The organism is Deinococcus aquaedulcis (assembly GCF_019693445.1).
Lineage (GTDB): Bacteria > Deinococcota > Deinococci > Deinococcales > Deinococcaceae > Deinococcus > Deinococcus aquaedulcis.
Genome location: NZ_JAHRBL010000003.1, coordinates 277,190 through 333,465 on the forward strand (window position 1 = coordinate 277,190; position 56,276 = coordinate 333,465).

The window sequence follows — 56,276 nt, forward strand, 5'->3', positions numbered from 1 at the left end:
GTAGTGCTTGGCATCAAGCCTGATCACGTGACCATGCTGCCATGCACTCCCACCGTGAGCACACGCCCTAGCCTCTTCCACCTCCCTCCTCGGCCACCTCGGCGTGCCGGGCACCCGGGCCAGCCTCCCAGTACAGCCGCACGCCCTGCGCCGCCAGCCACGCCTGCAGGTCGTAGCGGGCGCGCGCCAGCCCGGACAGGGCGCTATGGGCCATCGCCACGGCGCGGTGCATGTCGGGTTCCGTCAGGTAGCCAGCGGCGCGGGCGGCCAGCAGCTCATCGGTATCCACGATCTCGGCCATCAACCCGTCGTGGACCAGCAGGTCCAGGTACAGGTCGCGCACCACCCACACCGCCCCCTCCCGCCAGATGTCGGCCACATCCAGGTGGTAATCATGTTCGCGCTCGCCATGAAAATCGTAGCGGCAGACCACCAGATTCAGCGCCGGCAGCAGGTGCGCCTGCCAGTGGCGCACCCGGGGATGGCCCACAAAGGGCCGCGAGACATACAGGCCCCCCGCCGTCTCACGGTAAGTCTGCACCGCGCGCACGCCGGTATTCGTGTGGTGGCGCAGGACGGGCACGTCGTGCCGCTCCACCTTGACGGGATGGGCTACCGGGGGCGCCAGGGTCACCATGCTCCAGCGTACCGGGCCCAGCCGCCGGGTCAGATGAGCCCCGCCCCCAGCCCCGTGAGGCCGCCGAAGCTGACTGGCAGGTCAGATCAGGACCAAGCGACTCTGAGATGGCCTTGAGCGTTGCTTTAGAAAAGGCCCTGGGCTTTGAGCCATGGGCCATGAGCACCCGTCGCCTTTGTGCCCATGGCTCATGGCCCAGAGCCTACGGCCCCTACACCACTGGCAGCGCGTCCAGCAGACCAAAGTCATGCGGCACAAACAGGCTGCCTTCGGTGACGCCCTGGTCGGTCTGGGCATCTAAGGCCGTCTCCAACTGGGCCGCGCTCAGCTCGCCGCGCAGGAAGGCGCGGTGGGCGGCAATGACCTCGCGGACCTGCTCGGGCGTTTCGTGCACGAATTCCAGGCGCAGGTCGCGGATGCCCGCCGCCTGCCACGCGCCCAGGTGCGCGGCGGCCACCTGCGGGCGGCCTTCAAAGACGGTGTTGCGGCAGCCCACATCGGCCATGACGGGGTGCACGCGCCCCCGTTCGTCGCGCAGGGCCACGCGGTGGGACTCGCAGGGGTGGCCGCAGTTCGTGTAGTCAGTGCCGTCGCTGAGGAAGCGGCAGAACACGCAGTGCTCGGTGTGAAAGACCGGCAGGTGCCCGTAGGCCACCGGCTCCAGCGCCGCGCCGCCCACCAGCGCGGCCAGTTCGGTGATCTGCTGCGCGTTCAGGTCGTAGGTGGGGGTCAGGCGGGTCAGGCCCAGGTCCAGCAGGGCGCGGGTGGTGAGCACGTTGGCGGCGTTCAGGCTGAAGTCACCAGTCAGTTCGGCGCCGCCGCTCTGGCCCTGCAGGCCCTCGAGCAGCCCTCCCGACCGCACCAGAATGCCCGCGTCCAGTGACAACAGGAATTTCTGCAGGTTCTGCTCGGTGGGCTTCAGGATGCGTGGGCTGGCCACCCGCACCGGTATCCCGGCAGCCTTCACGCGTTCCACGCTGGGTTTCAGGCCGTAGAGTTCCAGGTAATCGAGGGTGATGGAATCCGGGCGGGCCTCCAGGGCGGCGTCCAGCTGTTCGGGCGTGCGCACCAGCACGTGCAGGTGCGTGGCCCCGGGCGCCGCCACCGCCGGCTGGCCCAGGCGGCGCAGGGTGTCGTCTAGCCGGGGGGCGGTGGCCCGCGCTGGTCCCTGCTCGCGCAGGGCGGTCAGGGCGGCGGCAGCCTCGCGGCGCAGACTGTTCAGGGCACTGACGGGCAGAAAGCCCGCCCCCTGCAGGTCCACCGTCAGCGTGCGCAGGTGGTAGGGCGTGCCGCCCAGCTTACCCAGCTGCTCGCGCAGGGCCGCCTCATCCAGCGCGCGGTTGCGGGCCGGGGACAGCGGTTCGGGCAGGGTGACGGTCACCGTGCGCCCCGCCTCATCGGTCAGGGTCAGGGCAGGCACCTCGCCCACATGGCCCACAAACTGGGCGTCCACGGGCCGGGTGTGCACCGGATCGGCGGCGTCCACCAGGGGCCGCACCCGCGCCGCCAGCGTGGGGTCCTGGGTGCGCCACACCGGGTCGCCTTCGCGCACGCGGGCGGGGTCCACCGCGCCGCGCCCGAAGCGGAGTTCGTGGATGGTGTGGCGGTTCTGGCTTCTGTGTCCCTCCACCGGGTTCACCTGATACACGAAGCCTCCTTCCTCGCGGCCTTCGGGGGTGCGCCAGTTGGCAGGGTCGAACACGAGGCCGTCGCCGGGCTTTACCGTTTCGGTCAGCTCGACCAGCACGCCACGTTCGGTCACGCCCCGCACGGTCCCCACGCGCACGCCCCGGTGGCGGGGGGCGCGGCCCCGCACCACGGTCTGGTGGTTGGTGCCCGCCATGAAGTGTGGCCCCAGGCCCCGGGAGTACACCTGCTCCAGATCGCGCTCCTCCTGCGGGGTCACGCTGAGAGGCAGGCCCGCCCAGGCCTCATCCACGGCCTTGCGGTAGGCGGCAGTGGTAAGGGCCACGAACTCGGCGTCCTTGTACCGCCCCTCGATCTTCAGGCAGTCCACGCCAATACGCACCAGTTCCGGCACCTGGTGCAGCGCGTAGAGGTCGCCGGGCGACAGCAGGTAGCGGGCGTCGCCCAGATCCCGCTCCAGGCCGTCCACCAGCAGGTCGTACGGCAAGCGGCAGGCCTGGGCACACTGACCCCGGTTGGCGCTACGCCCGCCCCAGGCCTCGCTGGAAAAGCACTGGCCGCTGTAGCTCACGCACAGCGCGCCGTGCACGAAGGTTTCCAGCTCCACGTCGGTGGACCTGGCGATGCGCTCAATGTCGCGCAAGCTCAGCTCGCGGCCCAGCACCACGCGGCTGGCCCCAAAGCGCCGCGCCAGTTCGGCGCCTTCGGCGGAGGTGATGCTCATCTGCGTGGAGCCGTGAATGGGCAGGTCCGGGCAAATTTCGTGCGCCAGCCGCGCCACGCCGTGGTCCTGCACGATCAGGGCGTCCACCCCGGCCTCGGCCAGGGCAATCAGCTGGCGCTCGGCCTGCCGCAACTCGCGGTCAAAGACGAGCACGTTGAAGGTGACAAAGCCCATCACGCCGCGTGCGTGCAGGCCACGCATGATCTCGGGCAGCGCTTCAAGGTCAAAGCCCACCTTGGCGCGGGCGTGAAAGCCGGCCCCATCGGCGCGGCCCTCGCCCCGGGCGGGGTTCACCCCAAAAAACACGGCGTCGGCGCCGGCCTCTACAGCGGCGCGCAGCTGCGCCTGTCCCCCCACGGGGCTCATGACTTCGGGCTTGGTGCGGGCACGCGGCATAACGGGTCAGTGTACCGAATGAAGATTCGGCAAAGGGTGACGCAGGGTGCAGGGGAAGGGAAAGAAGGTTGGGGGCCCTGCGGCATGTGCGCTGACCCAGCGTGCAACTGTGAAGTACGCTGCGGGACGTGAGCGCGCCCATCTTCAAGAAGCGGGAGCAGCAGCAAGAACCCCGCCCTTCAACTTCTCCAGCGCCAGAACAGGAGCCGCCCAGTCCCCTTCGGCTGGCTCAACAGGCGGTGCAGCGACACACCACACGGCCACTGACGTTTCAGCGGCAGGCGGTCGCCCCGGTGTTGCGGGCGGCCAGTTTGGAGCAGGCCGAGGTGGCCCGGGTACAGGTGCAGCGGCGAGCAGTCGTAGAACAGCTGCGTTCGTTCCCATTGGGAGAGGGCGCTCCTGTTCAACGCAAAGCCGAGCTTATCCCCACCAAGCCGCAAAGCCCTGCTGAGTGGGTGACGGTGATGCGCCACCAGGCCGAGCAGGTCGAGGGCCAAGCTCTGGATACGCGCCAATATGCCCAGTTCACGGCCCTGCAACGGCAGGTAGCGCACACCTTGGCTCAGGGCTTTCGGTCTGATCGAGGCCCAGTCCAAGCGCGGTATGACACGTATGGCGAACACCTGGCCACGCTGCAACGCCATGAAATCAGCGCCCCAGTGAGCCGGGTGGTGCTGGGAATGGTGCCCGCAGGCGAACGGCTGGCCTTGCAGCGCGCCGTGGATGTGGCCTTGCAGCGTTATGAGGCGAAGGCGCAGCAGGAGGCGAGCTGGGAACAGCGTCAACGCTTGCAGCGCCAACTGGCAGAACTGGACGTGGAAGCCACTCAGCCAGTTCTGCAACGCATTCAGGCGAAACGAGGCAGCGGCAATCCGTTGCCCGAAGCAATTCAGCGGCACCTCGAGCAGGGCCTCAACCACGATCTGAGCAAGGTGCGCATTCACGACGATACGGAAGCCGACAAATTGGCCAAGGGCGTCAATTCGATTGCCTTTACGACAGGAACGGACATCTTTTTCCAGAGTGGGAAGTTCAATCCGAACACGCAGAGTGGCCTCGAACTGCTGGCCCACGAGGTCACCCATACGGTACAGCAAGCTCAAGGTCGCGTCGGTCCAGGCATTGACCCCGATGCGGGCCTGGAAGCCGAGGCCCGCAGTATGGGACGCCACCTAGCCAACACATCAGAGGCCATCAAAATCAACCCGCGTCCCGGCCGATCCCACCGGCTCAAAGTGATAGGGAAAAACCTCGGCGTTCAGAGAAAGCTCAGCATTCAGCGGGCCCTCCCTGTCGTGGCGGTCTGGATAGGAAAAACTATTGTTACGGGAAGCATCGATAACTTTATCGACTACGCCATCGCAGTTCTTCTGGGTCTTCCTGCGCCCGGCTTCTGGGATAAGGCGGGCAACTTTGCGCTGAATGCAATCCCGGGGGTTGGCGAAGCCAAGAAAGCCAAGAAGATTGCGGAGCTCTCCAGTGCGCTGGGGAAGGTCATCGGTTCTCTTCAAGACCTCGAGAAGCTGGGGGATGCAGGAAAAAGCGCGGCAGCAGTCATTCGCAAAAGAGCAGGGGCCTTTGAAACTGCCGCCAAATCTGGAGACCTTAATACCGCACGTACGGCCTGGACCCAGCTGATCGAGAGTATTCAAAATGGTCATCTGGTCAAAGCACGCCAATTGAACATGGCGACATACCAGAGTTGGGCCACCAAAGGATTGACAGTGGGTGGGCAGGCATTCAAGGTAAATGACCATTTCCTGAATACCCTTAAAAAAGGAGGGCGCAAAGATATCGATCCCAGCGAGGTGATAGAAGCCCTGAGATCAAAACCTTCATCTCGAGCCGTCATCGATGGTCTCCCCAGCGTGACCTACACCAACCCCAAAACAGGCTTGCGGGTTTTTGTCAATCCAGACACCAAAGAACTTGTCGGCGTCTGGCCCGCAAACTTCAGGTGAAGCCATGTTGAGAGTCATTGGCATCAGAGAAGCAGCCGATTTTACCTATCAGGTGGAGATCAACCCCACCGTGAATTCATTCTGGATCTACCCCGATCCGGATGAAGCGGTGTACTACGCTCACCGGCTCACGTTCTGCGGTTCTACGTTGCTGTGCACCGGTTCCGAAGGAGAGTTTCTGGAGCTGGAATCCCAGTTTCAGCAGCGAAGCACGCACGCACCCCCAAACCTTGGGGGCCTAAAGAGATCATGCGGACTTCCTCTTTTACAGGTCGCAGAGCCACCTACATACTCGGCTATCTTTCCACGCACTGACGGCTTCGTTCAGTGGTTCAAAGATGGAACCCCTCATATCAATCATGTTCTGGAGTGGGGAAACGTCGAATTTTTACTGCGAGACGACGAGCTTGTAGGAATTCAGGCCACAATCACGCCGTAGCCGTTGCCATTGTTGTTCTTCCACGCGCGGTGCATGAACTGGCTCCTCCTCCCGCGCTACCCTACCCTCTATGCGCGTGCTGTTTATTGGGGATGTGTTTGGCCAGCCGGGAAGGCGGGTGCTGGGCGCACATCTGCCCACCCTGCGCGGTCAGGCCGATTTCGTGATTGTGAACATGGAAAATGCCGCCGGGGGCTTTGGCCTGCACCGCGAGGCCGCCGACGCAGCCTTGAAGGCGGGCGTGCACTGCATCACCCTGGGCAACCACGCGTGGCACCACAAAGACGTGTACGTGATGATGCAGGACGAGGGCACCTATCCCATCGTGCGGCCCCTGAACTACAGCGACCCCGGCACGCCCGGCGTGGGTTGGCGCACCTTCACGGTGAAAACGGCGACTGGCCCCCAGCGCCTGACCGTGGTGAACCTGCTGGGCCGGGTGTTCATGGAGGCCATGGCCAACCCCTTCCGCGCCATGGACGAACTGCTGGAGCGCGACGACCTGGGCACGGTGTTCGTGGACTTTCACGCCGAAGCCACCAGCGAAAAGCAGGCGATGGGCTGGCACCTCGCCGGGCGGGTGGCCGCCGTGATTGGTACGCACACCCATGTGCCCACCGCCGACACCCGGATTCTGAAGGGCGGCACGGCCTACCAGACCGACGCGGGCTTCACTGGCCCGCACCACAGCATCATTGGCAGCGGCATTGACGGACCCATTCAGCGCTTTCTGACCGAGCGCCCCCACCGCTACGGGGTGGCCGAGGGGGGAGGCGCAGAACTGAACGGCGTGTTTGTCCAGATAGAGGGGGGCCGCGCCACCGGCATCGAACGGTACCGTTACGTCGAAGAGGGGTAAGTGGGCGCTGCCCCACCCCGGGGAGAGCGCATGACGATCCGTGACGACGTGAGGGTGCTGGGCCGGCTGCTGGGCCAGGTGCTGAAAGAGCAGGAAGGCGAGGCGTTTTTTGGGCTGGTGGAGCGCACGCGCGCCCTGGTGCGCGAGGTGCGCGCTGGGGGCGACGACCGCGAACTGCGGGAGATGATCGCGGGCCTGTCGGGCACGGAGGCGGGCAACCTCGCCCGGGCTTTCACGTGGTATTTCCAGCTGGTCAATCTGGCCGAGGAATACGAGCGGGTGCGGGTGCTGCGCGCCTCGGGCGGGGTACGGCCCCAGAGTCTGGCCCAGGCCCTGCACGAGCTGAGGGCGCAGGGCCTGAGCGCCGAGGACACCGAGGCACTGCTGGCGCGGCTGGACCTGGGCCTGACCTTCACGGCCCACCCCACCGAGATGCGGCGGCGCACCGTGCGCCGGCACCTGGAAGCGGTGGCGCGCGCCCTGCCGGCCCTTGGGGACGAGGGCGAGGGTGGCCCGGCCGCCGAGGGCATCGCCGCCCATGTGGAGGCCCTGTGGCGCACCCCGGAACTGCGGCGCCTCAAACCCACGGTGCTGGACGAGGTCAAGGGCGGCCTGAACTATGTCGCCAGCATTGCCCAGGCGCTGCCGGGGTTGCAGCGCGACCTGAACGCGGCCTTCCGCGAGGTCTACGGCCGCGACACCGACGCCACCCTGCCCCTGAGTTTTTCGTCGTGGATGGGTGGGGACCGCGACGGCAATCCCTTTGTCACCCCGCAGGCCACCCGGGAGGCCCTAGCCCTGCACCGGGACCGCGCGCAGGAAGTGCTGCTGGCGCTGATCCGGCAGGCGTTTGCCGACCTGAGCCAGGAGGAACACGGCACCGAGGCCTACCGCGACGAGTTGCAGGCCCTGTTTGACGCGGTGCAGGCCGGGGAGACGGTGGACCTCGTGGGCCGGCTGTCGGCCCTGGACGCCAGCTTGCGCGCGGCCGGGCAGCGCCGCAGCGCCGACGTCCTGCTCACCCCGCTGCTGACGGTGGCGCGGGTGTTCGGGCAGCACCTGGTCAGCCTGGACATTCGCGAGCACTCGGCGCAGACGGGCGCGGCAGTGGCCGAGTTGCTGCGCGCGGCTGGGGTGGAGGCCGACTACCTGGCCCTGCCGGAGCACGCCAAACAGGAGCTCCTGATCCGCGAACTGCGCTCGCGCCGCCCGCTGTGGCCGGCGGGTGAGGCCCTGCCGGGCACGCTGGAAACCGCCATTGGCCCCATCCGCGAGGTGCGGGAAGCGGTGGCGCTGGCGGGGCCCCGGGCCTTTGGCCGCTACGTGATCAGCATGGCCGAGAGTGTCAGCGACGTGCTCGAGCCGCTGCTACTGGCGCGCGAGGTGGGCCTGCGGGTGCTGCCGGTGCCGCTCTTTGAAACCTTGGACGACCTGACCCGGGCGCCGCAGGTGGTGTGGGAACTGCTCTCGCTGCCGGAATACCGCGCGGTGCTGGGCGGCGACGTGCAGGAAATCATGCTGGGCTACAGCGATTCCAACAAGGACACCGGGTTCCTGGCCGCCAACTGGGCCCTGCACGAGGCGCAGCGGCAGATCAGCGACGTGTGCCGCCGCGCCGGGGTGCGCTGGCGCTTTTTTCACGGGCGCGGCACCTCGATTGGGCGCGGGGGCGGGCCGGCCAGCCGGGCCATCCTGGGCCAGCCGGGCGGCACCATTGACGCGGGTCTGCGCATCACGGAGCAGGGCGAAGCCCTGGCCGACAAGTACAGCCACCCCGTCCTGGCGCGGCGCAACCTCGAACAGGCGCTCTACGGCCTGCTGCTGTCGGCGGCGCGGCCCGGAGGCGAACTGAAGCCCGAGTGGCTGGAGGCCATGACGCGGGCCGCGCAGCGCAGCGCCCAGGCTTACCGCGCCCTGGTGGACGACCCGGCCTTCCTGCCCTTTTTCGAGGCGGTGACGCCCATCCACGAGATTGCCCGGCTGAACATTGCCAGCCGCCCGGTGCGCCGCCCGGGCGCGCCCACCCTGGGCAACCTGCGCGCCATTCCCTGGGTGATGAGCTGGACGCAGAACCGCGCGGGCCTGCCCGGCTGGTACGGGCTGCAAGAAGGCCTGCAGGAAATTGGCGCCCAGACGGCGCGCGAGATGTACGCCGCGTGGCCCTTTTTCCGCACAGTGCTGGACAACGCCCAGATGAGCCTGGCCAAGAGTGACCCCCTGATTTTTGACGAGTACCTGCGCCTGAGCTCCCCTTCCCCGCTGGCCGCGCACCTGAAAGACGCCTACGTGCGCACCGTGGCCCTGGTGCAGGAAGTGGTGGGCGCCGAACTGATGGCGGGCGAGCCGCGCCTGAAGGCCAGCATTGGCCTGCGCAATCCCTACATTGACCCCATTCACCGCATTCAGGTGGAACTGCTGCGCCGCAGCCGGAGCAAGGAAGGCGGCCTGGACGAGTTTGAACGCCCGCTGCTGCTGTCCATTCAGGGCATTGCGGCGGGGGTGCGGAATACGGGGTGAGTGGCTATGGGCCATAAGCGATGGGGCGAAACCCTCATGGCCTGCTGACTGCACCGCCCCTCTTCTGTTCTCGGAACCGCTACCATAATCCCATGCGCTCCCTTGCCCTGACGGGCGCGCTGCTCCTGGCCCTGGCCAGCCTGAGCAGCGCGCAGACGGCCACGCCCCCGGCCCGCTTTGAGGGGCAGATCATCTATCAGGTCATGCCAGACCGTTTTTTCGACGGCAACCCGAACAACAACCAGGGGGTCAACCGCGCCGACCTGCGCGCGTGGCACGGCGGCGACCTGCCGGGCCTGACCCAGAAGTTGCCCTACATTCAGCAACTGGGCGCCACCGCCGTGTGGCTCACCCCCGTCTACCAGCAGCAGACCACCAACTCCTTTGGCACGGCGGCCTACCACGGCTACTGGCCGGCCGATTTCCGTAACGTGGACCCCCACTTTGGCACCCTGGCGGATTTCAGCACCTTCGTGAAGGCCGCGCAGGGGGCCGGGATGCGCGTGGTGCTTGATCAGGTGATCAACCACTACGGTTACGAGGCGGCGGCGGTGCGCGCGCGACCGGGCTGGTTCAACGGCGAAGCGCAGTGCAGCGCCACCACCAACAAGGATGTGGATTGCCCCCTGGCCGGGCTGCCCGACCTGCGCCAGAGCGACCCCCAGGTGCGCGAACTGCTGCTGGGCAACGCGAACTTCTGGCGCGAGCAAGGCGTGCAGGCCTTCCGCTACGACGCGATCAAGCATGTGGAAGGCCCCTTCCTGCGCGAGCTGCTGGCCGCCGACCGGCAGGCGGGCACCTGGACCCTGGGCGAATGGTTCGACGCCGACACGGGCACCGTGGCCGACTGGCAGAAAGAGGGCTTTGACAGCCTGTTTCTCTTCAGCCTGCAGGCGGCCATGAAGGGCAGCATCATGGCTGGGCAGAGCCTGGACGGCGTGCGCAGCGTGCTGGCGCGCCAGAACGAGCTGGTGCGCCCCGGCGAGGTGGCCCTGTTCCTGGACAACCACGACGTGCCCCGCTTTGCCCAGGGCACCCTGTTTGAAGACATCGGCCAGGAGCGCACCAAGTACGGCCTGCGCGCCCTGATGACCCTGCGGGGTGTGCCGGTGATCTGGCAGGGCACCGAAATCGCCATGCGCGGGGCCGCCGACCCGGACAACCGCCGCGATATGCGCTTTGAAGACCAGTGGACCCCCGGCGAGCGCGCGGTGTTCGAGGCCACCCGCGACGCCATCGCCGTGCGCAAGGCCAGCCCCGCCCTGAGTGCCGGCGCCCTGAAGCTGCTCCCCACCCCCGAGACGGTCAGCGGCGACCTGCTGCTGTTTACCCGCGAACTGAACGGTCAGACCGTGCTGGCCGCGTGGCACAACGGCAAGGCGCGCAAGACCTACAGCCTGAAACTGAGCACCCTGGGCGTGGCCTGGGCGGGCCGCCCCGCCGCCTCTTCCCTGTTCGCCGGCCAGAACGCCCGGGTCAGCGTTTCGGGCGGCTACCTGCATCTGAGCCTGCCGCCCCAGGATGCGGCGGCCTTCCGGGTGGAGTAAGCCACAGGGGAGCGGCGCGGAGGTCATCCTTCCGCGCCGCTCTGATTTGGTCTGATTTAAGCTTTCAGGGGCCGGGGCACCGGCAGGGTGTAGGTCGCAAACGGTTTCCACTGCCCGCCCGGGTGGTGGCGGGCCAGGGGCCGGTCCTGGGCGTCCACGTACACCATGCGGTAGCGCACGCGCCCCAGTTCCAGGCCGCCGCGCTCACGCCACAGCACCTGCACGTCCACATTCGTGGCGGCGGGGTCGGTGTCGTGGGCACCCAGAATGCTGAAGTCGTCCAGTCGCCCCGGATAGACCTTCTTCACCTGCCGGATGCTGCGCCGCCCCGTGGGAAACACCCGCGCGGGCAGGGCCAGGGCCATTTCCCGGTACTGCCCGCCCTGCCAGTGGGTCAGGAAGGCGTTCAGGGCGTCCTGTGGCGTGGCGGTGGTCATGTCCTCAGCATGGCACGCCGGGATTAGGGCGCGGTATGGGGCATCTGGCGCAGAGACAGGTGCGACAGGTGGCTCAGGGGCCGCCCGCACCCCTGGGCTGGATGGCCCTTTGGATGGATGGCGGCGCTGGGGGCAGGCGCGTAGCCTCGGCCGGTGACCCCACCCCTTCTATTGGTGCTGACCGGGCTTCCGGCTGCCGGAAAATCCACCCTGGGCGAGGCGCTGGCCCGCGACCTGCAGCTTCCCTTCGTGACCAAGGACGAATACAAGGGCCTGCTGCTGGCCCGGCAGCCAGACCTGCCCCGGGACATTTCGGGGCCCCTGAGCTTTGACCTGATGTGGCATGTGGCGGGCGTGACGCTGAGGGCGGGCGTGAGCACCGTGCTCGAAACGCATTTCTACCGGGGCGTCAGCGAGGCGCATCTTCTGCGATTGGCGCAGACCCACGGCGCCCGGCTGGCCCAGGTGTTCTGCACCGCGCCGCTGGACGTGCTGCGGGCACGGCATGCGGCGCGCGTGGCTTCGGGGGCGCGGCCGGGGATAGACCTGCCTTTTGAGCACGCCCTGGCGCCCGCCCACTGGTGCCACACCCCGCTGGACCTGGGCCCGGCGCCCTGTCTGCAACTGGACACGGCCGCCGGTGACCCGCTGCCCAGGGCGCTGGCCTGGGTTCGGCAGCTTGACGCACTGCCGACGGACTGAGCGACAGGGACTCCTGGCTGGTGGGCCGCATGGCCCCTCGCTCGCCCCGGGCATGGGTGAACAGGTCTATGAACGGCCCTGCTCCTGCAGCCAACCGGCATGACTCCTGCCCCCCGCCTGCACCAACCACAGCGCCCGGCATGCTGTCCCCACCGCTGGGCCACCCTTTCGCCCCTTTCGTTCGTTCTGTTCCCGGCTGTTCCCGCCGCAGTCACGCCTGGGCGGCGGGCCCGCCGGACTAGGCTCTGGGCATGCCTGCCCCGGCCCTCTCCCCCACCGCCCCGGACCACCCGGCCCAGCCGCAGCGGCCTCCCACCCCCCTGGGGCTGCTGCAGTTGTTTCTGGGGGTGGCGCTGGTGGGCATTGGCGGCGGCCTGCCCGCCCACACCCGACGGGCCCTGGCGGCGCGCGGCTGGCTGACCGACGCCGCTTTTGCCGAGGCCTTTACCCTGGCGCAGCTGATCCCTGGGCCCAACGCCGTGAATCTGGCCGCCATGGTCGGCGCGCACCTGTGCGGGCCCCGGGGCGCGGCGCTGGCGGTGGCCGGGATTCTGGCGCCGGGGCTGGTGGCCATGCTGGCGGTCAGTGTGGTCACGCTGGGGCTGCCGGGGGGCCTGCCGCCCACCCTTCAGAGCGCGCTGCGGGGCGCGGCCTGCGCGGCGCTGGGGCTGATGCTCACGGCCGCCGTGCCGGTGGTGCAGGTGGCGCTGGGCGTCCGGGGCGGCGCGGCCCTGATGGGCGCCACGTTTCTGGCCCTGGCGGCCCTGAAGCTGGACCTGCTGCCCGTGCTGGCGGTGGTGGTCGCGGCCGGCCTGCTGCTGAACCGGCCCCGGAGCGGCGAATGAGCGCCGACCCCTGGGACATCCTGCTCACCTTTACCCGGCTGGGGCTCGTGAGTTTCGGGGGAGCCAACCTGCCCGAAATTGAACGGGTACTGGTGGAGCAAAAAGGCTGGATTACCCCGCAGGTGCTGGCCGGCGGCTTTGCCCTGGGGCAGCTCATGCCGGGACCCAACATGCTGGCCATGACCCACTACGGCTTTGCCGCCGGGGGCTGGTGGGGGGCGCTGGCCGCCACCGCAGGCTTTTATGGCCCCACCGCCCTGCTGAGCGCGGCGGCCATGCTGGCGTGGCAGCGCCTGAGCCGCTGGCGCTGGTTGCCGCCCCTGCGCAGCGCGCTGCTGCCTTTTGGCGCTGGGGTGCTGCTGGCGGGCGCGCTGGTGCTGGGGCGCAGCAGCCTGCACAGCTGGCCCGCCGCCGTGATCGCCGTGGCCGCCTTTGTGCTGCTGCAGCGCACGCGGGTCAACGCGGCGGTGGTGGTGCTGGGCGCGGCGGGGCTGGGCGCGCTGCTGGGGCTGTAGGGTGGGGCCAGACGCGGCGCTCTTCGCCCACCGGCCAGGAATACTGAGCGCATGGCTCCGTCCCCCTACGCCACCCCCCTGCAGCACGCTGACCTGCCCGCAGCGGTCCGGGCGATGCTGGGCCCCGGACCCCTGCAGGAGCCCCCGCAACAGGGCCGCACGTCCCGCGTGGCCTTTGCGCTGGACACCGGGGGCAGGCCTGTTGTGGTCAAACGCTCGGTGGGGCCACACCTGGAACTGCTGCGGCGCGAGGCCCGCGCATTGGGTGCCCTGCACCCGCTGGGCGTGCCCGCCCCGACACCGCTGCTGTACCTGGAACACGCGGCGCCCGCTGGCCCCGGGGGCTGGCTGGTCACCCCGCGCTGGCCCGGCCTGACGCTGGAGGCGGCCCTGCGCACCCAGGAAGACCCGGGGCGCCGCGCCGCCTTACTGGCCGACTTCGGCACGGCCCTGGCGAGGCTGCACGCGACGCCACCACCACCCGGTTTCGGCGGCCCCGACTGGCTGGCCGGGGCCCTGACCACCGCTGCCCGCCTGAACCCAGCGGTCGACGCCGCCCACCTTGCCCAGTTGCGCCGCGAGCAGCCCGGCGGCCGGGCGATGACCCTCATTCACGGCGACCTTTTTCTGGACAACGTGATGGTGACCCAGGGACGCGTCACTGGCTTTATTGACTGGGGATTCGCGGCGGTGGGCGACCCCCGTTATGACGTGGCGGTGGCGATCCACGAGCTGGGCCCGGCGGATCAGGCGGCTTTTGTAGAAGGCTACGGCCCGGCTGCGCAGTTGACCCCCCAGGAAACCGACTTCTTCGTTGGGGTCGCCCTGCTGTTCTGACAGTGGCCCTGGGACGCGAGTGTGGGTCGGGGACAGCGACGCAGGTGCAAGAGAGGCGCCATACTACTGGCCCCAAGGTGGAACGGGCCGCCTTTGTGAGCGTGCTTCCATCACAGTGCGGCCCATTCCCGGGCCCTGTGCCTCACGCAGATCGCCTGCGAAGAGCCTTCCCCTGACCCCCTCGGTCTTCAGAGGGCGGCCTCGGTCCACCCCCTGCCTCTCCTCTACCCGGCTTTGGCATCCTCGGGCTGCTTGATGCTCAGCACGCGGCTGGCGCCGGTCTGGTCGGTGGTGACGCCCCACAGCGCACTGGCAATTTCCATGGTGGCCTTCTGGTGGGTCACCAGTAGGAACTGGGCGCCGCGCTCGCTGAACAGCTTTAAAAAAGCGGTAAAGCGGCGGATGTTGGCCTCGTCCAGCGGGGCGTCCACCTCGTCCAGCACGGCCAGGGGCAGGCCCCCGGCGCCGCCTTCGCCGCCCGCATGGTTCAGCGCAAACAGGAACCCCAGCCCCGCCATGGTGCGCTCGCCTGCCGACAGCAGGGTCATGGAGCGGGTGCGTTTTCCTTTGGGCTGCACCGCCAGCCGCAGACCGCGCAGGCGACCGGCTTCGTCACGCTCGCCTTCCAGTTCGCCCTGGCCGCCCAGCAGCTGGGCACTGTACTCGCGGAAGGCGGCGTTCACCCGGTCAAAGGCGGCGGCCGTGGCGTGGCCCTCGGCGGTTTCGAGGTCGTGCAGGTGGGCGCGCAGTTCAGTCGCGGCCGTTTCGGCGTCGTGCAGTTCGGCGCGCACGGCGGCCAGCAGCTCGGCCTCGGCGGCGTGGTCGGCCTCGGCGCGGGCGTTCACCGGGCCCAGGGCCTCCAGGGCAGCGCGGGTGCGGGTCAGTTCGGCCGTCCACTCGCGCGGGGTGCCGGGGGGCAGGCAGCCATCGGGCAGGGGTTCTTGCAGCCCCTCGCGCCGGGCCACCAGCAGGCGCACCTCGTCCAGGCGGGCGCGGGCCTTGTTCTGCGCGGCAATGAGGTTCGCGTAGGTCTGGGCGGCCTGCTCGCGGACGTATTCGGCGCGGGCGTATTCGTTCTCGTCCAGGGTGCCCAGAGCGGCTTCGCGTCGGGTCACCTCGGTCACGGCGGCGGCAAGGTGGGCCTCCTGGGTCTGCAGGGCCGCTTCGCTGGCCTCCAGGCGGGCGCGCAGGTCCCCGGCGCGGGCGCGGCCGGTGCGGTAGGCGCGCCACGCGGCGTCAGCCTCGCGGGCCAGGGCCAGGGTTTCAGCGGCGGCGCGTTCGGCGGCGCGGCGACCCTCGGCCTCGTGGCGGGCACCGGCCAGGGCCGTCTCCAGGGCATTCAGGTCGGGCAGGGGCACGGCGGAGTCCATGGGCGCAGGGGTGTCGGGGCCCAGGCGGGCCGAGAGGCGGTCGCGGTGGGCTTCCAGGCTGCGGGCCTGCGCGCCCAGTTCGGCGGCGCGGCGCTCGGCCGCCGCCTCTTCCTGCGCGGCGCGTTCGCGGGCGGCCAGCAGGGTATCGTGCGCGGCGGCGCCCCCGGCCAGCGCGGCTTCCACCTTCTTCAATTCGGCGCCCAGGCGGGCACTCTGGCGGTCGGCGTCGTCCAGTTCGGCGTCCAGCTCCTGAAAGCGGCGCTGGTCGGTCAGCACGCCCGCACCCGTGTCGCGCGCGCGGCCCCCGGTGATCGCGCCGCCGGGCTCCACCAGTTCGCCGTCCAGAGTGACCAACCGGGGGCGGCTGCTGTGCGTGCGGGCGATGCGGTTGGCGGCGCGCAGGTCCCGCACCACCAGGGTGTCGGCCAGAATGGCTTCGCTCACCAGCGGCGGATCGCTGGGACACAGGTCAGCGAGGTTGCCCACCACCCCGTCCTCGCGCAGCAGGGCGGCGTCGCGGCGTGGGCGGGCGCGGATCAGGTCCAGGGGCAGGAAGGTGGCGCGGCCCCCCACCCGCTTGAGTTCGTCAATGATCTCGCGGGCGTCTTCGGCCCGGTGCACGACCACCTGTTCCAGTCGCCGGCCCAGCGCGGCCCCCAGCGCGGTCTCGTACTCGGCGGGCACAGTCAAGAGGTCCGCCACCGAGCCCACGATGCCAGGGTGGTCCAGCCGTAGGGCATTGCGGGCGCCCTCCCCGTAGCGGGCGTACGAATTCAGGGTCTGTTCCAGGCGCTCGCGTTCGCGGCGCAGCGGCGCCACGCTGGCGTTCACGCGCGCCAGTTCGCCGCGCAGGTGCCGCTCATGGTTCAGGGCGGCCTCGCGCTCGGCCTGCAGGGCGCGGTAGGCGGCTTCGGCGTGCTCGCGGGCGTGGCGCGCGGTGTCCAGGCGTTCCTCGGCGGCGTGCAGGCTCTCCAGGGTGGTGTCCAGGTTGCCCTGGGCGCGCTCCAGTTCGGCGCGCAGGGTCTCGCGGCCCCCGGCCTCGCGGGCCTGGGCCTCGGCGGCGCGGGCCACCAGGGTGCGGGCGCGCGACAGCTCGGCGTCCAGGCGGCGGGCCTGGGCCTCGGCGCCCTCGGCGCCGCTGCGGGCGGCCAGCAGGGCGGTGTCCAGGGCGGGCAGGTCGGGGGCCGGCACCTCGGGCGGGGTTCTGGGCAGGGCGTCCAGTTCGGCCTGCAGGGCGGCGCGCTCACCCAGCAGGTGGTCGCGGTAGCGCCCGGCCTGCGCAGCGGCGTCACGGGCGGCGCGCAGGGTTTCCAGGGCGCCCGCGTAGGCGTCGCGGCGGGCGCGGGCATCCTGGGCGGCCTCGCGGGCCCGCTCCACGGCGGCGGCGGCGGCCTGCACCTCAGCGCCCAGAGCGGCGCTGCGGGCCTCCAGCTCGGCGCCCTCGGCGCGGGCGGCGGCGATGTCGCGGGTCAGCGCGGCCTGCCGCTCGCGGCGCAGGGCATCTTCCAGGGTCAGCACGCGCAGGCTCAGGGTGCGCCAGTCGCGGGCCTCCTGGGCGGCGCGGGCCAGCCGGGCCAGGACCGCTTCTCGCTCGCCCAGCACCAGCCGCAGCGCGCCTAGGTGGGTGTCGGCCTCGCGCAGCCGCGCTTCAGTCTCCTGCCGCGCCGACACCGCGCGCGACAGCCCGGCCGCTTCCTGCACGTAGCCCAGCAGCGTCTTGCCCTCGGCCTGCACCACCCCGCTGACCTCGCCCTGCCCGATCACCGCCAGCCCCCCGGGCCCCAGACCCGTGCCGCGCAGGGCGCTCTGCACGTCGCGCACGCGGGCGGGGCGGCCCCCCAGGTCCTGCTCGGCCGTGCCGTCGCGGTAGATGCGCCGGGCCAGATTCACCCGGCCCTGCGCGGTGTGCAGCTCCAGCTGCACCTCGGCCAGCCCCAGCGGGGCCTTGCCACCGCTGCCGTGGAAAATCAGCTCCGAGGCCCGGCCGGCGCGCAACTCGCGGGCGCGGGCCTGGTGGGTGGCCCAGCGAATGGCCTCGACAACGTTGCTTTTGCCGCTGCCGTTGGGCCCAATGACCGCACTGACGCCGGGCCCGAATTCCAGCCGGGTCCGGTCCGCGAAACTTTTGAAGCCTTGGAGGGTGATGCTGTGCAGCATGGGGAGGTCAAAGGGTCTGAAGGTCTAAGGGTCTAAAGGTCTAAGAGTCTAAGGGAAAAACAGAAGAGCGTGCGGCTGCACGCAGGGGCGCCTGCCCTTAGACCCTTCGACTCTTTGACCCTTAGACATCTCCTCACTGCTCCGCGCAGTCGGCGCGGGTGTAGGGCTCGCGCAGGTCCATGTGGCCCAAGGTTTCCACGGTCTGGCCGCCCAGCAGGAAGGTCACGTCCTGGCCCCGGGCATCCAGCAGGGTGCGGGTGAGGGTACACAGCAGCATGCGCTCGCCGCTGGTGCCGTAGCGCAGTTTGGCGTAGCTCTCCGGCAGGTCCACGAAAAAGTGCTGCCCGCGCAGATACACCTTGGGGGCCGCGCCGCCTGCCGGCACCAGGCTCAGCAGGCCCCGGTCGTAGGGGCCCTGGGCCCACACGTTCACGGCGGCCTGGGCCACGGCGCGCGGGTTGGTCTGCACGACCTGAATGGTGCGGGTTTCGGGCTTCAGGCGCTGTACCTGAGGGTCGGTGAAATACACCTTGACCTTCAGGGCCTGGCGCTCTTCCAGGTCCGGCTTGGGGGGCGTGGGCGTGGGCGGCGTGCGCTGCACCGCCTGCAGGGCCAGCACCGAGGACACGAACAGCGCGGCGGCCACGACATTGAACAGCGAGAACAGCTTGCGCAGCGCCTTCATGGCTGCGCCCCTGCCGCGCCGCTGGCACTGATGTTGGCATTGTTGTTGGCGCGGGCCGTGAGGTAGGTCGCCACCGAGCGGGCCACCGCCACCGCCATCACCTGCAGGCGCTGGTTCACGCCCAGCTTGGCCAGATCCTCGGCGTTGCCCGCCCAGCCCAGTTCCAGCAGCAGGGCCGCCTGGGGGGCCTCGCCCAGCGACAGCACGCGGCTGGTGGTTTCCCGGCCAGCGGTCACGCCCCCGGCCTTCAGCTCGCCGCGCAGCAGCTCACCCAGGCGGCGGGTGCTGCCTGGGCCCGCCACCACCAGCGGCGCATAGGGCGGCGCCGCCCCGGCACGAATCGCGTTGATCAGCGGCGCGCTGGCCCGGCCGGTCTGCTCGTACACGGTCACGCCGCCGCGCTGGGCCCCGGGCAGGCGCCCCAGGTCCAGGGCCAGATACACGTCGCTCTGACGGATCAGCCGCAGGGCGTCCTCGCGGGGCAGGGTCTGGCTGGCGTCGCGGGTCATGCGCACCTGCCAGCCGAACTTGGACAGCAGTTCGGCCGCGCGCCGGGCCACCTCCAGGGTCACGTCGCGGCCCACGCCGGGTACCCGCACCGGGTCCAGCACGATCAGGGGGGCGGTCACCCGGGTCAGCACTTCGGGGCTGCTGCGGCCCACCCCGGGCCCGGCATCCACCACCACGCGCACGTTGCCGGGGCGCACCACCTTGTACACCCGGTAGCCACTGCCCGCGTTCAGGGGCAGGGTCACGGTCAGGTCCTCGCCGCTGCGCGCCACCTCTGCCGAGGGCACAAAAGCCCCCCGGGTGGTGTAGCGGCGCGCCTCGCCTTTCAGGCCGCGCAGGGTGACCACCACGCGGTCGCCGCGCTGTTCGTCCTGCACAGCCACGTCGCGCGAGAGGTCCAGCACCAGCCGGTCGGTGTCGCGCCCGGCGCGGCTGCTCACGCCCAGCAGTTGTGGCGCAGGCACCGTCAGCTTGCCGGGTTCGTACTGGGCGCCCAGGCCGGTGGCCAGGGTGTCTACCGGCAGGTACAGATTGCCGTTCACCAGTGTGGCGGCGCGCGCTTGCAGGCGGCGGGTGTCCAGCTGCACCGTGTTGAAATCGGTGGTGGCCCGCTGCTGGTCCTCGTCAATGGGCAGCAGCAGGGTGTGGCCCAGGCCCGTCACCCGCACAATCTGGCCTTCGCGGGTCACGGTGAGCAGGCCGCTCAGGGCACTCTGGCTGGCGTATTCGGCGCCGTACAGCTGAATGCTGTCCACCGGCTGCCCCGCCAGATTCAGGCGGCTAAAGGCAATCTGGGCCCCCGCAAGGCCCAGCAGCAGCAGACCCGCGCTCAGCAGGCGCAGGGCGGCGCGGGGACGGGCAGTCGCAGCGGCCTTCACAGCTCGCGCAGCTCCCGGCGCACGGTCTTTTCGGCCTCAGCGCGGCGCTTGTCGTGCAGTTTCTTGCCGCGCGCCAGGGCCAGTTCCACCTTGAAATAGCGGCCCTTCTGGTACAGCTTGGTCGGCACCAGGGTCAGACCCTTCTGCTCCAGGCCGCGCTTTAATTTGCCAATTTCCTCGCGGTTCAGCAGCAGGCGGCGGGTGCGGCGGGGCTCGTGGTTGTTGTAGGTGGCTTCTTTATAGGTCGGGATGTACAGCCCTTCCAGCTCCACGTTGCCGCCCTGCAACCGCGCAAAGGCGTCGCGGAAATCCACGCCGCCCGCCCGCACGCTCTTGACCTCACTGCCCGTCAGGCTGATGCCCGCCTCGAAGCGCTCTAATAATTCGTACTCGTAATGAGCGCGGCGGTTCGTGTACACGCGGGGCATTCTAGCGGAAGGGGAGCAGGAGGCGGGAGGCGGGGCGCGGGCAACCGCACGCCATGTGCTCTTCCCGCGTCCCGCGCACCGCTCTTCCGCCTACTTCTTCGGCCGGCTGGGCCGCACCTCCACGCGGCTGGGCAGGGTGCGCGCGGGCATGCGCAGCAGGTCCACGGTCAGCTGCGCAAGGTCCTCAGGCTGAATTTTCCAGGCGTCCTGGTCATTCGGGGTGTGGCCGTTAAAGTGCGTCGCCACGCTACCAGGCATGATCTGGGTGACCTTGATGCCCCGGTCGCGCAGCTCCAGCATCAGCACCTCGGACAGGCCGTTCAGGCCGAACTTGCTAGCGTTGTAGGCGCCGCCACCCGCAAAGGGGTTCTTGCCCGCCAAACTGGACAGGGTAAAAACGTACCCGCCGCGCTGCGACAGCGCCGGAATCGCCGCCTTGACCGTGTAAAAGGCCCCGCTGAGGTTAGTGTCAATCACGTCCTGCCACTGCTCAATGCTCAGGTCGGCCACAGAGGCAAAGTGGCCCACGCCCGCATTCACAAACAGCACGTCCAGCCCGCCAAACGCCGCCACATGCGCGTCCACGGCGGCCTGCAGGGCGTGGGGGTCTTTCACGTCGCAGGCCACGCCCCGGGCCTGGGTGCCCAGCTGCGCCGCCACCTCTTCAATCTCGCCCTGGTGGCGGCTGGTGATCGTGACCCCGTAGCCCTCCTGCACCAGGGCCTGGGCCACCGCCCGCCCAATGCCCTTGCTGGCCCCGGTGAGAAAAGCGCTTTTGCCCTGCTGCGTCTGGCCGGTCATGGGCGGACGGTAACACGTCACAGGCCGGGTGCAGTGTGGGGCCGCGTGCAGACATGGGCCCCGGGGGCCATGACGGTGCGCCCGCGCTCAGGGCAGGCGCGCGGCGAGCTGGTCGTACAGGTAATTCACAAATTCGGCCTGGTGGCGCAGCAGCACGGAAATCCCAAAGGTTTCGCTGAGCACCACGTTCTGGCCTTCGGGCAGACGGAATTCCAGGCGGGCGCCCAGCTTGTTCCACGGCAGCAGGGCCCGGGGCGCCACGAACACCGGGCGCACCTCAATGGCCCCGGGGGCGCCTGCCTTCTCAGTCACAGTGGCCTTGGGGTACCGGCGCTTGATGGCCCCGGCGCTGTCGCGCTTCATGGCCGCCAGGATGCTGGCCCGCTGCTCGGCGTTCACGAGGTTGGGGTTCCCCTCGATTTTGGGGTCCAGGATGACGTAGGTGGCCGCCGAGAGGCGCTGAGCGGTCCAGCTGGCCGGCGTCTGGGCGCTCGCCAGGGGAAGGGTCAGTGCAGAGGCGGCCAGGGCCGTGGAAAGCAGGAACTTCATGCGGGCCAGTGCATCACACCCAAGCTGACGCGGTGTGAGGGGGGGCTGAGGGGCGCCCTGGCCGCCCAAGGCGGTCACCAGGGCCCCAGGCCGTCCCAGCGGGCCGCTACAGTAGGGCCATGCAGGACCTACTGACCATCATGCGCCGCCTGCGCGGGCCCGGCGGCTGCCCGTGGGACCAGGAGCAGACCCACCAGTCCCTGCGCCCCTACCTGCTAGAAGAAGCCGCCGAGGCCGCCGACGCTGCAGCCGGGGGCGGCGGCCCCGAACTGGCCGACGAACTGGGCGACGTGCTGCTGCAGGTGGCCTTTCACAGCGTCATTGGCGAGGAGGCTGGCACCTTTTCTTACAGGGACGTGGAACGGAGCATCGTGGAGAAGCTGGTGCGGCGTCACCCCCACGTGTTCGGAGACACAGCGGTGGCAGGCAGCGCCGAGGTGGTCGCCAACTGGCAGACCATCAAGGCGGCCGAGCGCGGCGGGCGGCCCAGAAGCGCCCTGGAGCGCGTACCCGCTGGCCTGGGGGCCCTGAGCCGCGAGGCCCAGGCCCAGAAACTGAGCGCGCAACGAGTGGGCGCCCAGCAAGGCGGCGGGGCGCCCGAGGGCGAGCCGGACGAGCGGCAGGCCCGGGCCCTGGCGGCGCTGCAGGGGGCCCCGGCCACCCCAGAGAGCGTGGCGCAGGTGCTCTCGGCGGTGGTGGCCTGGGCCCGCGCGGCGGGCGTGGACCCCGAACTGGCCCTGCGCGACCACACCACAGCGGCGTTGCGGGCACTGGACGCCGGCGCAGCGGCACAGGGCACAGGCCAGCCCCGTGACTGATCCACTGGACCGGGCTGCAGCAGACCCCTGGGCCATCTGGGTGGGTGGGCGCGAGCGCCGCACCCTGCACCTGCCCGAATATCGCCGCGCCGCCGTGCTGGTGGGCCTGACCCAGGAACCCAGCCCCCGAGTGCTGCTGACCGTTCGCTCGGCCGACCTGCCCACCCACCGGGGCCAGATCAGTTTTCCCGGCGGCAGTCTGGAACCAGGCGAGGACCCGGTCACGGGCGCCCTGCGCGAAGCTCAAGAGGAGGTGGGCCTGGACCCGGCCGCCGTGACCGTGCTGGGCGAACTGGACGACGTGTTCACGCCCATCGGCTTTCATGTGACGCCTGTGCTGGCCCGCATTCCCGCGCAGCCGGGGCTGACCCTCAGCGCCGAGGTGGCCCAGCTGCTGCTGCCCACCCTGGCCGAGTTGCGTGCCCTGCCCGTCACCACCGAAACCCGCACCCTCCCCGACGGCACCCGCGTGCCCCTGTACCGCTACCCCTGGCAGGGCCACGACATCTGGGGCATGACCGCCCGGATTCTGCACGACCTGCTGACCCAGGGGCCAGAGGGGGCAGATGGCCCATAGCAGATGGCAGATGGCTTTATCACCCTGCCATCTGCCCACAAAAAACCACCCCCACCACAACGGGCGGGGGTGGGCTTCACGCTAGAAATTAGCGGGTGGGGGTAATGGTGATCTGACCGTTCTGGGTCACGTTGTAGGTGTTGCTGAAGGTGCGGTAGCCGGAGGCCACGACCACGATCTCGTGGGTGCCGCGCGACACGCGGATGTTCAGCACGCCGTTGCGGATGGTGCCCACTTCGTCGCCGTCCACGAACACGCGGGCGCCGTTCACCGGGCTACGCAGCGTGATGGAGTACTGCGCGGGGGCCGGTGCGGGGGCAGGGGTCACCGCCTGGGCGAATTCCACGTTCAGGTTGGTCGTGCTGCCCGCACGGATGGCGATGGTGGTGGTGTAGTCGCGGTAGCCAGGGGCCTGCACGCGCACCGGGAAGGTGCCCGCACGCAGGTTGCTGTAGGTCACGTTGGCGCCGCCCAGCCGCTGACCGTTCAGGATCACGGTGGCGTTGTTCACGTTGGTGCCCACGAACAGGCTGCCGGTGCTCACGGGGTTGCGCGCCGCCACGGTGTAGAAGGCGGTATCACTCACCCAGCTGTTCTGGGGCAGGGGGTTGACCACGATGCTCAGGGCCTGGGCCAGACCGGCCTGGCTCTTGGCGTTCACAGTGGCGAACTGGTCCTGCGCGCTCTTGAAGGAGCTGATGTCGTCCAGGTCCAGCTCGGTCAGGCTGGCCAGGGCCAGCACCTTGTTCTGGCCGATGGGACCGGCCACGGTGTACGTGAACTTGTCGTCGGGGGCGGGGAACACCTTGGTGGTGTTCGCCTTGACGAAGTTCTCGCCGCTCAGACGGTTGGGCAGGATCTGGTCCACCGTGCCGTCGGGGTTCACATTGAACAGGTAGACGTAGGCGTCGCGGTTGACCGTGGTGCTGATGGAAATTTTGTCACCCACGCGGTAGGCGGGGTTCTGGTTACCGCTGGTGTCTTTGTCCACGCGCACGCTGACTGACAGGTCGGGCTGCGTGGGGTTCACGATGATGCTCTGCGCACTGATCTTGGGGGCCGCAGCGGCCGTGCTGATCAGCATGGCGGCGGGAATCAGGAAAAGCTTCTTCATGTCGTACCTCCAGGGCACAGCCTACGGGCGGCAAGATGACGCACCGTGAGCGGCCTGGGAGGCTTTGTTAATGGTGCTTCAGGTCACCGTCAGGCAGGTGACGCCGCCCTGACGGAGCGTGTTGAAACAGCCTTTGGAAGGCTCCTGGGGCAGCTTCCCGAGTCGAAAGCCATACGGTTCCGCCAGCAACGACAGCCGCGTCCATCCCTGGGCCAGCACCCTCTCCAACCCACACCCCTTTGCTTTTGCTCAGCGCAGAATCCGCGCCGGTTCCACCGCCGCCGCCCGCCGGGCCGGAATGAGGGCCGCCAGCAGAGTGGTGGCCAAGCCAATGGCATTCACGCCCAGCACGTCCGTCAGGCGCACCTCGACCGGCAGGGTGGTGATGAAATACAGGTCGCCCGGCAGCGTAAAGGGCCGCACCGTGAAATACGCGCTGATGCCCAGGCCCAGCAGGTTGCCCAGCAGCAGCCCGCCCAGCCCCAGCGCCAAGCCCTCCAGCAGAAAGATGCGGGTGATCAGCGGCCGGGTGGCCCCAATGGCGCGCAGAATAGCGATTTCCTGTGTTTTCTCGAACACCGCCAGCGTCAGCACGTTGGCGATTCCAAAGGCCGCCACCACCACGATCAGCAGCACCACAAAGGCAATCACCCGCTTCTGCAGCGCCAGCTGGTCCAGCAGCGTGCCGTACAGACTCTGCCAGGGCAGCGGCGAGTAGGCGCGGGTACGGGTCAGGTCGTCGCCCACCGCTGGGGCCTGGGCGGGGTCATGCAGGCGCAGCTGGTAGCCCGTGATGGCCTGGGTGCCCTGCAGGGCCTGCAGGGTCTTCAGGTTGGTAAAGGCGTAGGCGGAATCAATCAGGTAGTTGCCAGTGGAAAACACGCCGCGCACCCGCAGGGCCGTGCGGCGCTGCGTGCTGTTCAGCAGGCGCACCGTGTCGCCAGTAAAGGCCCCCACGCTGCGGGCCAGGGCCGCGCCCAGCAGCACCTCGCCGTCTTTCAGGCTGCCCAGCGCGGCCTGCTGCTCGGCGGGCAGTTGCAGCACTTTCCGGGCGGCGGGGGTCACGCCAAACAGGGTGGTGAAGTCCACCCCGGCGCCCCGCCCGGGCGAGGCTGGCCGGGTCAGCAGCCCCTTATCGGCCAGAAAAGGCGTAAAGGCCAGCACCCGGCGGTCGGCGCGCAGGGCGGCTTCCAGTTCGGCATCGAGGGGCGTGGGCCGAAAGGCAGTCACGCTGAGGTGAGGGCTGGCGCGCAGCGTGGCGTCCACCAGCGCGCGGGTAAAGCCGTTGGTCAGGCTGAGGGCCGCAATCAGGGCCATGACCCCCACCGCGATCCCCAGAATGGTCAGGGTGTTCTGGGTGCGGCGGCGGCGCAGGTGGGCGCGCGCCAGTCGCCAGGGCAGGGCGCGGTCAGGCTTGGACATGCACCGGGGAGGATAGCAGAGGACCAAAGTGAAGGCCCCGCCCGGCAGCGGCGCGGGCGGGGGGGCCTGGAGGTCAGGAAGGGAGATCAGCGAATGGCGGTAATGCGGATCTGGCGCGCGCCCCAGTTCAGGGCCTCGGTGCGGGTGGGCATCCAGATGTCCACGCTGTTGGTCTTGCGGGCGGCCATCGTGTCTTCCACGATAAACACCCGGCCGCGCAGCATGTTGGAGTAGCGCCCACTGAGGTCCTCAATCATGACGCGGGTGCCGTAGGGGAAGAGGCGCAGCAGGTCGCGCGACAGGGCGATCACGCCGGGCCGGGTGCGGGTGCCCGTGGCCGTGATGAACGGCGTGGCGTCCGTCTGGTTGGGCAGGCTGTTGTAGGCCGTGGAGCGCGCCACCACCGAGCGGCCACGAATAGGCGTGACCGCCACCGGCTGGCTGGGGCGCTGCGCCTGGGCAATAGCGGCGGCGCGGTTCTGGGCGGCCTGCTGGGGAGCAGGCGCGGCAGGCGGGCGAACCGTCAGGGCGTCACGCACCGCGTCCGAGGCGACGGTGCTGGCGGGCAGGGCTGGCGTGGCGCCAGCGGTGCTCAGCAGGGCAAAAGCGGCGGCGCGAATCCAGTTCAAAGGACGTTGAGACATGCGTTCTCCTGCGGGCGCGGCACCAGAGGGCACGCCCGTTGAGGGAAAATGGGAATGAAATTACTGGGTTGAGGGCCCATGAAGCTGCCCTCTGTTCGTGCATGAGCGTAATGGTGGGAAATGGCAGTTTTTTGAGAATTCTAGGCTTTCTGGCTCATTTTTTCTCGGCCAGATAGCGTAGATCAGTTCAAAAGAGTTGAAAAATCTCTATCAGGTCCCAATTCTCATCATGAGACAAGTTCTAATCGTCTCATTTAGTTTCTCATTGATGCCATGTGAAGAATGCCAAATTTGGCCTGCCCTACCCCACCACTGTCCAGCTTAGAGACCCACCAAGGTATGAAAAATGACACTTCGGCGGTGAGCCCCAGTGAGAGGCCGCCGAAGTGTCAGTTGACCGGAAGTTCAGCTTCTCAGCGTCTCTTAGAATTCACTCATCCTGCTTTTCAGGGTGGGGCACCACGCCCCAGCTGGACAGCACATCGGCCGAAATAGCGCGGAAAATGGGCGCGGCCAGCATGGAGCCGTGGTACTCGCGCTTGGCGCCGTGAACCATCACGGCGATGGTCACGCGCGGGCTTTCGACCGGGAAGAACCCCGCGAAGACGCTGTCGTAGATGCTGCTGGAGTAGCGGCCGTCCACCACCACCTGCGCGGTGCCCGTTTTGCCGGCCAGATCGTAGCCGTCCAGGCCAGCGGTGCCGGAAATGCGCTTGACCACTGTTTGCAGCATGGTCCGGGTTTCGCGGGCCACCTCGGGGCGCAGCACATCGCGCCGCTCCTGGCCGGTTTCGCCTTCCACCAGACGGGGCGAGAGGTAGCGGCCGTCGTTGGCCAGCACGTTGAAGGCTGCGGCCAGTTGCAGCGTGGTGCTGCTCATGCCCTGCCCGAATGAATTGGTGGCGCGCACCAGGTCGCTCCAGCGGCTCAGGGACTGCAGTTGCCCACTGGCGGCAGGGACGGCCGGCAGCGGCACCTCACGGCCAAAGCCATAGGCGTTCAGATAGCCGCGCATGCGCTCTTTGGGAAAGTGCTCCACGATATGGGTCATGCCCACGTTGGAGCTGTACTGCAATATGCCCTGGGTGGTCAGTGTTCTGGGATGGGCCACGTTGTCGCCAATGCGGCTGCCCCAGCGTCCGCCCACAAAGCGACTCATGGGGGTGTCGTACAGGGTGTTCGGAGTGGTCAGACCCTCGTTCAGCGCGGCGGCCACCACCAGCGCCTTGACGGTGGAACCGGGCTCGAAGCGGTCCAGGAACGCGCGGTTGCGCCGGGCGCCCTCGGAGTAGGTGCGCCAGGTGCCGGGGTCAAAGGGGGGATAACTGGCGGCGGCCAGCACGCGCCCGGTGCGGGTTTCCAGCACCACCACCGAGCCGTATTCGCCCTGGTGCGCGGGCACGGCGCGCGCCAATGCGGCCTCGGCCGAGGCCTGAATGCCCGTATCTATGGTGAGCTTGACTGTCTGGCCGGCGGTCAGGGGCCCGTCGTAGGCGTTTTCCAGGCCCTCTAAGCCCTCAGTGGTGCCCATCATGCCCAGCAGCTGCCCGGCCAGGGTGCCCTGCGGATAGACCCGCTTGCCGTTCACACTGGTGGCCAGCACCCGCCCATCGGCGGAGAGCACGGTGCCGCGCGCCTGCATGACCTTCTGCCGGGCGGTCTGGGGCGCGCCCCACTCCAGCTGGGCGTAGGCCCACACCAGAGTCAGGAACATCAGCAGGGCCAGAATGCGCATCAAGTGAGAACGGGCGCGTATCTTCACTTCCACAGCGTCTTCACCTCCAGGGTGCGGGCCGCGCTGGGGCGGCGGGGCGCGGGGGGCAGCGGCGTAAAGGTGGCCTTGTTGGGCGGCGTGACGGCCAGCAGGCGCATGCCGTGTGCCTGGGCCCAGTCCTTCAGTCGGCGCTGGCTTTCCAGGGTCTGCAGCTGCACGGTGAGGTCGGCGTTCTGGGTGATCAGGGCCGCTTCGCGCTTCTCGGCGGCACGCAGGGCGGGGCGCACGTTGCTGGTCAGCGCGCGCACCGTGACCAGCACCAGCACCAGCGCCAGATAAATCAGCACGTAGCGCACAGCGCGCGCCCGCCACGTGGGCAGTGAGGTGTCCATTTCATTCCAGCGCGGCACAAAGCGCGACAGGGATGCCTGGGGGCCCTGCAGGCGGGTCATGCGGGCCTCCGTTCGGCCACGCGCAACTTGGCGCTGCGGGCGCGGGGGTTGCTCGCCTGCTCTTCTTCAGACGCCACCAGCGGGCGCTTGGTCAGGGGGGTCAGGACCTCGCTGCCCAGCAGGAAGCGCTTCACGATGCGGTCTTCAAGCGAATGAAAGCTGATGACCGCCAGCCGCCCGCCGGGGGCCAGCAGGGTTTCGGCGGCCTGCAGCCCGTCGCGCAGGGCGCCCAGTTCGTCGTTGACATGAATGCGCAGCGCCTGAAAGGTGCGCCGGGCGGGGTGAATCCCCTTGGAGAAGCCGGGGTACGCCCGCTTGACGATCTCGGCCAGTTGCACGGTGGTCTCGATGGGCGCCTTGTCACGCGCCGCCACGATCCCGCGTGCAATGCGGCGCGAGAGGCGGTCCTCGCCGTATTCATAGATGATGGCGGCGAGGTCCTCTTCGTCGTAGGTGTTCACCACGTCGGCGGCCGATTCGCCGCTCTGGCTCATGCGCATGTCCAGCGGGGCCTCGGTGTGGTAGGAAAAGCCGCGTGCCGCGTCGTCCAGCTGAAAGCTGCTCACGCCGATGTCCAGCAGAATGCCGTCCACCTGCAAGGCGCCCGCCGCCGCCAGCAGCGCGGCCATGTCGCGGTAGTTGCCCTGCAGCACGGTCAGGCCCGCCCATCCAGCACGCCGGGCCCGCTCCAGGGCGTAGGGGTCCTGGTCAATGCCGTACACAGCGGCGCCCGCCGCCAGCAGCAGCCCAGTGTGCCCGGCGCCGCCCAGGGTGCCGTCCACGAACACGCGGCCGGGGGCCGGTTGGAGCGCTTCCAGCACCTCGGCGGCCAGCACCGGCACATGCGACAGGCCGCCTTGGGCGGGGGCGGCTTCGGAAGAGAGGGGGGTCTGGGGGTCGTTCATTGGTTACGCCACAAAGTTGGACAGAAGGTCAGGTTTAGGGGGGTTGTCCTGCACCGCCGCAATGGCGGCTTCCCAGCGGGCCGGGCTCCAGAGTTCCAGGCGACCGGGCGCACCCGCCACGATCACTTCTCCCTCCAGGGCCGCAAACGCACGCAGGGGCTGGGGCACAGAGACGCGGCTCTGGTTGTCCAGGCGCGCCTTGCTGGCCCCGGAATAGAAGAAGCGCACGAACGCCCGGGACTCGGCGTCTGTGAGGGGCAGGCCTTCTAACTGCGTTTCCACCCGCTTCCAGCTGGCCAGGGGAAACACGTACAGGCAGCCTTCCATGCCGCGCGTCAGGATCATGCCGTCCTCCACGAAGTCGCGGAACGCGGGGGGCATGACCACGCGGCCCTTGTCATCAATGGTGTACGGGTATTCGCCAAACGGCACACACGGCTCCTCTTTTCCCACCTGTGCCCACCTTGCGGGCGGATGAGGTTGGGGGTCCACCTCAACCATAAACACGCGCTCAACGCCTTTTGGTTGATGCGGCGAGTGTAACAGCCGTTTCCACGAATTACCACCAATTCCCACCTCTCTCCCACTTTCTTTGCCGCTTTCCCCCCGCAGCCCCACCCCTGCCCCCCGCGCTGGTCCTGGGAGCGGGACACCGGGCACCCCCCGCGCGCCCTACGCTGCGGGCCATGCATTCCCACCACACCCTGCGCGCCGGCGCCGTGCTGGCGGTCCTGTCCGTTGCCCTGGGCGCCTTTGCGGCCCACGGCCTGAAAGCCCGCCTGGACGCCGCTGCTCTGGCCACCTTTGAAACCGGCGCCCGCTACCAGATGTACGCGGCCCTGGCCCTGCTGGCCCTGGGCACCCAGCCCGGGCAGCGCCGCGCGCCCCCGCTGCTGCTGGCCGGCGCCCTGGTGTTTGCCGGCAGCCTGTACCTGCTGGCCCTGACCGGTGTGAAAGTCCTGGGTGCCGTGGCCCCCATTGGCGGCGCATTGATGATCGCGGGGTTTGTGCTAGCGGCACTGGACGCGAAGAAAGGGGTGTAGGGGGTGGGTTGTCGGTTGTAGGAGAAAGAAAGGGGCACATTTGCGCCTTTTTTCTGCCGTTCCCACAGCCCACACCCCACGACCCACAACCAAAGCAGGCCGCCCCCAATTGGGGGCGGCCTGCACGGCGCGGGGGAACTGTAAGCCGGGTTCTGTCCACCGCCTGGGGCGGCTGTTCGGCCATCTCTCTGGGACGCGCATTGCTGCGCGCCTCAAGCGACCATCCTGGCGGTCATCGGGCGGGCCAGCCCTCGCGCACGGTCGGGTCTTGCACCGGATGGGGTTTACCAGACGCCCGCAGTCTCCTGCGGGCCTGGTGCGCTCTTACCGCACCGTTTCACCCTGACCGCGCGCCTGCCCACTGCCGGGGCTTTGCGTTCTGCACGCTGGCGCGCGGCGGTCTGGTTTCTGTGGCACTGTCCTTCGGCTTCGCCGTTTCCCAGGCCCCGGCAGCGGGCGGCTGGGTACTTGACTCGCCGACCAGCCGTTAGCTGGCATCCTGGCCCTGCGGTGCCCGGACTTTCCTCACGCCTGACGGCGCGCGGCCGAACATTCCCCCGCAAGGAGAAAGGATAGCAGGAGGCGGGCAGCGGTGCGCGGTGAACTCTTCTTATCCCGCCTTCTGCGCACCGCTGCCCCCCTACCCCCAGCGCTTCTCAATCCGTTCCCACTGGCGCGCCCACACCTGGGGCGGCGTGCGGTCCGGGTGCAGCAGGTCGCGCAGGTCACGGTCGTCAAGCTGGCGGTATTCGCCCACCTCCAGGTTGCCCAGCCACAGGCCGCCCACGCGGTAGCGCAGCAGGCGGGTCACTGGGTGGCCAATACCTTCCAGCATGCGCCGCACCTGCCGGTTTCGGCCCTCGCCCAGCACCACGAAGGCGCCGCCGCGCGCCGGGCGGGCCTCTAAGGCGGTGGCCGGGCCGTCGTCCAGGGTCAGGGAGCCGTCCAGCAACCGCTCCAGATCAGCCGGGGTGGGGGCGTGGGGGCCGTCCGTCCAGGCGCGGTACGCCTTCTCATGGCCGTAGCGGGGATGGGTCAGCGTCAGGGTCAGGTCGCCGTCGGTGGTCAGCAGCAGCAGCCCTTCGGAGTCGCGGTCCAGGCGGCCCACCGGGTGCAGGCCAGGGGTGGGGGGCATGGCGTCCAGCACGTTCTTGCGGCCGTACTCGTCGCGGGCGGTGGTCACGTAGCCACGCGGCTTGTAAAGCATGTAGGTGACCTTCGGGGCGGCCCCGGTTTCGATCAGCTGGCCGTCCACCCGGATGTCGTCGGCGTCGGTGACGGTCTGGCCCAGGGTGGCGGGCACGCCGTTCACGGTCACGCGCCCGGCCTGGATCATGGCTTCTGCCGCGCGGCGCGAGGCCACCCCGGCGCGGGCCAGCCGCTTGTGCAGCCGCTCCATTACAGCCGGCTCCGGCGCGAGGGGCTGCCCAGCAGCGCCATGACCGCCAGCAGTACCAGCACGCCCGAGACCACCAGCAGGGCGGTGCGCAGCGGCGCGGCCAGCGTGTCGGCACCGCGCAGCACGGGGGGCAGCAGGGCCGCCACCAGCAGCAGGTTGCCGCCCACCAGCCCGCCCACCTTCACCCGGTCCGGGGCAAAGCTGGCGGCCAGCTGAAAGGCGCCCCAGGCCAGCACCACGGCCCCCGCCCCGCGCGCCAGCCACAGGGGCGACACGCCAATCAGGGACGCCACGGCAGGCGGCAGAAAATACAGATACAGCCCCAGCGGCACAAACAGCAGGGCGGTCAGCCAGAAGGCGGCGCGCAACACAGGGGCCAGTGTACCGCCCACCTGCTACCCTGCCCCCCATGCCCGTGATCGCCGTGGACAAGCCCCTGACGTTGACCTCGCACGATGTGGTGAATCGCGCGCGGCGGGCGCGCAGCACGCGCCGGGTGGGCCACACCGGCACCCTGGACCCCCTGGCTACGGGCGTGCTGGTGCTGTGCGTGGACGACAGCACCAAGGTCGTGCAGTTCATGGAGGCCGACACCAAGGATTACCTCGCCTGGATCAGCCTGGGGGCCGGCACGCCCACCCTGGACGCCGAGGGCCCGGTGGACGCGCGCGCCGACGTGCCCGACCTGACGGAAGCGCAGGTGCGCGAGGTACTGGCGACTTTCGTGGGGCCCCAGGCCCAGGTGCCCCCGCAATACAGCGCTATTCAGGTGGGCGGCCAGCGGGCCTACGCGGTGGCGCGCGCAGGCGGCGCCCTGGACCTGCCGGCCCGCCCCATCGTGATCCATGAATTGGAGTTGCTGGGCCTGTATCCCAGCGTGCAGGCCGCGCCCCACACCTTTGACCCCCAGACGTGGCGCCCGGCCGACAGCGGCCACACCTTTACCCTGCCTGACCCGTTGGGCGAGTTCCCCACCCTGCTGGTTTGGGCCCGGGTGGGCAGCGGCACCTACCTGCGCTCGCTGGCGCGCGATGTGGGCGCGGCGCTGGGCGTGCCCGCGCATCTGGGCGGCCTGGTACGCACCCGCGTGGGCCGCTACGACCTGCGCGACGCCGTGACCCTGGAAGGCCTGGCCGAAGCCGAAGGTATTCCGGATCTAGCGGCGCTGGATTTCCCGGTGATTGCCGCAGATGACCGGCTGGCCCGCGAACTGCGGCAGGGCAAACGCCCGGCGCATGGCGCCGCCGGCCGCTTCGTGGTGACGCTGGGAGGCCAGCTGGTGGCCGTGGTGGACGGCGACGGGCAGCAACTGAAGGTGGTCCGGGCCTGGGCGTGAGGCCCCAGGCGGCCCCATTCAGGGTTGAGTCACCCACGCCAGCGCCGCGCCCAGCACCGGATCATCGGCGGTCTGAAAAAGGTCCCAGCGAATCGGCACGGCCACATCTGGCTCAATCACCGAATCGTAGACGCGGCCGGTGCGGTCCGCGTCCAGAGCCGTTGCCACCAACAGGGCCGCGCCGTCGGGCAGGGTGTAGAAACTGTTGCTGGTGGTTAGCCCCCGGGTGGACTCGCCAAAAAGACGGGTGCCAGGGCGACCCACGAACGAAAGAGTCAGGATCTCGCCACTGCTGGCTGTCAGCGGTGAGGTCAAGACGGCCACCCGGGTATCGGTGGGCACCGGGACCATTGGGGCGATGTTCAGCTGACAGATCAATTCATCCTCAAGCCGCGCTTGGCCGGCCTCGTGCCGCCAGCGCCACTGCTCCTGGCCTTTGACGAAGGCGCCCAACACACCTTCACCCGCCAGCGGCCCCACCCCCGCCAGCATGGGCCACATGTTTCCACCCAGGTTCAGCCGCAGATCCACAATCCAGCGTTCAGCCCCCTGGCGCCTCAAGTTCAGCAGCACTCCGGCCAGACGGTCCTGATAGGTTCGGCCATCCTCGCACTGGCCTTCCAGGCTGCATTCAGGCAGGGTCACCAACCCCACACCAGGGGCGACCAGTCGCCCTTCCGGCGCGGGCTGCACCGCAGGAACGTCGTCCCGGGTCAGCACCACCGTCCGGGTGCCTTCAGCCGTCTCCAGTTCCAGCGTGACCTGCGGCCCCACCGGTAGACCCTCGTTCACGCCCGGCCCTGGCGCCTTGCCATTCAGGCGCGTGATGCGCTCCCCCCGCTGAAGCCCGGCCCGTTCAGCTGGCGTCTCCGGCAGCACCACGGCCACCACGCCACGCGAGAAATAGATTCCGAATACGCCGCGCCGCGTGACGTCTGCATCGGGGAGGCGCAACTGGCTGTGGTGGTCACCCAGGGCTGCCAGGGCAAATCGCAGGGCGGGGTAGGTATCGGCGGCTGTCTGCGCGTCGGCACTCAGCCGCTCGCAGGCGGCCGTGATTTCCGGCCAGTTGAGCCGCCCGGCATACAGCGCCTCCTGCTGAATCAGCTTGAGCGCCGCCTGCAGATACGCCTGTGCCTCAGCGGTCATATCCAGGCGCTGCCCCGGCCTGCACCACACCCAGCGCCTCCAGGCCCCCCGCCAGCTGCACCAGCCGCTCGTCCTGCAGGGCCGGCGCGATGAACTGAATGCCCACAGGCAGGCGCACCCCGTCCACCGTCTCGAATCCGGCGGGCACGCTTAGGGCCGGCAGCCCGGCGAGGTTGATCGCCACGGTGTCCACATCGGCGGCGTACATCGCCAGGGGATCGCTGGTCTTTTCGCCGCGCCGGAACGCCGGAAACGGACTGGTGGGCGTCACCAGCACGTCAAAGGACCCAAACGCCTGCGCAAAGCGGTCCGCGATCAGGCGGCGGACCTTCATGGCCTTGCTGTAATAGGCGTCGTAATAGCCGCTGCTCAGGGCGTAGGTGCCGATCAGGATGCGGCGCTGCACCTCGGGGCCAAAACCCTGCTCGCGGGTGAGGGTCATGGCCTCGGTCACGTCACTGCCTGCAACACGCGCGCCGTACACCATGCCGTCAAAGCGCGCGAGGTTGCTGCTGGCTTCCGGCATGGCAATCAGGTAATAGGCGGCAATGGCGTACTTCAGTTCGGGCAGGCTCACCTCGGCCACCTGGGCCCCGGCGCCGCGCAGGGCGTCCAGCGTGCCCTGCAGGGTGGCGTCTACACCCGGCGTGTTGCCCCCCAGGCTCTCCTGGATAACGCCCACCCGTAACCCGCGCAGGTCGTCAGCGGTGCCCGTGGCAAAGGCGGGCGGCGCGTGCAGGCTGGTGGCGTCCAGGGGGTCGTGCCCGGCCAGCACGTTCATCAGCAGGGCGAGGTCCTGCGCCGTGTGCGCGAAGGGCCCAATCTGGTCCAGGCTGCTGGCGTAGGCCACCAGCCCATAGCGGCTGACCCGGCCATAGGTAGGTTTCAGGCCATACACGCCACAGAAGCTGGCCGGCTGGCGCACGCTGCCACCGGTGTCGCTCCCCAGGGCCACCGGGGTGAGGCCCGCCGCCACCGCGACCGCGCTGCCCCCGCTGCTGCCGCCCGGCACCCGCGCCTCGTCCCAGGGGTTCAGGGCAGGGCCATGCGCACTGCTTTCGGTGCTGGAGCCCATGGCGAATTCATCCATGTTCGCCTTGCCCACGATCACCGCGCCGGCCTGTTGCAGCCGCGCGGCGGCCGTGGCGGTGTAGGGGCTGACATAGCTCGCCAGAATGCGGCTGCCGCAGGTGGTGGCCGTGCCCGACACATTGATGTTGTCCTTCACGAGTATGGGCACGCCCGCCAGCGGCAGTGCCTCGCCCCTGTCCACCCGGGCCTGCACCGCCTGCGCCTGGGCCTGGGCGCCGTCATTCAGGCTCACCACGGCACCCAGGGGCCGGGCGGCCTGGATACGGCTGAGGGCGGCAGCCAGCAGCTCGGGCGCGGTGGTCTCGCGGGCCTGCACGTGGCGGGCCAGTTCGGCGGCGGTGGGGGGCACGGACATACCGGGCCAGTGTAGCGGTGGGGCCTGCGCGCGGTGGGGCCACGCCGTCTAGCCGGGGGACATTGTGGGAGTCGAGCGTCGGGAAGTCGACAGAGAAAAACTGGACTTCTTTGGCGCGGGTGCAGAGAAAGCCGGTTGCTCAGCTGGCGTGGCTCGAGGAGAGCAAGGTTTCTCTCTCTGCCGGGCGCTCGATGCAGAGAGGCCGACCATGGACCCAGCCAGAGCGGGCGTCTCCACCCCGCTCCTGTGGAGCCGTCGCAGTGCCCAGGAAGGAGCGTGCACCGGCACCGTCCCCTTATCCGCCCATTTCAGGCGCCCTTGCAGGCGAGCGGGCGTCACTGCCCACACAGGTTTGACGCCCCTTGCACGGCCCGGAACATTGGCCGCACCATTCCTCCAACTGCACAAACCTCTGACGGCCCCTCTCCTGCCCTCTCGACCCCTCGACCCCCAGACTTCTCGACGCTCCCCCGCCTACACCGGCTTGACCAGCACACTGTCCCCTGCGCGCAGCCCCGTGCGCATCAGCAGTTCGGGCGGCACCATCAGCTGGGTGGTGAGGTTGGAGGCCATACGAATCGGCAGGGTGTACACCTGCCCGCCATCGGTGCGGATCGCCACGCTCTGCGGGTGGCGCACGATGTCTTCTTTCCAGCGGCGGAAAATCAGTTCGTCCACCAGGGCCACGTCGCGCACCTGCCGGGTCACGGTCACAGTCAGACGGGCCACGCGGGACTTGCGCGGCGCAATCAGGCCAATGCGGCAAAGTTTCAGCAGCATCCGCTTGGCATCCGGGTCGCGGGCGAGGTCCGACACCGGCTGCTGCGCCTCGATCTGCTGCAGGATGTCCAGTTCCTTCAGGCCCCAGCGCATGCGCGCCACCCGCTCCGGCGAGGTGATGCGTGCCGGGCCATCAAAGGGCAGTTCCTGCACCGGCATCGCTTCCAGGGCTTCTAGGGCCACCTCGTCCAGCAGGGCGTCCATGCGCGGCTGCGGGTGGGCCAGCCCCTCGTCAAAGTGAAAGCGGCCCTGCGGCGCTTGCAGCAGGCGCACCAGCGCGGGCACCCCCAGGTCCTCGCCAAACTGCAGGTGACGCACCCGCCCACTTTCCAACCACGCCTGGAATTGCCCATCGGCACGTTCGACGTGCAGCACGCCGCTGCGCCGCTGCTCGGTGAGCAGATACAGCAGTTCCAGAAAATCGAAGGTTTCGAGGCTGGCGGTGGATTTCGTCATGAGGCTCGGGCCGTGCTGCCTCATGTTGGCTCATCTGGTGCCCCTAAGCAAGCCAAAATACTTTAGCGTTAAGCAAATAACCCGCCAGGGGGCCCCATGCCTGGAGCGAATCTGCGCGGCCAATCTGAGGCCATGTTTTGGCAATCGGCACCGCCTTTCAGCAGAGACACCAGGACCTTATTTGCAGGCCTTGAAGCTGAACAAAGCGGTCCAAAAGGAACATCCGGCACTTGGCCGGACGTTCCACGCTTCCACAACCGCCCGGCTTAGCGGGTGGCGGCGCGCACCGCCGCGTTCACATCCAGCCGGGGCAGGCCCGCCACCGCCGTGTTGGCGCTCTCCAGCAGGCGCTGTTTCGTTTCGGCCGCACTCAGGCCCGGGTTGGCCGCGCGCATCAGGGCCGCCGCGCCACTCACGAGGGGGGCCGCGAAGCTGGTGCCGGCACTCAGGGTGTAGCCCCCACCAGTCGTCAGAATCAGCATTTGCCCCGCGTTGGTCGCCCCGGCGCAGTTGCCGACGCCGCCAGGGGCCACGATATTCAGCGCCCGGGGGCGGGCCGTGCTGGGGCGAGCGCTGTAGCAGGCCAGGGCCGTGTCGCTGGTGCCCAGCGCGCCCACCGCCACCACGTCCGGGTGACTTGCCGGGAAATACACGCCGTCGCCCGCTGTGTTGCCCGCTGCGGCCACGATCACGGCCGACTTCGCCGCGTTGGTCAGGGCCGCGCTGAGCACCTGATCGCTGGAGCCCGCCGGTTCATTCGGGTCCAGGGGGCGGCCCAGGCTCAGGTTGATCACCTTGGCGCCGCCGGCCACCGCCGCGTTCAGGGCCTGGGCCAGCGAACTGGTGCTGCCGCCGTTGGCGCCCAGCACTTCCAGCGCCATCAGGGGCCCGCTCCAGGTGACACCCGCCAGCCCCGCGCCGTTGTTCGTGGTGGCCCCCACCAGACCGGCCGAGGCGGTGCCGTGCCCGCTCTCGCTGTCCGAGCCGCCCGCTTCTGGCGTCAGGAACGAGGCGCGTTCGGCAATGCGAGCAGCCAAGTCCGGGTGGTTGTCCACCCGCGCGTCCAGAATGGCGGTCTTGGCGGCGACCGGCGTCTTGCCACAGGCCTGCAGGAACGTCCACGCAGCGGGCGCCTGGATGCGGCCCAGGTAGGTCTGGGTATAGGCCACTCCGCCCGCCACCAGCGGCACGCCGCCGTTGCCGGGCACGCCCGGGTCATTGGGGTTGGCCAGCGGATGGTACAGGTAATCCGGCTGCACCCGCAGGCCCTGGGCCTGCAACTGCGCGGCAAAGGCGGCGTCGGTCTGGCCGGTCGGCGTCTGGACCAGCGTGAGGCCAGCGCCCAGCGCGCGGCTCTGCACCCCCAGCAGGGCGCCCTGGGCCTGCAGGCCGCCGCCCACGACCAGCACCCGCCCCGGCACATGCGGCGCCGACCATACCGCCGGGGCCCCGGCCACGGGCGCGCTGGTACCGGACTCTGCAAGCCCCGCCACCTGCTGCGCCGACACCAGGGCGGCGCCCTCGCCCTGCGGACAGATCGGCGCGGGTGGGGCAGGCGGCGCTGGCGGCGTCACCGGCGCCGTGCCGCCCCCACAGGCGGCCAGCAGCAGGGCCAGCGACAGCGGCAGAAGTGTGCGGGACGCGAAGCGGGGCAGCGTGGGCATACCCCCAGGGTATAGGGCATTGGGCTGACCCGCCTCTGAATCCGGGAGGCAGCCGCGTGGCCAAGAGGCGCCAGCCGTCATCCCCTCCCCTGCCCGGAAACCCGGGCGAAGGTGAAGGCGTAGTGAGAAGCATGCCCCCCTTGCCCCCCCACCGCCCGCCGCAGATGCGGCCCGCCGCGCCCCCCGGGCCCGCTAGCCTGGGCAGCATGCCCTCCCCGCCCGCTCCCCGGAGCCTGCATTGAACACCTTTCTGAACACGGCGCTGAGTTTCCCGGCCGCGCTGTGGAGCGCGGTCTTTGCTGCGTGCGTGCTGGGCTGGCTGCTGGTGGCCCTGGGGCTGCTGGACAGCGACGGCCTGGACGGCGCGCTGGGCGGCGCCGCTGGCCTGAGTGCCCGTCTGGGGCTGAGTGGCGTTCCGGCCCTGCTGGTGCTGACCGTGCTGACCTTTCTGGGCTGGGTGGGCACCTACATGGCGCAGCGGCTGGTGCTTTCAAGCCTTCCGGCGGGCGTGCAGTTCGGGGCCGGGGTGGTGACCCTGGCGCTGTCCCTGCCGCTGGCCGCCGCACTCACAGCTGCGCTGCTGCGCCCGCTGCGGCGCCTGAGTGCCCAGAGCGAGCCCACCGCCGCCGCCGATCTGGTGGGCCGGCGCGCCACCGTGGCCTCGGCGGCCGTGGACGCCGCTTCCGGGCGCGTGATGGTGGAGGACGGCGGCGCCGGCCTGATCTTCGAGGCGCGCGCCCTGCCCCCAGACCGCCCGGTACGCGGCCAGCGCGTGGTGCTGCTGGCCTACGACCCCGAAACCCACCGCTATCAAGTGGCGTCTGAAACGCCAAGTCCCAAGGAGTTCTAGAGATGCCTGATCTGTCGTTGCTGCTGCCGTTCGTGGTTGGCCTGGGTGTGTTTCTGCTGGTGCTGCTGGCCCTGATTGGGATTGTGCGCGCCTTTTACGTGAAGGTCGAACAGGGCACCGCCCTGATCGTGAACGACCTGTCCGCGCGGCCCAAGGTGCGCTTTACCGGCGCGCTGGTCGTGCCCGTGCTGTACAAGGCCGAGGTGATGCGCATTTCGCTGATCACCCTGCAGGTGGACCGCCGGGGCAAAGAGGGCCTGATCTGCAAGGACAACATCCGCGCCGACATCACGGTGGCGTATTACCTGCGCGTGAATGAGACCCCAGAGGACGTCCTGAAGGTGGCCAAGGCGATTGGCGCCAACCGGGCCAGCGACCACAAGGCGGTGGATGAACTGTTCAACGCCAAATTCAGCGAGGCGCTGAAGACCGTGGGCAAGAAGTTCGAGTTCATTGAACTGTTCGAGAAGCGCGAGGAATTCCGCGACGCCGTGGTGAACGTGATCGGCCGCGACCTGAACGGCTACGTACTGGAAGACGTGGCGATTGATTACCTGGAACAGACGCCCAAGAGCATGCTGGACCAGAACAACATCATGGACGCCGAGGGCATTCGCAAGATCACCGAGCTGACGGCCGCCCAGAACGTCGTGACCAACGAACTGGAGCAGAACGAGCACCTCGCCGTGACCAAGAAGAACGTGGAAACCCGTGAAGCCACCCTGGCCCTGGAACGCCAGCAGGCCGAGGCCGAGGCCCGCCAGCAGCGCGAGATTGAAACCATTCAGGCCCGCGAGCGCGCCGAGACCGACCGGGTGAAAGAAGAGCAGCGCCTGATTGCCGAGCAGGCCCGCATTCAGACCACCGAGCAGGTGGAAATCCGCGAGCAGGAGCGCCAGCGGCAGGTGGAAATCGCCGAGCAGAACCGCCTGCGCGCCATTGCCATTGAAGCCGAGCGTGTGGCCCGCGCCGCCAAGATGGAAGCGGTGACCACCGACCGCGAGGTCAAACTGCAGGAGGTCGAGCGCGACAAGGCCGTGGAGCAGGGCGTGATGGATGTGGCGAACATCACCCGCGAGCGTGTGGCCATTGACAAGACCGTGGCCCAGGAAGAGGAGCGCATCAACGAGGTGCGCGAGGTCAGCGCCGCCGACCGCGCCAAGCAGGTGCGCGTGCTGGCCGCCGAGGCCAGCGCCCAGGAAACCCTGGTCAAGGAAATCAAGGCCGCCGAAGCAGCCGAGGCAGCCGCCAAGTACCGCGCGACCGAGCTGACGACCATTGCCCAGGCCGAATTCGACGCCGCCAGCCGGCAGGCCGAAGCCAAGAAGATGCTGGCCGAGGCCACCAAGGTGGAGCAGGCTGCCCCCGGTCTGGCCCAGGCCCTGGTGCAGGAAGCCAGCGCCGCCGCCATCGAGAAGGTGGGCACCGCCGAGGCCCGCGTGATTGAAGCCAAGGCCGACGCCAACTACAAGCAGGGCAGCGCCGACGCCCGCGTGATGGCCGAGCGCCTGGGGGCCCAGGCCGAGGGCGAGGCCCGCATGGGGCAGGCCCGCGCCAGTGCCACCGAGGCCCTGGGCAGCGCCGAGGCCAGCGCCACCCTGAAGAAGATGACCGCCGAGGCCGAGGGTCTGACCGGCAAGTTCAATGCCATGGGCCAGATGAGCCCCGAGGCCCGCAGCCACGAGGAATACCGCATGGCCCTGGAAACCAGCCTGCAGCAGGCCCTGGCGTCTATTGAGGCCGGCAAGGAAATCAGCAAGGAGAACGCCGAGGTCATCGCCAGCGCCCTGCGCAGCGCCAAGATTGACCTCGTGGGCGGCGAGGGCGGCATGTTCGAGGCCCTCAGCAAGGCCCTGTCGCTGGGCAAGGCGGTGGAAGGCTTTACCCAGAAAAGCCCCCTGGTCCAGAGCGTGCTGCAGCGCTTCGGCGTGAACGTGCCCCCAAGCACCGCCCAGGGCAGCGCCAACACCCAGGCCTGACCCACGCCGGCGGGGCGGGGGCCCGCGTGTGGGCCCGCCCCGCTTTCCCCACTTTTCTCCCCTTTCCTCCGAGGTTTTTCCCCCATGACCGACCCTGCCCTGCCCACCCCCGACACGTCTCTGGATCAGGCGGTGGCCGAAGGCGGCGCCTATGAGGTGCTGCGCAAGCGGCTGCTGGCCCAGGGCGCGCAGCTGCGCCGCGTGGCCGACGACCTGAATGCCGGGCGCGTGGCCGAGTTCGGGGACAGCCGCCTGAGCCTGCTGGGCCGCTTCCGGGTGCAGACCGAGCACAACGGGGTGGGCCGCAGCGTCGTGCAGGTGGGGGGCGGGTTGCTGTTCGGCTTCAACGTGTTTCTGGGCCTGAAAACCCAGACCCAGGTGGCAGACGTGTTCGGCCTGTACCGGCTGGTGGAGGTGGGCAGCGCGTACGACGTGGAGCCGGTCAGCCTGAAGGGCACCTTCCTGGCCGACCCGGCCTTTACCCGCGACTTCGACGAGTTATACGCCTACTACAAGCACGCGCGGCTGCTGACCCTGAGCGTGCAAGGCGACAAACTGCTGGCGGCCTTTCAGATTGGCGAGCGCAGCAGCGACCGCCGCGTGTTTCGCTGGGCCCTGGGCCCGGCGGGCGAGGTCACGTATCTGGACGCCCGGGGCGAGCGCGACCTGAAGGCGCCGGCTCCCTTTGATTTCGAGTGGACCCGCGCCGGGCGCGAGCAGGCGGTCAGCGGGCGCTTTCCGCACCTGAATATTCTCGACACCCTGTTCGTGGAAACCAGCGGCGGCGACCTGACCATCAAGGTGGAGAACAACACCGAGACCGGCCAGGGCATCTACAGCGAGCCGGTGGAAGACCGGACCCAGTCGCTGGACGACGCGACCTTTGAATTTGCGCAGGTGGGCACCCTGATTCTGCTGCGGGTGCTGCCTTACCGGGAAAAGGTCTGGCGCGGCCTGATCTACAACACCCTCACCCGGCAGGTGACGCGCAACGACGCGATCACCCGCGCCTGCGTGAGCCTGCCCGAAGACCACGGTCTGATCTTTCCGGGCGGCTACTACCTGCAAAACGGCGACCACCGCGCCTTCGAGGCCGCCCACGCCGGAATGGGCCTGGGCCGCGTGGTGCGCTCGCCCAACGGTGAGGACGTGCTGTATGTCTTTTCCGAGCCAGACAGCGGCTTGTCGGCGCTGTTCGTGTACAACCTGATCCGGCGCGAGGTGCAGCCGCCCATGCTGGCCCACGGCTGGGCCCCGCTGCCCGACGGCCGCATGGTGCTGTTCCACGCCGAATCCGGCGAGCCCACGCGCGTGCACCCCATGCAGGTGTGGCAGACCCCCTTTGTGAGCGACCTGTATGCCGCCAGCCGCCCGCCCGGCACCTCGTACCTGGGGCGGCTGGGCAACGCGGAACTGGTGCGCGGCGTGTCCAATCTCTACGAACTGGCGCGCGAGATCGAGCACCCCTCGGTGAGCGCCGAGCGGTACGCGCGCCTGGAAGGGGCCACCCGGCGCCTCTTTGACCAGCACCGCTGGTTCGACGACGACCATACGAGCGGCCTGCGCACCCTGCTGCACGGCATCGTGGCGACCACCGAAACGGTGCTGGACGAGTTCGAGAAGGTGCAGAGCCTGCGCGCCGCCGCCGCCCAGGCCCTGCAGGCGGCGCAGGCCGACCACCGCGCGCTGCTGGCCCGCGTGCGCCCCGAGGACTGGACCCGCATTGACGAGTACGTGGCGGCCCTGGCCGACCTGAACGCCCTGCGCGGGCGCCTGCTGACCCTGCGCGAGGGGCGCTACATGGACCTCGCGGCGCTGGACACCATGACCAGCGCGGTGCAGGAGGCCCACGCCCGCCTGGGGCTGGCGACCGGCGCCTTTCTGAACACCCCGGAGGCCCTGGCCCCGCTGACCGCCCGTCTGGACACCCTGGCCGCGCAGATCGACGCCGCCGACACCAGCCGCGCCCTGACCGAGGCCCTGGACGCCCTGGCCGGGCTGTCGGCGGAACTGGACCTGCTGTCGGAATTGCTGGGCGCGCTGCCCGTGGAGGATGCCACCGCGCGCACCCGCGTGGTGGAAGCCATCGCGGCCCTGTACGGGCGCCTGAACGGCGTCCGGGCCCGCGCCGAGCAGGCCCGCAAGGCCCTGGGGGCCGGCGAACGCACCGCGCAGTTTGCCGCGCAACTTGGCCTGTACGCGCAGGCGGTGGCCAGCGCCCTGGGCCGCGCCACCACCCCCGAAAAGGCCGAGGAGGGGCTGGCGCGCGCCCTGGTGGCCCTGGAGGAACTGGAAGGGCAGTTTGGCGACGACGAGACGTTTCTGCCTGACATCCTGGCCAAGCGCGACGAGGTGCGCGAAGCCTTTGAGGCGCGGCGCCAGACCCTGCAGGACGAGCGCCAGCGCAAGGCCCAGAGCGTCATGGACGCCGCCAGCCGCATTCTCTCGGGGCTGGGGGCCCGCGCGGCCCGCCTGAAGACGCTGGACGAGCTGAACGCCTTTTTTGCCAGTGATCCGCTGATCGTGAAGGTGCGCGACCTCGGCGCGCGGCTGCGCGAGCTGAAAGACACCGTCAAGGCCGACGATCTGGACGCGCGCCTGAAAGCCGCCCGCGATCAGGCGGCCCGCAGCCTGCGCGACCGCACCGAGCTGTTTGAGGGGGACGGCACCGTCATTCGCCTGGGCCGCCACCGCTTCAACGTGAATACCCAGCCGCTGGACCTGACCCTGCTGCCACGCGGCGACGACCTGGCGGTGCACCTCACCGGCACCGAGTACCTGGACCCGCTGGACCACCCGGCGCTGAACGACCTGCGCGCCTACTGGTCGGCCACCCTGGTCTCGGAATCCGCCGAGCTGAGCCGCGCGGAATATCTGGCGGGCGAGGTGCTGCGCGCCGCCCAGGACGGACAGGAAGGCCTGACCCTGGCCCACCTGCACGCCCTGAGCCCCGACGACCTGACCCGCACGGTGGCCGCCTTTGCCGCGCCCCGCTACCGCGAGGGCTACGAGAAAGGCATTCACGACCACGACGCCGCGCGGCTGCTGCAGGCGCTGCTGCCGCTGCTGCAGGCGGCGGGCACCCTGGTCTACCCGCCTGCCGCCCGCGCCCTGGGCACCGCCTACTGGGCCGAACACCCAGCGCGGCGCGCGCACTGGCAAGTGGCGTTTGGCAACGCCCACGCCATGCACGCGCTGTTTGGCCGACGCGAGGCGCTGGACACGGCGCTGGGCACCCTGGCCGACGAGGTGGCCGCGTTCCTGACCGGGGCGGGGCTGCCCCACACGTCGCTGGACGCCCGGCAGGCCGCCACCTTCCTGGGCGACGAGTTAAAGGCCCCGGCCCCCACCCTGGGCTTTTCACAGGCCGCCGCCGACCTGAACGCGGCCCTGGACACCCAGCTGCAGACGGCCGGGCTGCAGGACACCCTGGACCACTCGCTGGCGCAGTTAGAGGGCGACCTTGCGGGCCGCTGGGCGCTGCTGCACCACTGGCTGGGCGCCCTGTGCGCCGCGCCGCCGTGGGCGCCAATGGCCCGCGCCGTGCCCGAAGCGGTGGCCCTGCGCCTGTTCGGGGCTGCCGTGCCCCACACCGTGCGCGACGTGCCTCTGGGCACCCAGGTCACGGGGCTGCTGAGCGGGCACCCGCGCATCCAGGGCGGCACGCTGCCCCTGGCCCCGGACGACCTGCTGACCCGCCTGGAGCGCCACCGCAGCGACTTCCTGCCGGGCTTCCAGCGGTATCAGGCCGCGCGGCAGGAGGCCACGGCGCAGGAACGCGCCCGGCTACGGCTGGACGAACTGCGCCCCCGGCCACTGACCTCTTTCGTGCGCAACCGCCTGATTCAGGAGGTGTACCTGCCAATCATTGGGGACAACCTCGCCAAGCAGATGGGCACGGCGGGCGAGGGCAAGCGCAGCGACCTGATGGGCCTACTGATGCTGATTTCGCCGCCTGGGTACGGCAAAACCACCCTGATGGAATACGTGGCCCACCGCCTGGGGTTGGTGTTCGTGCGCGTGAACGGCCCCGCGCTGGGCCACGAGGTGCGCTCGCTGGACCCGGCCCAGGCCCCGGACGCGGGCAGCCGCCAGGAACTGGAAAAACTGAATCTGGCCCTGGAAATGGGCGGCAACGTGATGCTGTACGTGGACGACATTCAGCACACCCACCCCGAATTCCTGCAGAAATTCATCTCGCTGACCGACGGCACCCGCCGCATTGAGGGCGTGTGGCGCGGCCAGCCCAGGACGTACGACCTGCGCGGGCGCAAGTTCGCGGTGGTGATGGCCGGGAACCCCTACACCGAATCCGGCGAGGTCTTCAAGATCCCCGACATGCTGGCCAACCGCGCCGATATCTACAACCTGGGCGACGTGCTGGGCGGCATGGAAGACGCTTTCCAGCTCTCGTACATCGAAAACAGCCTGACCAGCAACCCGGTGCTGGCCCCACTGGCAACCCGTGACCTGAACGACCTGTACCTGCTGGTGAACCGCGCCCAGGGCCGGGAGGTCAGCACCAACAGCCTCTCGCACCCGTATTCCGCCGCCGAGGTCGAGGAAATCGTGGGCACGCTGCAAAAGCTGCTGGCCGTGCGGGACGATCTGGCCCGCATCAACGCGCAGTACATCGCCAGCGCCGCCCAGGATGACCGCTACCGCACCGAGCCGCCCTTCAAGCTGCAGGGCAGCTACCGCAACATGAACAAGCTGGCCGAGAAAATCAGCGCGGTCATGACCGACGCCGAGGTGGATCAGGTGGTCACCGACCACTACCAGGGCGAGGCGCAGCTGCTGACCACCGGCGCCGAGGAAAACCTGCTGAAGCTGGCCGAACTGCGCGGCACCCTGACCCCCGAGCAGGCCGCGCGCTGGGAAGCGATCAAGGCCGATTACCGCCGCAACAAGGCGATGGGCGACGACGCCGACACCGGCGCGCGCATGGTGGCCCAGCTGGCCGATATTGCCCAGGGCCTGCAGGGGCTGGGCACGCGGCAAACGCCCATGCCGGCACCCACTGTTCCCCCACCCCCGGCCGAACCGCTGGCCGACGCCCTGCGCGAGGGGCTGGCCCCCCTGCTGCGCGAACTGACACGCAGCCTTCAGGAGCGGCCGGCCTCAACTGCCCCAGTCCCCACCGCCCCCGACGACACGGCGCTGCGCACGGCCCTGGCGCCCCTGCTGGCTGGGCTGGCCACCACCACCCAGAAGCAGGACCAGACCAACGCGGCGATCTACGAACTGGTTGAGGTGATTCGCAAGCGGCAGAACGTGGTGCGGGGCCCAGCCGGGCCCGTGGGGACGTCTGGGCGGCACTCTGCCGGGCAGGACTGAAGCGGCACTTGCTCCGCAGACATGCGCCGCCCGCGCCCGCTATTGTCAGGAGTGTGATTTCGGCTCAGCGCCTCTCCGAAGGACTCTCTCAGGGTTTTATAGCCGTTGACGCCAGCTGGCACGTGACTTTCCTGAATGACCGGGCCCGCTATCTGCTGCGGCGGCCACAGCTTCGTGCGGGACTTTCCCTGCAGGACACCCTTCCTGAACTCTCCGAACCCAGCCTGTGGCAGCGGCTGCAACAGGCCGTGGAACGGCAGGTGACCCTGGAGTGCGAGGTGTTCTATCCCGGCCTGTTCCGGCGGCACGAAATTCGGGCCATTCCGGACGAGCAGGGCGGGCTGGCCCTGCTGTTCCAGGATGTCACTGACCGCCAGTGGACCATTGAAAAGGACAAGGAACACGCATACCTGCGCACCCTGTTTCAGGACGCCACCATAGCCATCTCGGTCCTGCGTGGCCCCAAACATGAGTTCGAGTACAGCAACGCCTTTGCCCGCCAGCTGGTTGGCGGCCGGATTCTTGAAGGCCTGACGGTCCGCGAAGCTTTCCCAGACCTGGAAGGCCAGGGGTATTTCGAACTGCTGGATCAGGTGTACACCACAGGGGTGCCCTATCACGGCCAGGACATGCCCGCTGTGCTCACACACCCGACCACTGGGCAGCAGCGGCATCTGGTGGTCAACAACTCCTACATTCCTTTTCGCGGCTTCGATGCCCAGGTGAACGGCATCGTGGGCATCACGGTGGACATCACCCGCTACGTCCGCAGCGGGCAGGAGTAAGCACCAGGACCTGTGCAGGCGGGGGAACAGCCAGACAGCAGAAGCTTTGCAAAAAGTAGAGCTCCTGCTATCTCTCTTCCGGTCTGCGCTCAGTGCACCCGCACGCCCCGGCTGAGCGGCTGTTTCTGCACCCATTTCACGAACTTCTGCACTTCCTCGCGCGCCAGGATGGCCTCTACGGTGTTCAGCTCGTTGGCCAGTTCTGCGTTGCTGAAGGTTTTGGACAGGAAGCCCTGGCAGGCGGCGCACATCTTCACCGTGGGAATCTGGCCCAGTTTCACGCCCTGTCGGCGGCCCTGCGACTTGGGAATGAGGTGGTGGTCTGTCATTTCGCCTTCCCGCCCGCACAGCACGCAGACGTCCTGCGGCTGCTCCTGCGTATCCTCGGTCCAACTTGCCTGCGCCCGTTCTTTCCGACCCATCGGGCCACGATAGCGCGCGGAACTTCAAGCTGTTCTGCCACGCCTGTGCCTGGAGCAGCCCCGGATAAAGCGGGTGGCCTGTAGGCAGAGGACCTGTCCCGTGGTCGGCACGAATATTCGTAAGGCTTTCTGATGCCTGGTGCGGCCGATTTGCCTCTCCAGCGCCCTCCCCTGTACGATGACAGGACCGCGCTCCACAATTTCTTGCGATGTTCCCCTTCTTCCTTGCAACCGCCCAGGAGCCCGCCACATGATGTCCAAATTGACTGCTGCCCTGCTGACCTCTCTGCTGCTCGCCGCGTGTCAACCGACCGACCCTCCCCAGGCGCCCCAGGAACTGCGCGGGCTGTGGGTCGATGCCTTTGGCCCCGGCCTCAAGACACCGGCAGAAGTCGATGTGCTGGTCTCGACGGCCCGGGCTATGAAGGTCAACGTGCTGTTCGCGCAGGTGGGCCGCCGGGGTGACTGCTACTGCAACAACGCCGCCATGCCCCGCACCAACGATCCGGCTGTCCCCGCCGGGTTCGATCCGCTGGCCGACCTGATCGCCAAGGCCCACGCTCAGGGCATTCAGGTTCACGCCTGGATCATCACCACGGCCATCTGGAACAGCACCACGCCGCCCACCGACCCAGCGCACGCGTTCAACGCGCACGGTCTGGGTAAGACCGGCCGGGATTTCTGGTTGATGGTTAAAAATGACGGCACGACGCGCGGCGGCAACGACTGGCTGCTGGACCCCGGGCACCCGGACGCGGCGGAATACATCCGCAACATGTACGTGTCCGTGGTCAAGAATTACGACGTGGACGGCATTCAGTTCGACCGCGTTCGTTATACGGACTTCAACACGGTGGGCGGGCCCAACAACTGGGGGTACAACCCCACCGCTCTGGAACGTTACCGGGCGGAAACGGGGGCAACCGGCACGCCGCTGCCGGGCGACGCGCAGTGGAGCGCCTGGCGGACGCAGCAGGTCACCAATCTGGTGCGCGAAACCGCCCTGGCTGTCAAGGCGGTCAAGCCCGACGTCAGCGTGAACGCGGCCACCATCACCTACGGTGCGGGGCCGGCCAACGAAGCCGAGTGGCTCAGGAGCCGCCCCTACACCGAGGTGCTGCAGGACTGGGTCACCTGGGTCAAGGAAGGTTACCTGGACATCAACGTCATGATGAATTACAAGCGTGATTTCGTCGCGGACCAGGCCCTGTGGTACGACCAGTGGAACGCCTTTGCTGCCTCGCTCAGGCCCGGGGCGCCAGAGGTTCATCAGGTCAGCGGCGCGGCCATCTACCTCAACGATCAGGCCAGCACCGTCAGCCAGGTTCGTAAGGCCCGCCAGGCCGGCCTCAGCGGCTGGGCCGGGTATTCCTACCGCACCCCAGACATGGACGTGAACGCCGGGACCCGCACCAAGGAACAGGTGCTGCCCGAACTGACGGCGCGGCTGTCTGGTGAAGGTGGGCCCTTCGCGCAGGAGGCCCGCTGGGACCGCCCCAGTGCGGCGAAGCTCCGGGCGATCAGCGGACAGGTCACGGTCACCAGTGGCCCAGTGGGAGGCCGGACTGTCCGCCTGCTTGACGGCAACGGGCAAGAAGTGGCCCGAACCCAAACAGATGGTCAGGGCCGTTACGGGTTCATGCGGCTGCCGCTGGGGGCCGTTCAGGTTGAGGTTGGCGGCGTGATCGGCCCCAGGGTCACGCCACAGGCCGGCAAGGTTACCCTGCTTTCCCCTATTGCTGTGCCCTGAGCCTGTCGCGGCGCAGGGTCCATGGTGCAGTTGGCCGGGAGCAGTCTGGCCGGAGGCCTAATACTCTCTCTGGAGAGCCTTCAGGGCTCTGTGCTTGTGGACAATGAGCCGTGTGGCGTGGCTGCTCTGTCTGGGCGTGGCGGATATCGACCGCCACGTTGAGCCTTGAGGAACACCCTATGCCGGACGAAGAACAGGCACGGATCTGTCCGGATGAGGACGGACGGTGACTGAGCGGTTGAAGGTGGACGTCCCTGTGACCCCTCAGGCGGCGCGGACACAGGTTCTGGGGTGGAGAACGTCCAGCCGTGATGGGCTCGGGGGTTCGAATCCCTCCCGTTCTGGAACGGTGCGCCATGCTCAGGAACACCGAATCGTTTGCACAGAAGAGGCCCTGCCCAGTTTCCCAGGCAGGGCCTCCGCTGTGGAGGGTTCCGCTTCAGGCTTACGCCTTGACTTCGTTCTTGCTGCGCTCCAGGATGCTGCGCAGCACGGTCTGCAGAATGCCGCCGTTCTTGTAGTAGTCGATCTCGACGGGGGTGTCGATGCGGCACTGCACGGTCACAATGCGGCTCTGGCCGTCCTTGGTAATCCGCAGGCTCACGTCCTGGCGGGGCTTCAGGTCGGCGGGCAGAAGCACGTCGAAGACCTCGTCGCCCTGAATGCCCAGGCTCTCGGCGGTCTCGCCATTCTTGAACTGCAGGGGTAGCACGCCCATGCCCACGAGGTTCGAGCGGTGGATGCGCTCGAAGCTCTCGGCAATCACAGCCTTCACGCCCAGCAGGAAGGTGCCCTTGGCAGCCCAGTCGCGGCTGGACCCCATGCCGTAGTCCTTGCCCGCGAACACCAGCAGCGGAATGTGGCTGGCTTTGTAGTTCACCGAGGCGTCGTAGATGCTCGTCACGTTGCCGGTGGTGAAGTCGGTGGTGAAGCCGCCTTCGGTGCCGGGGGCCAGCTGGTTCTTGAGGCGGATGTTGGCAAACGTGCCGCGCGTCATGATGCGGTCGTTGCCGCGCCGTGAGCCGTAGGAGTTGAAGTCCTTGGGCTGAATGCCGCGCTCGGTCAGGAACTTGCCGGCGGGGGTGTCGGCCTTGAAGGACCCTGCGGGGCTGATGTGGTCGGTGGTCACGGAGTCGCCCACCTTCACCAGCACGCGCGCGCCTTCGATGCTCACGATCTCGCTGGGGCCGCCCGCGAGGTTGTCGAAGAAGGGGGGGTTCTGGATGTACGTGCTGTCCGCGTTCCAGTTGTACAGCGCGCCCTCGGACACGGGAATGGCGTTCCAGTCCTTGTTGCTCTTTTCAATGCCGTCGTAGACCTTCTTGAACATCTCGGCGTTGATGGCGCTGTCCATGACCGTCTGGATCTCGGCGGCGGTGGGCCAGATGTCTTTCAGGTACACGGGACGGCCATCGTGGCCAGTACCGATGGCGTCGTTCACGATGTCGTTCACAACGGTGCCGGCCAGGGCGTAGGCCACCACCAGGGGGGGCGAGGCGAGGTAGTTCGCCTTGATGTGCGGGTTCACGCGGCCTTCGAAGTTGCGGTTACCGGAGAGCACGCTGGCCACCACGAGGTCGCCTTCGGTGATCGCGTCCACCACGGGCTCGGGCAGGGGGCCGGAGTTACCAATGCAGGTCATGCAGCCGTAACCCACGGTGTTGAAGCCAATCTGGTCCAGGTAGCGCTGCAGGCCAGCGGCTTCCAGGTACTCGGTCACCACGCGGCTGCCGGGGGCGAGGCTGGTTTTAACCCAGGGCTTGCTCTTCAGGCCCAGTTCCACGGCCTTCTTGGCCACCAGACCGGCGGCGATCAGCACGCTGGGGTTGCTGGTGTTCGTGCAGGAGGTGATCGAAGCCAGCGTCACCGCGCCGTGCCCGATCTTGATGTCGGTGCCGGTGATGGTGCCCTGGGCGGCCAGCTTGCCCTCGGGCAGCTCAAAGCCGCGCGCCTTGACGGGGGCGGTCAGGGCTTCGTTGAACACCGTGTGCATGTCCGTCAGGTTCACGCGGTCCTGGGGGCGCTTGGGGCCGGCGAGGCTCGGCACGATGGTGCTCAGGTCCAGTTCGATGTGGTCGGTGAAGACGGGATCGGGCGTCTCGTCGGTGCGGAACATGCCCTGGGCCTTGTAGTACTGCTCGACCAGTTCAATTTCCGTTTCCAGGCGGCCGGTGCGGCGCAGGTAGCGCAGCGCCTCGTCGTCCACGGGGAAGAAGCCCATGGTCGCGCCGTATTCGGGGGCCATGTTGGCAATCGTGGCGCGGTCGGGCAGCGTCATGTTGCTCAGGCCGGCGCCGTAGAACTCCACGAACTTGCCCACCACGCCCTTCTGGCGCAGCATTTCGGTCACGCGCAGCGCAAGGTCGGTGGCGGTGGCACCTTCGGGCATGGCGCCCGTGATCTTGAAGCCGATCACTTCGGGCATGAGCATGTAGATGGGCTGGCCCAGCATGACGGCCTCGGCCTCAATGCCGCCCACGCCCCAGCCCACGATGCCCAGGCCGTTGATCATGGTGGTGTGGCTATCGGTGCCCACGAGGCTGTCGGGGTACACGACGACGCCGTCGTCCTCGGGGCGGCTCTGCACGCCCTTGGCCAGGTACTCCAGGTTCACCTGGTGCACGATGCCGCTGGCGGGAGGCACCACGCCGAAGTTGTCGAAGGCCTGCTGGCCCCAGCGCAGGAACTCGTAGCGCTCGCGGTTGCGCTCAAACTCCAGGGCCATGTTGTTGGCCAGGGCGAAGTCCGTGCCGAACTCGTCCACCTGCACGGAGTGGTCAATCACCAGGTCCACGGGAATCAGGGGGTTGATCTTGCTGGGATCGCCGCCCAGCGCGACCATGGCGCTGCGCATGGCAGCGAGGTCCACCACGGCGGGCACGCCCGTGAAGTCCTGCAGAATCACGCGGGCGGGCTTGAAGGGAATCTCGACTTCCTCGTTGACGGGCTTCCAGCCGGCCACGGTGGCCACGTCCTCGCGGCGCACGTCGTAGTCGTTGGCCTCGCGCAGCACGCTCTCGAGCAGCACCTTGATGCTCACGGGCAGTTTGCTGATGTCATGGCCCTGGGCCTGCAGTTTGTTGAGGTTGTAGTAGTACAGCGGCTGGCCGCCTTGCGTGGTAAGAACGTCGCGCGTTCCGAACAGGTTCATCGCCATGAGTGTGGTTCCTCCTTGCCCCGGGGGGCGGTCCATTCATCATAAATGTTTGGTGTGTGGGCGGGCGTTACCGGAACAGGCACGCGGCCCTTGAAAACTGTTACCACTTCCGAGACAACAAGACAGGTATGGCAGAGTGGGCGTGATGGCCCCCACCCTCTCCCCCACCACTGGCTCCGCTGCTCTGGAGCCCCACGAATCGGCCCGCTTAAAGGCCCTGGAACAGACCGTGCGCGACGGCCTGCGCGACTTTCAGCGCACCGGGCAGGCGCTGAGTGACATCCGCGACAACGCCTTTTACCGCGCCACCCACGAGAGCTTTGAGGCGTACCTGCAGGAGCGCTGGGGCTTTACCCTGCCGCAGGCCGGGCGCCTGATAGACGCCGCGAACGTGGCCAAGGTCCTCTCACCCATCGGCGTGCAGCCGCAGAACGAACGGCAGGCGCGCGCCATGAAGGCCGCCGCAAACATCGTGACTGAGCTGGAACCCGAGCAGCAGCGGGTGGTGGCGCGGCTGGTTGAGGCGGCGAGCGAAACCGCCCCCTGGGAGGACGCGCCGCCCGCCGCCGAACTGCGGATCATGGCCGGGGTGGTGAAAAAGCTGGAACCCGACACCACCGTGTACCACCCTGACAGCGGCGACGAGGTGCCCTTTGAGTCTCTTAGCGTGCCCCAGCGCTACGAGGTGGCGCGCACCCAGGCCGAGCAGAAAACCCAGGCCTACCGCGAGAAGCAGGAAGCCAAGGCGAACGCGCCGCAGCCCGAGAAGGTCAACTGGGCCGAGTGGTGCCTGAACTATGCCGCCCAGGCCCTGGGCCCAGGGCAGCGCCTGGAAATCGTGGTGGAGCCCGGCGAACAACCCCGCGTGCAGGCCCGCGTGATGGACGGGGGGACCGGCGAAGTGCTGGCTGAAGGGCCGGAAGCGGGCAACCTGAAGCGCGCCGTGCTGAATCTGGTGGCCGAAGTCAAAGGGTAAGGCGGGAACGCGAGCTGCTGCTTCAAAGTCACAGGCCCCGGGTGAAAGACCCGGGGCCCGGTCTTTGCTTGCCGTGAGGACAGACAGGCAGCGTCCATCCCTTACCCCAGTGACGCCAGCAATTCGCCCACCGTGTGGTGCGCCTCCAGGGGGTGCCTCAGCGCCGCCGCGTGCTGGATGCGGTAGGTGTTGCGCCGGCCCTGGCGCTCGCGGCTCACCACGCCAGCCTCTTCCAGATCGCGCACGATGCGCTGCACCGCCCGTTCGGTGATGCCCACGCGGGCGGCCACCTCGCGCAGCGTGTCGCCAGGAAAGCGGTCCAGGCACAGCAGCACGTGGGTGTGATTGGTCAGGAAGGTCCAGGGGGCAGGGACAGGCGCGGCCATAGGGGCCTTGACACTAGCACGAAACATGCGACATTCTTTTCGCGTATTAAGTTTCGCATGACCCGGAGGCACCCCATGATGCAGGCCACGCTTGATTCCCACCACTCCGCCCCCACCGATCACACCGCGCTTGTTCCGGTGGCTGTTGCCCACGGCGACGGCATTGGACCGGAAATTATGGACGCCACCCTCCGCGTGCTCTCGGCGGCGGGCGCGCGCATTCAGCCGGTGCCCATCCGCGTGGGCGAAGCGGTGTACAAAGAAGGCCACACCAGCGGCTTTACCCCCGACACCTGGGACACCCTGCGCGCGGCGGGTGTGCTGCTCAAAGCGCCTATTACCACCCCGCAGGGCGGCGGCTACAAGAGCCTGAACGTGACCCTGCGCAAGACGCTGGGCCTGTACGCCAACGTGCGCCCCTGCCGCTCGTACGCGCCGTTTGTGCCCACCCTGCACCCCCAGGCCGACGTGGTGATCATCCGCGAGAACGAAGAGGACCTGTACGCCGGCATTGAGCACCGCCAGACCCGCGAGGTGGTGCAGTGCCTGAAACTGGTCACCCGCGAGGGCTGCGAGCGCATTGTGCGCTACGCCTTTGAATACGCCCGCGCCCACGGCCGCCAGAAGGTCACGGCCCTGAGCAAAGACAACATCATGAAGCTGACGGACGGCCTGTTCCACGAGGTCTACCGCGAGATTGGCGCCGAGTACCCCGACATCGCCCAGGAACACCAGATCATTGACATCGGCACCGCGCGCCTCGCCACCCGCCCCGAGCGGTACGACGTGATCGTGACCCTGAACCTGTACGGCGACATCATCAGCGACGTGGCCGCCGAGATCACCGGCTCTGTGGGCCTGGCGGGCAGCGCCAACATTGGACCCAGCTTCGCGCTCTTTGAAGCGATTCACGGCAGTGCGCCCGACATTGCCGGGCAGAACCTCGCCAACCCCGGCGGGCTGCTGCAGGCCGCCGTGATGATGCTGGGGCACCTGGGCCAGCATGACGTGGCCGAACAGGTTCAAAACGCGTGGCTGCGCACCCTGGAAGATGGCGTGCACACCCCCGACATTGCCGGCGAGCACACCAAGGAAAAGGTGGGCACCCGCGAATTTGCCGACGCCGTGATTGCCCGCCTGGGCCAGGCGCCTGCGCACCTGCCCGCCGCCCGCCGCAGCCCCGGCCAGCTGGCGGTCCCCGCCGCCCCCCCCAGCCGCCGCGACGTGACCAAGACGCTGGTGGGCACCGACGTGTTCTTCGAGTGGGCCGAGGCCGACCGCGACCCCCAGGCCCTGGCCGAGAAGCTGCAGGCCCACGCGACCGGCGCCCTGAGCCTGAACATGATCACCAACCGGGGCGTGAAGGTGTGGCCCGGCGGCCAGCAGGAAACCCGCCGCGCCGACCACTGGCGCTGCCGCTTCCTGGCGCAGGGCGAGCAGGCCGTGACGCACGCCGACGTGGTGGCGCTGCTCTCGGGCCTGCTGGACAGCGGGCTGGACTTCATCAAGACCGAGCACCTGTACACCTTTGACGGCGTGCCCGGCTTCTCGATGGGCCAGGGGCAGTAAAGGGAAGGGAAAGGGCTCGCCTTCCAGGCCGCTGCTGCGCTGAACCTTGGCGCAGCGGCGGTCTCTTTTTCGTTCTGCTGGCGCGGGTAGGTGCAGTGCGACCGCTGAAGATCCGCTCCGGGACAGCGAGGCAGGCCCAGCACTTTCGCCCTGCCCTCTCCCATCACCTGCCGACCAATGCCCAATCCTCGATGAAGCTGGGCGGGGGCCGGCCTTCATGCCCTGGGCCTACGCTGGGAGGCGAACCACCGACTTCAGGCCATAAGGAGGCGCGAACCCCATGACGGACAAATCTCACCCCCAGGGCGGCACCAAGGACACCGACGACCTGAGCGACATCAAGGACGTGCAGGACCAGACCATGCAGGAGCACGCCCGGCAGGCCGACCAGACCCCCCAAGAGGTCCGGGGCGAACTGGACGGTGCGCAACCCCAGAACCTCCGGCGTTAAGCCGCCCCCACCCCCAGGAGGTCCCCGATGGGCGAAGGCAAACCCGGCCACACCCCGGCCGATGAACCGAACGTTGGCGTGTCGCAGATGGAGCAGCTGAGCAGCACCACCGACCCTGCCCACAGCAAGGAAGAAGGCGGCCTGCTGGCCAACCCCGACGTGGCCGACAGCATGGCCGAAGACGACGAGGACCAGCGCCGCGAGAACAACGGCTAGCACGCGGTGAAACAGGGCCACGCCGCCGGGGAACTTT

General features: G+C 68.7%; 48 protein-coding genes, 1 tRNA gene and 1 other RNA gene (1 of these 50 cut by a window edge). 23 read left to right on the forward strand and 27 right to left on the reverse strand.

Annotation, left to right across the window (positions count from 1 at the left end):
- From KMW22_RS06215 to KMW22_RS06225, 3 genes are all read right to left on the reverse strand, one after another.
- On the reverse strand, positions 1-27 hold the 5' end (the start) of the coding sequence (locus KMW22_RS06215; protein ID WP_221089156.1) for a hypothetical protein. Its footprint begins 375 nt before the window's first position; only the first 27 of its 402 coding nucleotides appear in the window; it begins with the start codon at positions 25-27; its stop codon lies beyond the left edge, outside the window.
- A 40-nt stretch (positions 28-67) separates the two neighbouring features.
- A complete protein-coding gene (locus tag KMW22_RS06220; RefSeq protein ID WP_221089157.1) occupies positions 68-637 on the reverse strand; it encodes a DUF402 domain-containing protein in 570 nt (189 codons plus the stop codon).
- A gap of 211 nt (positions 638-848) precedes the next feature.
- Positions 849-3,404: a U32 family peptidase gene (locus KMW22_RS06225; RefSeq protein WP_235692661.1), complete on the reverse strand. Its 2,556-nt coding sequence runs from the start codon at positions 3,402-3,404 to the stop codon at positions 849-851.
- 128 nt (positions 3,405-3,532) lie between these two features.
- Between KMW22_RS06225 and KMW22_RS06230 the strand changes: the two genes are divergently transcribed.
- From KMW22_RS06230 to KMW22_RS06250, 5 genes are all read left to right on the forward strand, one after another.
- Entirely contained in the window at positions 3,533-5,365 is a 1,833-nt protein-coding gene (locus KMW22_RS06230; protein ID WP_221089158.1) for an eCIS core domain-containing protein, read from the forward strand.
- A gap of 4 nt (positions 5,366-5,369) precedes the next feature.
- Entirely contained in the window at positions 5,370-5,804 is a 435-nt protein-coding gene (locus tag KMW22_RS06235; protein ID WP_221089159.1) for a hypothetical protein, read from the forward strand.
- 70 nt (positions 5,805-5,874) lie between these two features.
- Positions 5,875-6,663 carry a TIGR00282 family metallophosphoesterase gene (locus KMW22_RS06240; RefSeq protein ID WP_221089160.1) on the forward strand — a complete coding sequence of 263 codons (789 nt, stop codon included), beginning with the start codon at positions 5,875-5,877 and terminating at the stop codon, positions 6,661-6,663.
- 30 nt (positions 6,664-6,693) lie between these two features.
- Entirely contained in the window at positions 6,694-9,180 is a 2,487-nt protein-coding gene (locus KMW22_RS06245) for a phosphoenolpyruvate carboxylase (protein ID WP_221089161.1), read from the forward strand.
- A 92-nt stretch (positions 9,181-9,272) separates the two neighbouring features.
- Positions 9,273-10,727, forward strand: a complete 1,455-nt coding sequence (locus tag KMW22_RS06250; protein WP_221089162.1) for an alpha-amylase family glycosyl hydrolase — start codon at positions 9,273-9,275, stop codon at positions 10,725-10,727.
- 56 nt (positions 10,728-10,783) lie between these two features.
- Here KMW22_RS06250 and KMW22_RS06255 read toward each other — a convergent pair whose 3' ends face one another.
- Positions 10,784-11,164 (reverse strand): hypothetical protein, encoded by a 381-nt coding sequence (locus KMW22_RS06255; protein WP_221089163.1) that lies wholly within the window; start codon positions 11,162-11,164, stop codon positions 10,784-10,786.
- A gap of 153 nt (positions 11,165-11,317) precedes the next feature.
- On the opposite strand from KMW22_RS06255, the gene KMW22_RS06260 reads away from it, so the two are divergent.
- The 4 genes from KMW22_RS06260 to KMW22_RS06275 all read left to right on the forward strand — a co-directional run bounded on the left by KMW22_RS06260 (position 11,318) and on the right by KMW22_RS06275 (position 14,063).
- Positions 11,318-11,866 carry an AAA family ATPase gene (locus tag KMW22_RS06260; protein ID WP_221089164.1) on the forward strand — a complete coding sequence of 183 codons (549 nt, stop codon included), beginning with the start codon at positions 11,318-11,320 and terminating at the stop codon, positions 11,864-11,866.
- Between the two features lie 251 nt (positions 11,867-12,117).
- Positions 12,118-12,711 (forward strand): chromate transporter, encoded by a 594-nt coding sequence (locus tag KMW22_RS06265; RefSeq protein WP_221089165.1) that lies wholly within the window; start codon positions 12,118-12,120, stop codon positions 12,709-12,711.
- The gene (locus KMW22_RS06270; protein WP_221089166.1) at positions 12,708-13,226 is read left to right on the forward strand and encodes a chromate transporter; all 519 of its coding nucleotides are present in this window, start codon (positions 12,708-12,710) and stop codon (positions 13,224-13,226) included. The genes KMW22_RS06265 and KMW22_RS06270 overlap by 4 nt, the downstream gene beginning before the upstream one ends.
- Before the next feature lie 51 nt (positions 13,227-13,277).
- A complete protein-coding gene (locus KMW22_RS06275; RefSeq protein WP_221089167.1) occupies positions 13,278-14,063 on the forward strand; it encodes a phosphotransferase family protein in 786 nt (261 codons plus the stop codon).
- 224 nt (positions 14,064-14,287) lie between these two features.
- Here the strand turns inward: KMW22_RS06275 and KMW22_RS06280 are convergent, their stop codons facing one another.
- The 6 genes from KMW22_RS06280 to KMW22_RS06305 all read right to left on the reverse strand — a co-directional run bounded on the left by KMW22_RS06280 (position 14,288) and on the right by KMW22_RS06305 (position 21,441).
- A complete protein-coding gene (locus KMW22_RS06280; protein WP_221089168.1) occupies positions 14,288-17,590 on the reverse strand; it encodes an AAA family ATPase in 3,303 nt (1,100 codons plus the stop codon).
- A 133-nt stretch (positions 17,591-17,723) separates the two neighbouring features.
- Positions 17,724-18,275: a GerMN domain-containing protein gene (locus KMW22_RS06285; RefSeq protein WP_328774616.1), complete on the reverse strand. Its 552-nt coding sequence runs from the start codon at positions 18,273-18,275 to the stop codon at positions 17,724-17,726.
- Positions 18,272-19,663, reverse strand: coding sequence for an N-acetylmuramoyl-L-alanine amidase (locus tag KMW22_RS06290; RefSeq protein ID WP_328774617.1), 1,392 nt, complete (start codon positions 19,661-19,663; stop codon positions 18,272-18,274). The genes KMW22_RS06285 and KMW22_RS06290 overlap by 4 nt, the downstream gene beginning before the upstream one ends.
- Positions 19,660-20,091 (reverse strand): SsrA-binding protein SmpB, encoded by a 432-nt coding sequence (smpB, locus tag KMW22_RS06295; protein WP_221089169.1) that lies wholly within the window; start codon positions 20,089-20,091, stop codon positions 19,660-19,662. Before smpB ends, KMW22_RS06290 begins: the two co-directional genes overlap by 4 nt.
- A 90-nt stretch (positions 20,092-20,181) precedes the next feature.
- Positions 20,182-20,892 carry an SDR family oxidoreductase gene (locus tag KMW22_RS06300; protein ID WP_221089170.1) on the reverse strand — a complete coding sequence of 237 codons (711 nt, stop codon included), beginning with the start codon at positions 20,890-20,892 and terminating at the stop codon, positions 20,182-20,184.
- A gap of 87 nt (positions 20,893-20,979) precedes the next feature.
- Positions 20,980-21,441 (reverse strand): hypothetical protein, encoded by a 462-nt coding sequence (locus tag KMW22_RS06305; protein WP_221089171.1) that lies wholly within the window; start codon positions 21,439-21,441, stop codon positions 20,980-20,982.
- A gap of 119 nt (positions 21,442-21,560) precedes the next feature.
- Here KMW22_RS06305 and KMW22_RS06310 point away from each other — a divergent pair, with 119 nt between their 5' ends.
- Positions 21,561-22,259 carry a MazG family protein gene (locus KMW22_RS06310; protein ID WP_221089172.1) on the forward strand — a complete coding sequence of 233 codons (699 nt, stop codon included), beginning with the start codon at positions 21,561-21,563 and terminating at the stop codon, positions 22,257-22,259.
- Positions 22,252-22,836, forward strand: coding sequence for an NUDIX hydrolase (locus tag KMW22_RS06315; RefSeq protein WP_221089173.1), 585 nt, complete (start codon positions 22,252-22,254; stop codon positions 22,834-22,836). Before KMW22_RS06310 ends, KMW22_RS06315 begins: the two co-directional genes overlap by 8 nt.
- An 88-nt stretch (positions 22,837-22,924) precedes the next feature.
- On the opposite strand, the gene KMW22_RS06320 is transcribed toward KMW22_RS06315, so the two are convergent.
- The 7 genes from KMW22_RS06320 to mraZ form a co-directional block, all read right to left on the reverse strand.
- Positions 22,925-23,950, reverse strand: a complete 1,026-nt coding sequence (locus KMW22_RS06320) for a DUF4384 domain-containing protein (protein WP_221089174.1) — start codon at positions 23,948-23,950, stop codon at positions 22,925-22,927.
- A gap of 249 nt (positions 23,951-24,199) precedes the next feature.
- Positions 24,200-25,372, reverse strand: coding sequence for an ABC transporter permease (locus tag KMW22_RS06325; protein WP_221089175.1), 1,173 nt, complete (start codon positions 25,370-25,372; stop codon positions 24,200-24,202).
- A gap of 86 nt (positions 25,373-25,458) precedes the next feature.
- On the reverse strand, positions 25,459-26,016 hold the full coding sequence (locus tag KMW22_RS06330; protein ID WP_221089176.1) for a 3D domain-containing protein: 558 nt from the start codon (positions 26,014-26,016) through the stop codon (positions 25,459-25,461).
- Positions 26,017-26,446: 430 nt separating this feature from the next.
- On the reverse strand, positions 26,447-27,784 hold the full coding sequence (locus KMW22_RS06335) for a peptidoglycan D,D-transpeptidase FtsI family protein (RefSeq protein ID WP_221089177.1): 1,338 nt from the start codon (positions 27,782-27,784) through the stop codon (positions 26,447-26,449).
- A complete protein-coding gene (locus tag KMW22_RS06340; protein WP_221089178.1) occupies positions 27,775-28,182 on the reverse strand; it encodes a hypothetical protein in 408 nt (135 codons plus the stop codon). Before KMW22_RS06340 ends, KMW22_RS06335 begins: the two co-directional genes overlap by 10 nt.
- Entirely contained in the window at positions 28,179-29,087 is a 909-nt protein-coding gene (gene rsmH, locus KMW22_RS06345) for a 16S rRNA (cytosine(1402)-N(4))-methyltransferase RsmH (RefSeq protein ID WP_221089179.1), read from the reverse strand. The genes KMW22_RS06340 and rsmH overlap by 4 nt, the downstream gene beginning before the upstream one ends.
- Positions 29,088-29,090: 3 nt before the next feature.
- The gene (gene mraZ / locus KMW22_RS06350) at positions 29,091-29,519 is read right to left on the reverse strand and encodes a division/cell wall cluster transcriptional repressor MraZ (protein WP_221089180.1); all 429 of its coding nucleotides are present in this window, start codon (positions 29,517-29,519) and stop codon (positions 29,091-29,093) included.
- Positions 29,520-29,773: 254 nt separating this feature from the next.
- Between mraZ and KMW22_RS06355 the strand changes: the two genes are divergently transcribed.
- Entirely contained in the window at positions 29,774-30,130 is a 357-nt protein-coding gene (locus KMW22_RS06355; RefSeq protein ID WP_221089181.1) for a DUF423 domain-containing protein, read from the forward strand.
- A 125-nt stretch (positions 30,131-30,255) separates the two neighbouring features.
- Here KMW22_RS06355 and rnpB read toward each other — a convergent pair.
- The 3 genes from rnpB to KMW22_RS06370 all read right to left on the reverse strand — a co-directional run bounded on the left by rnpB (position 30,256) and on the right by KMW22_RS06370 (position 31,900).
- Positions 30,256-30,691: RNase P RNA component class A (gene rnpB, locus KMW22_RS06360), an RNA gene on the reverse strand.
- A 79-nt stretch (positions 30,692-30,770) separates the two neighbouring features.
- Entirely contained in the window at positions 30,771-31,529 is a 759-nt protein-coding gene (locus KMW22_RS06365) for a pseudouridine synthase (RefSeq protein ID WP_221089182.1), read from the reverse strand.
- A complete protein-coding gene (locus KMW22_RS06370; protein ID WP_221089183.1) occupies positions 31,529-31,900 on the reverse strand; it encodes a hypothetical protein in 372 nt (123 codons plus the stop codon). Before KMW22_RS06370 ends, KMW22_RS06365 begins: the two co-directional genes overlap by 1 nt.
- A 38-nt stretch (positions 31,901-31,938) precedes the next feature.
- Here KMW22_RS06370 and truB point away from each other — a divergent pair, with 38 nt between their 5' ends.
- Entirely contained in the window at positions 31,939-32,865 is a 927-nt protein-coding gene (truB, locus tag KMW22_RS06375) for a tRNA pseudouridine(55) synthase TruB (protein WP_221089184.1), read from the forward strand.
- Positions 32,866-32,883: 18 nt separating this feature from the next.
- On the opposite strand, the gene KMW22_RS06380 is transcribed toward truB, so the two are convergent.
- The 4 genes from KMW22_RS06380 to KMW22_RS06395 form a co-directional block, all read right to left on the reverse strand.
- Positions 32,884-34,014: a S41 family peptidase gene (locus KMW22_RS06380; RefSeq protein WP_221089185.1), complete on the reverse strand. Its 1,131-nt coding sequence runs from the start codon at positions 34,012-34,014 to the stop codon at positions 32,884-32,886.
- On the reverse strand, positions 34,004-35,461 hold the full coding sequence (gene gatA, locus KMW22_RS06385) for an Asp-tRNA(Asn)/Glu-tRNA(Gln) amidotransferase subunit GatA (RefSeq protein ID WP_221089186.1): 1,458 nt from the start codon (positions 35,459-35,461) through the stop codon (positions 34,004-34,006). The genes KMW22_RS06380 and gatA overlap by 11 nt, the downstream gene beginning before the upstream one ends.
- A 474-nt stretch (positions 35,462-35,935) precedes the next feature.
- On the reverse strand, positions 35,936-36,697 hold the full coding sequence (locus tag KMW22_RS06390) for a DUF4388 domain-containing protein (RefSeq protein WP_221089187.1): 762 nt from the start codon (positions 36,695-36,697) through the stop codon (positions 35,936-35,938).
- 266 nt (positions 36,698-36,963) lie between these two features.
- On the reverse strand, positions 36,964-38,361 hold the full coding sequence (locus tag KMW22_RS06395; RefSeq protein WP_221089188.1) for a S8 family serine peptidase: 1,398 nt from the start codon (positions 38,359-38,361) through the stop codon (positions 36,964-36,966).
- Between the two features lie 238 nt (positions 38,362-38,599).
- On the opposite strand from KMW22_RS06395, the gene KMW22_RS06400 reads away from it, so the two are divergent.
- From KMW22_RS06400 to KMW22_RS06415, 4 genes are all read left to right on the forward strand, one after another.
- On the forward strand, positions 38,600-39,211 hold the full coding sequence (locus KMW22_RS06400) for a hypothetical protein (RefSeq protein WP_221089189.1): 612 nt from the start codon (positions 38,600-38,602) through the stop codon (positions 39,209-39,211).
- A gap of 2 nt (positions 39,212-39,213) precedes the next feature.
- Entirely contained in the window at positions 39,214-41,190 is a 1,977-nt protein-coding gene (locus KMW22_RS06405; RefSeq protein ID WP_221089190.1) for a hypothetical protein, read from the forward strand.
- Positions 41,191-41,274: 84 nt separating this feature from the next.
- Positions 41,275-46,527 (forward strand): DNA repair ATPase, encoded by a 5,253-nt coding sequence (locus KMW22_RS06410; protein WP_221089191.1) that lies wholly within the window; start codon positions 41,275-41,277, stop codon positions 46,525-46,527.
- 53 nt (positions 46,528-46,580) lie between these two features.
- Positions 46,581-47,312, forward strand: a complete 732-nt coding sequence (locus KMW22_RS06415) for a PAS domain-containing protein (protein ID WP_221089192.1) — start codon at positions 46,581-46,583, stop codon at positions 47,310-47,312.
- An 89-nt stretch (positions 47,313-47,401) separates the two neighbouring features.
- Here KMW22_RS06415 and KMW22_RS06420 read toward each other — a convergent pair whose 3' ends face one another.
- On the reverse strand, positions 47,402-47,734 hold the full coding sequence (locus tag KMW22_RS06420; RefSeq protein ID WP_221089193.1) for an HNH endonuclease: 333 nt from the start codon (positions 47,732-47,734) through the stop codon (positions 47,402-47,404).
- A 250-nt stretch (positions 47,735-47,984) separates the two neighbouring features.
- Between KMW22_RS06420 and KMW22_RS06425 the strand changes: the two genes are divergently transcribed.
- Positions 47,985-49,484 carry a family 10 glycosylhydrolase gene (locus KMW22_RS06425; protein ID WP_221089194.1) on the forward strand — a complete coding sequence of 500 codons (1,500 nt, stop codon included), beginning with the start codon at positions 47,985-47,987 and terminating at the stop codon, positions 49,482-49,484.
- 220 nt (positions 49,485-49,704) lie between these two features.
- Positions 49,705-49,828: transfer RNA gene (locus KMW22_RS06430), tRNA-OTHER, on the forward strand.
- A 101-nt stretch (positions 49,829-49,929) separates the two neighbouring features.
- On the opposite strand, the gene acnA is transcribed toward KMW22_RS06430, so the two are convergent.
- The gene (gene acnA, locus KMW22_RS06435) at positions 49,930-52,641 is read right to left on the reverse strand and encodes an aconitate hydratase AcnA (protein ID WP_221089195.1); all 2,712 of its coding nucleotides are present in this window, start codon (positions 52,639-52,641) and stop codon (positions 49,930-49,932) included.
- A 145-nt stretch (positions 52,642-52,786) separates the two neighbouring features.
- Here acnA and KMW22_RS06440 point away from each other — a divergent pair, with 145 nt between their 5' ends.
- Positions 52,787-53,617, forward strand: coding sequence for a hypothetical protein (locus KMW22_RS06440; protein ID WP_221089196.1), 831 nt, complete (start codon positions 52,787-52,789; stop codon positions 53,615-53,617).
- Between the two features lie 101 nt (positions 53,618-53,718).
- Here KMW22_RS06440 and KMW22_RS06445 read toward each other — a convergent pair whose 3' ends face one another.
- A complete protein-coding gene (locus tag KMW22_RS06445) occupies positions 53,719-54,030 on the reverse strand; it encodes a helix-turn-helix transcriptional regulator (RefSeq protein ID WP_235692662.1) in 312 nt (103 codons plus the stop codon).
- 30 nt (positions 54,031-54,060) lie between these two features.
- On the opposite strand from KMW22_RS06445, the gene KMW22_RS06450 reads away from it, so the two are divergent.
- The 3 genes from KMW22_RS06450 to KMW22_RS06460 all read left to right on the forward strand — a co-directional run bounded on the left by KMW22_RS06450 (position 54,061) and on the right by KMW22_RS06460 (position 56,239).
- Positions 54,061-55,572 carry an NADP-dependent isocitrate dehydrogenase gene (locus KMW22_RS06450; RefSeq protein ID WP_235692664.1) on the forward strand — a complete coding sequence of 504 codons (1,512 nt, stop codon included), beginning with the start codon at positions 54,061-54,063 and terminating at the stop codon, positions 55,570-55,572.
- A 280-nt stretch (positions 55,573-55,852) separates the two neighbouring features.
- Positions 55,853-56,023 (forward strand): hypothetical protein, encoded by a 171-nt coding sequence (locus tag KMW22_RS06455; protein WP_221089197.1) that lies wholly within the window; start codon positions 55,853-55,855, stop codon positions 56,021-56,023.
- Between the two features lie 27 nt (positions 56,024-56,050).
- The gene (locus tag KMW22_RS06460) at positions 56,051-56,239 is read left to right on the forward strand and encodes a hypothetical protein (RefSeq protein WP_221089198.1); all 189 of its coding nucleotides are present in this window, start codon (positions 56,051-56,053) and stop codon (positions 56,237-56,239) included.
- Positions 56,240-56,276: the final 37 nt, after the last annotated feature.

Excerpts from the sequence above, each read along its gene's own strand:
- KMW22_RS06220 (WP_221089157.1), bottom strand. The coding sequence starts at position 637 with ATGGTGACCCTGGCGCCCCCGGTAGCCCATCCCGTCAAGGTGGAGCGG.
- KMW22_RS06225 (WP_235692661.1), bottom strand. The coding sequence starts at position 3,404 with ATGCCGCGTGCCCGCACCAAGCCCGAAGTCATGAGCCCCGTGGGGGGA.
- KMW22_RS06235 (WP_221089159.1), top strand. The coding sequence starts at position 5,370 with ATGTTGAGAGTCATTGGCATCAGAGAAGCAGCCGATTTTACCTATCAG.
- KMW22_RS06240 (WP_221089160.1), top strand. The coding sequence starts at position 5,875 with ATGCGCGTGCTGTTTATTGGGGATGTGTTTGGCCAGCCGGGAAGGCGG.
- KMW22_RS06245 (WP_221089161.1), top strand. The coding sequence starts at position 6,694 with ATGACGATCCGTGACGACGTGAGGGTGCTGGGCCGGCTGCTGGGCCAG.
- KMW22_RS06250 (WP_221089162.1), top strand. The coding sequence starts at position 9,273 with ATGCGCTCCCTTGCCCTGACGGGCGCGCTGCTCCTGGCCCTGGCCAGC.
- KMW22_RS06255 (WP_221089163.1), bottom strand. The coding sequence starts at position 11,164 with ATGACCACCGCCACGCCACAGGACGCCCTGAACGCCTTCCTGACCCAC.
- KMW22_RS06265 (WP_221089165.1), top strand. The coding sequence starts at position 12,118 with ATGCCTGCCCCGGCCCTCTCCCCCACCGCCCCGGACCACCCGGCCCAG.
- KMW22_RS06270 (WP_221089166.1), top strand. The coding sequence starts at position 12,708 with ATGAGCGCCGACCCCTGGGACATCCTGCTCACCTTTACCCGGCTGGGG.
- KMW22_RS06275 (WP_221089167.1), top strand. The coding sequence starts at position 13,278 with ATGGCTCCGTCCCCCTACGCCACCCCCCTGCAGCACGCTGACCTGCCC.
- KMW22_RS06280 (WP_221089168.1), bottom strand. The coding sequence starts at position 17,590 with ATGCTGCACAGCATCACCCTCCAAGGCTTCAAAAGTTTCGCGGACCGG.
- KMW22_RS06285 (WP_328774616.1), bottom strand. The coding sequence starts at position 18,275 with ATGAAGGCGCTGCGCAAGCTGTTCTCGCTGTTCAATGTCGTGGCCGCC.
- smpB (WP_221089169.1), bottom strand. The coding sequence starts at position 20,091 with ATGCCCCGCGTGTACACGAACCGCCGCGCTCATTACGAGTACGAATTA.
- KMW22_RS06300 (WP_221089170.1), bottom strand. The coding sequence starts at position 20,892 with ATGACCGGCCAGACGCAGCAGGGCAAAAGCGCTTTTCTCACCGGGGCC.
- KMW22_RS06305 (WP_221089171.1), bottom strand. The coding sequence starts at position 21,441 with ATGAAGTTCCTGCTTTCCACGGCCCTGGCCGCCTCTGCACTGACCCTT.
- KMW22_RS06310 (WP_221089172.1), top strand. The coding sequence starts at position 21,561 with ATGCAGGACCTACTGACCATCATGCGCCGCCTGCGCGGGCCCGGCGGC.
- KMW22_RS06320 (WP_221089174.1), bottom strand. The coding sequence starts at position 23,950 with ATGAAGAAGCTTTTCCTGATTCCCGCCGCCATGCTGATCAGCACGGCC.
- KMW22_RS06325 (WP_221089175.1), bottom strand. The coding sequence starts at position 25,372 with ATGTCCAAGCCTGACCGCGCCCTGCCCTGGCGACTGGCGCGCGCCCAC.
- KMW22_RS06330 (WP_221089176.1), bottom strand. The coding sequence starts at position 26,016 with ATGTCTCAACGTCCTTTGAACTGGATTCGCGCCGCCGCTTTTGCCCTG.
- KMW22_RS06340 (WP_221089178.1), bottom strand. The coding sequence starts at position 28,182 with ATGACCCGCCTGCAGGGCCCCCAGGCATCCCTGTCGCGCTTTGTGCCG.
- rsmH (WP_221089179.1), bottom strand. The coding sequence starts at position 29,087 with ATGAACGACCCCCAGACCCCCCTCTCTTCCGAAGCCGCCCCCGCCCAA.
- KMW22_RS06355 (WP_221089181.1), top strand. The coding sequence starts at position 29,774 with ATGCATTCCCACCACACCCTGCGCGCCGGCGCCGTGCTGGCGGTCCTG.
- KMW22_RS06365 (WP_221089182.1), bottom strand. The coding sequence starts at position 31,529 with ATGGAGCGGCTGCACAAGCGGCTGGCCCGCGCCGGGGTGGCCTCGCGC.
- truB (WP_221089184.1), top strand. The coding sequence starts at position 31,939 with ATGCCCGTGATCGCCGTGGACAAGCCCCTGACGTTGACCTCGCACGAT.
- KMW22_RS06380 (WP_221089185.1), bottom strand. The coding sequence starts at position 34,014 with ATGACCGCTGAGGCACAGGCGTATCTGCAGGCGGCGCTCAAGCTGATT.
- gatA (WP_221089186.1), bottom strand. The coding sequence starts at position 35,461 with ATGTCCGTGCCCCCCACCGCCGCCGAACTGGCCCGCCACGTGCAGGCC.
- KMW22_RS06390 (WP_221089187.1), bottom strand. The coding sequence starts at position 36,697 with ATGACGAAATCCACCGCCAGCCTCGAAACCTTCGATTTTCTGGAACTG.
- KMW22_RS06395 (WP_221089188.1), bottom strand. The coding sequence starts at position 38,361 with ATGCCCACGCTGCCCCGCTTCGCGTCCCGCACACTTCTGCCGCTGTCG.
- KMW22_RS06405 (WP_221089190.1), top strand. The coding sequence starts at position 39,214 with ATGCCTGATCTGTCGTTGCTGCTGCCGTTCGTGGTTGGCCTGGGTGTG.
- KMW22_RS06410 (WP_221089191.1), top strand. The coding sequence starts at position 41,275 with ATGACCGACCCTGCCCTGCCCACCCCCGACACGTCTCTGGATCAGGCG.
- KMW22_RS06420 (WP_221089193.1), bottom strand. The coding sequence starts at position 47,734 with ATGGGTCGGAAAGAACGGGCGCAGGCAAGTTGGACCGAGGATACGCAG.
- KMW22_RS06425 (WP_221089194.1), top strand. The coding sequence starts at position 47,985 with ATGATGTCCAAATTGACTGCTGCCCTGCTGACCTCTCTGCTGCTCGCC.
- acnA (WP_221089195.1), bottom strand. The coding sequence starts at position 52,641 with ATGGCGATGAACCTGTTCGGAACGCGCGACGTTCTTACCACGCAAGGC.
- KMW22_RS06440 (WP_221089196.1), top strand. The coding sequence starts at position 52,787 with ATGGCCCCCACCCTCTCCCCCACCACTGGCTCCGCTGCTCTGGAGCCC.
- KMW22_RS06445 (WP_235692662.1), bottom strand. The coding sequence starts at position 54,030 with ATGTTTCGTGCTAGTGTCAAGGCCCCTATGGCCGCGCCTGTCCCTGCC.
- KMW22_RS06450 (WP_235692664.1), top strand. The coding sequence starts at position 54,061 with ATGACCCGGAGGCACCCCATGATGCAGGCCACGCTTGATTCCCACCAC.
- KMW22_RS06455 (WP_221089197.1), top strand. The coding sequence starts at position 55,853 with ATGACGGACAAATCTCACCCCCAGGGCGGCACCAAGGACACCGACGAC.
- KMW22_RS06460 (WP_221089198.1), top strand. The coding sequence starts at position 56,051 with ATGGGCGAAGGCAAACCCGGCCACACCCCGGCCGATGAACCGAACGTT.